48 protein-coding genes and 2 pseudogenes (2 of these 50 only partly in view) are annotated in these 56,127 nt (G+C 73.3%); 20 read left to right on the forward strand and 30 right to left on the reverse strand.

The window, feature by feature from the left end; translation table 11 throughout:
- Window positions 1-475: the 5' portion of a helix-turn-helix transcriptional regulator gene (locus ABZW30_RS17630; protein WP_355672000.1), read on the reverse strand. It extends 380 nt beyond the left edge of the window; 475 of the gene's 855 nt are visible here — the first part of the coding sequence; it begins with the start codon at window positions 473-475; its stop codon lies off the left edge, out of view.
- A gap of 113 nt (window positions 476-588) precedes the next feature.
- Here ABZW30_RS17630 and ABZW30_RS17635 point away from each other — a divergent pair, with 113 nt between their 5' ends.
- Complete coding sequence (locus tag ABZW30_RS17635) at window positions 589-1,602, forward strand: hypothetical protein (RefSeq protein ID WP_355672001.1); 1,014 nt, start codon at window positions 589-591, stop codon at window positions 1,600-1,602.
- An 8-nt stretch (window positions 1,603-1,610) separates the two neighbouring features.
- Window positions 1,611-1,922 (forward strand): hypothetical protein, encoded by a 312-nt coding sequence (locus ABZW30_RS17640; protein ID WP_355672002.1) that lies wholly within the window; start codon window positions 1,611-1,613, stop codon window positions 1,920-1,922.
- A gap of 4 nt (window positions 1,923-1,926) precedes the next feature.
- Here ABZW30_RS17640 and ABZW30_RS17645 read toward each other — a convergent pair whose 3' ends face one another.
- The 11 genes from ABZW30_RS17645 to ABZW30_RS17695 all read right to left on the reverse strand — a co-directional run bounded on the left by ABZW30_RS17645 (window position 1,927) and on the right by ABZW30_RS17695 (window position 11,897).
- Window positions 1,927-2,655 (reverse strand): sirohydrochlorin chelatase, encoded by a 729-nt coding sequence (locus ABZW30_RS17645; RefSeq protein ID WP_355672003.1) that lies wholly within the window; start codon window positions 2,653-2,655, stop codon window positions 1,927-1,929.
- A 10-nt stretch (window positions 2,656-2,665) separates the two neighbouring features.
- Window positions 2,666-3,559 carry an ABC transporter permease gene (locus ABZW30_RS17650; protein WP_355672004.1) on the reverse strand — a complete coding sequence of 298 codons (894 nt, stop codon included), beginning with the start codon at window positions 3,557-3,559 and terminating at the stop codon, window positions 2,666-2,668.
- Window positions 3,546-4,349 carry an ABC transporter ATP-binding protein gene (locus ABZW30_RS17655; RefSeq protein ID WP_355672005.1) on the reverse strand — a complete coding sequence of 268 codons (804 nt, stop codon included), beginning with the start codon at window positions 4,347-4,349 and terminating at the stop codon, window positions 3,546-3,548. Before ABZW30_RS17655 ends, ABZW30_RS17650 begins: the two co-directional genes overlap by 14 nt.
- Before the next feature lie 254 nt (window positions 4,350-4,603).
- Complete coding sequence (locus tag ABZW30_RS17660) at window positions 4,604-5,791, reverse strand: aliphatic sulfonate ABC transporter substrate-binding protein (protein ID WP_355672006.1); 1,188 nt, start codon at window positions 5,789-5,791, stop codon at window positions 4,604-4,606.
- A gap of 240 nt (window positions 5,792-6,031) precedes the next feature.
- On the reverse strand, window positions 6,032-7,363 hold the full coding sequence (locus ABZW30_RS17665; RefSeq protein WP_355672007.1) for a GTP-binding protein: 1,332 nt from the start codon (window positions 7,361-7,363) through the stop codon (window positions 6,032-6,034).
- Between the two features lies 1 nt (window position 7,364).
- The gene (gene cysD / locus ABZW30_RS17670) at window positions 7,365-8,303 is read right to left on the reverse strand and encodes a sulfate adenylyltransferase subunit CysD (RefSeq protein ID WP_355672008.1); all 939 of its coding nucleotides are present in this window, start codon (window positions 8,301-8,303) and stop codon (window positions 7,365-7,367) included.
- A complete protein-coding gene (gene cysC / locus ABZW30_RS17675) occupies window positions 8,300-8,881 on the reverse strand; it encodes an adenylyl-sulfate kinase (RefSeq protein ID WP_355672086.1) in 582 nt (193 codons plus the stop codon). Before cysC ends, cysD begins: the two co-directional genes overlap by 4 nt.
- A gap of 47 nt (window positions 8,882-8,928) precedes the next feature.
- Complete coding sequence (locus ABZW30_RS17680; RefSeq protein ID WP_355672009.1) at window positions 8,929-9,630, reverse strand: phosphoadenylyl-sulfate reductase; 702 nt, start codon at window positions 9,628-9,630, stop codon at window positions 8,929-8,931.
- The gene (locus tag ABZW30_RS17685) at window positions 9,611-9,790 is read right to left on the reverse strand and encodes a hypothetical protein (RefSeq protein WP_355672010.1); all 180 of its coding nucleotides are present in this window, start codon (window positions 9,788-9,790) and stop codon (window positions 9,611-9,613) included. Before ABZW30_RS17685 ends, ABZW30_RS17680 begins: the two co-directional genes overlap by 20 nt.
- Window positions 9,791-9,890: 100 nt before the next feature.
- Window positions 9,891-11,615 carry a nitrite/sulfite reductase gene (locus ABZW30_RS17690; protein ID WP_355672011.1) on the reverse strand — a complete coding sequence of 575 codons (1,725 nt, stop codon included), beginning with the start codon at window positions 11,613-11,615 and terminating at the stop codon, window positions 9,891-9,893.
- 198 nt (window positions 11,616-11,813) lie between these two features.
- Window positions 11,814-11,897: a putative leader peptide gene (locus tag ABZW30_RS17695; protein ID WP_318264789.1), complete on the reverse strand. Its 84-nt coding sequence runs from the start codon at window positions 11,895-11,897 to the stop codon at window positions 11,814-11,816.
- Between the two features lie 178 nt (window positions 11,898-12,075).
- Here ABZW30_RS17695 and ABZW30_RS17700 point away from each other — a divergent pair, with 178 nt between their 5' ends.
- Complete coding sequence (locus ABZW30_RS17700) at window positions 12,076-13,377, forward strand: YihY/virulence factor BrkB family protein (protein ID WP_355672012.1); 1,302 nt, start codon at window positions 12,076-12,078, stop codon at window positions 13,375-13,377.
- Window positions 13,378-13,503: 126 nt separating this feature from the next.
- On the opposite strand, the gene ABZW30_RS17705 is transcribed toward ABZW30_RS17700, so the two are convergent.
- Window positions 13,504-15,225, reverse strand: coding sequence for an FtsW/RodA/SpoVE family cell cycle protein (locus ABZW30_RS17705; protein ID WP_355672013.1), 1,722 nt, complete (start codon window positions 15,223-15,225; stop codon window positions 13,504-13,506).
- A 302-nt stretch (window positions 15,226-15,527) separates the two neighbouring features.
- Here ABZW30_RS17705 and ABZW30_RS17710 point away from each other — a divergent pair, with 302 nt between their 5' ends.
- The 4 genes from ABZW30_RS17710 to ABZW30_RS17725 all read left to right on the forward strand — a co-directional run bounded on the left by ABZW30_RS17710 (window position 15,528) and on the right by ABZW30_RS17725 (window position 20,417).
- Window positions 15,528-16,514, forward strand: a complete 987-nt coding sequence (locus ABZW30_RS17710; protein WP_355672014.1) for a cytochrome c oxidase assembly protein — start codon at window positions 15,528-15,530, stop codon at window positions 16,512-16,514.
- 361 nt (window positions 16,515-16,875) lie between these two features.
- Window positions 16,876-18,009, forward strand: coding sequence for a ribosome small subunit-dependent GTPase A (rsgA, locus tag ABZW30_RS17715; RefSeq protein WP_355672015.1), 1,134 nt, complete (start codon window positions 16,876-16,878; stop codon window positions 18,007-18,009).
- A gap of 279 nt (window positions 18,010-18,288) precedes the next feature.
- Window positions 18,289-19,911: an AlkA N-terminal domain-containing protein gene (locus ABZW30_RS17720; protein ID WP_355672016.1), complete on the forward strand. Its 1,623-nt coding sequence runs from the start codon at window positions 18,289-18,291 to the stop codon at window positions 19,909-19,911.
- Window positions 19,908-20,417 (forward strand): methylated-DNA--[protein]-cysteine S-methyltransferase, encoded by a 510-nt coding sequence (locus tag ABZW30_RS17725; protein WP_355672017.1) that lies wholly within the window; start codon window positions 19,908-19,910, stop codon window positions 20,415-20,417. The genes ABZW30_RS17720 and ABZW30_RS17725 overlap by 4 nt, the downstream gene beginning before the upstream one ends.
- An 81-nt stretch (window positions 20,418-20,498) precedes the next feature.
- On the opposite strand, the gene ABZW30_RS17730 is transcribed toward ABZW30_RS17725, so the two are convergent.
- Both ABZW30_RS17730 and ABZW30_RS17735 read right to left on the reverse strand, forming a co-directional pair.
- Window positions 20,499-21,008, reverse strand: coding sequence for a GNAT family N-acetyltransferase (locus ABZW30_RS17730; protein ID WP_355672018.1), 510 nt, complete (start codon window positions 21,006-21,008; stop codon window positions 20,499-20,501).
- 43 nt (window positions 21,009-21,051) lie between these two features.
- A complete protein-coding gene (locus ABZW30_RS17735) occupies window positions 21,052-21,567 on the reverse strand; it encodes a MarR family transcriptional regulator (protein ID WP_355672019.1) in 516 nt (171 codons plus the stop codon).
- Between the two features lie 144 nt (window positions 21,568-21,711).
- On the opposite strand from ABZW30_RS17735, the gene ABZW30_RS17740 reads away from it, so the two are divergent.
- A complete protein-coding gene (locus ABZW30_RS17740) occupies window positions 21,712-23,169 on the forward strand; it encodes an MFS transporter (RefSeq protein ID WP_355672020.1) in 1,458 nt (485 codons plus the stop codon).
- Here ABZW30_RS17740 and pth read toward each other — a convergent pair.
- From pth to ABZW30_RS17760, 4 genes are all read right to left on the reverse strand, one after another.
- Window positions 23,159-23,755, reverse strand: a complete 597-nt coding sequence (gene pth / locus ABZW30_RS17745; RefSeq protein ID WP_355672021.1) for an aminoacyl-tRNA hydrolase — start codon at window positions 23,753-23,755, stop codon at window positions 23,159-23,161. The genes ABZW30_RS17740 and pth overlap by 11 nt on opposite strands.
- 115 nt (window positions 23,756-23,870) lie before the next feature.
- On the reverse strand, window positions 23,871-24,455 hold the full coding sequence (locus ABZW30_RS17750; RefSeq protein WP_355672087.1) for a DUF305 domain-containing protein: 585 nt from the start codon (window positions 24,453-24,455) through the stop codon (window positions 23,871-23,873).
- 158 nt (window positions 24,456-24,613) lie between these two features.
- Window positions 24,614-25,276, reverse strand: a complete 663-nt coding sequence (locus tag ABZW30_RS17755) for a DUF3105 domain-containing protein (RefSeq protein ID WP_355672022.1) — start codon at window positions 25,274-25,276, stop codon at window positions 24,614-24,616.
- A gap of 103 nt (window positions 25,277-25,379) precedes the next feature.
- Window positions 25,380-25,889, reverse strand: coding sequence for a hypothetical protein (locus ABZW30_RS17760; protein WP_355672023.1), 510 nt, complete (start codon window positions 25,887-25,889; stop codon window positions 25,380-25,382).
- Between the two features lie 326 nt (window positions 25,890-26,215).
- Here ABZW30_RS17760 and ABZW30_RS17765 point away from each other — a divergent pair, with 326 nt between their 5' ends.
- Window positions 26,216-27,994, forward strand: a complete 1,779-nt coding sequence (locus tag ABZW30_RS17765; protein ID WP_355672024.1) for a hypothetical protein — start codon at window positions 26,216-26,218, stop codon at window positions 27,992-27,994.
- 69 nt (window positions 27,995-28,063) lie between these two features.
- On the opposite strand, the gene ABZW30_RS17770 is transcribed toward ABZW30_RS17765, so the two are convergent.
- The 4 genes from ABZW30_RS17770 to ureA all read right to left on the reverse strand — a co-directional run bounded on the left by ABZW30_RS17770 (window position 28,064) and on the right by ureA (window position 32,387).
- Window positions 28,064-28,663 (reverse strand): TetR/AcrR family transcriptional regulator, encoded by a 600-nt coding sequence (locus tag ABZW30_RS17770; protein ID WP_355672025.1) that lies wholly within the window; start codon window positions 28,661-28,663, stop codon window positions 28,064-28,066.
- A gap of 79 nt (window positions 28,664-28,742) precedes the next feature.
- On the reverse strand, window positions 28,743-29,792 hold the full coding sequence (locus ABZW30_RS17775; protein ID WP_355672026.1) for an agmatine deiminase family protein: 1,050 nt from the start codon (window positions 29,790-29,792) through the stop codon (window positions 28,743-28,745).
- A gap of 18 nt (window positions 29,793-29,810) precedes the next feature.
- Complete coding sequence (locus tag ABZW30_RS17780; RefSeq protein ID WP_355672027.1) at window positions 29,811-31,532, reverse strand: urease subunit alpha; 1,722 nt, start codon at window positions 31,530-31,532, stop codon at window positions 29,811-29,813.
- A gap of 144 nt (window positions 31,533-31,676) precedes the next feature.
- The gene (gene ureA / locus ABZW30_RS17785; RefSeq protein WP_355672028.1) at window positions 31,677-32,387 is read right to left on the reverse strand and encodes an urease subunit gamma; all 711 of its coding nucleotides are present in this window, start codon (window positions 32,385-32,387) and stop codon (window positions 31,677-31,679) included.
- Between the two features lie 668 nt (window positions 32,388-33,055).
- On the opposite strand from ureA, the gene ABZW30_RS17790 reads away from it, so the two are divergent.
- The 3 genes from ABZW30_RS17790 to ABZW30_RS17800 all read left to right on the forward strand — a co-directional run bounded on the left by ABZW30_RS17790 (window position 33,056) and on the right by ABZW30_RS17800 (window position 37,918).
- On the forward strand, window positions 33,056-33,442 hold the full coding sequence (locus tag ABZW30_RS17790) for an ATP-binding protein (RefSeq protein WP_355672029.1): 387 nt from the start codon (window positions 33,056-33,058) through the stop codon (window positions 33,440-33,442).
- Between the two features lie 327 nt (window positions 33,443-33,769).
- The gene (locus ABZW30_RS17795) at window positions 33,770-36,022 is read left to right on the forward strand and encodes a SpoIIE family protein phosphatase (protein ID WP_355672030.1); all 2,253 of its coding nucleotides are present in this window, start codon (window positions 33,770-33,772) and stop codon (window positions 36,020-36,022) included.
- Between the two features lie 255 nt (window positions 36,023-36,277).
- Entirely contained in the window at window positions 36,278-37,918 is a 1,641-nt protein-coding gene (locus ABZW30_RS17800) for an alpha/beta hydrolase (protein ID WP_355672031.1), read from the forward strand.
- Between the two features lie 28 nt (window positions 37,919-37,946).
- Here the strand turns inward: ABZW30_RS17800 and ABZW30_RS17805 are convergent, their stop codons facing one another.
- The 5 genes from ABZW30_RS17805 to ABZW30_RS17825 all read right to left on the reverse strand — a co-directional run bounded on the left by ABZW30_RS17805 (window position 37,947) and on the right by ABZW30_RS17825 (window position 43,091).
- Window positions 37,947-39,011, reverse strand: a complete 1,065-nt coding sequence (locus ABZW30_RS17805; protein WP_355672032.1) for a DUF2637 domain-containing protein — start codon at window positions 39,009-39,011, stop codon at window positions 37,947-37,949.
- A 245-nt stretch (window positions 39,012-39,256) separates the two neighbouring features.
- Window positions 39,257-40,228: a (2Fe-2S)-binding protein gene (locus tag ABZW30_RS17810; protein WP_355672033.1), complete on the reverse strand. Its 972-nt coding sequence runs from the start codon at window positions 40,226-40,228 to the stop codon at window positions 39,257-39,259.
- A 160-nt stretch (window positions 40,229-40,388) separates the two neighbouring features.
- Entirely contained in the window at window positions 40,389-41,171 is a 783-nt protein-coding gene (locus tag ABZW30_RS17815; protein ID WP_355672088.1) for a hypothetical protein, read from the reverse strand.
- Between the two features lie 281 nt (window positions 41,172-41,452).
- Window positions 41,453-42,313 (reverse strand): hypothetical protein, encoded by an 861-nt coding sequence (locus ABZW30_RS17820; RefSeq protein WP_355672034.1) that lies wholly within the window; start codon window positions 42,311-42,313, stop codon window positions 41,453-41,455.
- Window positions 42,314-42,488: 175 nt separating this feature from the next.
- Window positions 42,489-43,091 carry a nucleotidyltransferase family protein gene (locus ABZW30_RS17825; RefSeq protein ID WP_355672035.1) on the reverse strand — a complete coding sequence of 201 codons (603 nt, stop codon included), beginning with the start codon at window positions 43,089-43,091 and terminating at the stop codon, window positions 42,489-42,491.
- Window positions 43,092-43,232: 141 nt separating this feature from the next.
- Between ABZW30_RS17825 and moaA the strand changes: the two genes are divergently transcribed.
- Both moaA and ABZW30_RS17835 read left to right on the forward strand, forming a co-directional pair.
- A complete protein-coding gene (moaA, locus tag ABZW30_RS17830) occupies window positions 43,233-44,243 on the forward strand; it encodes a GTP 3',8-cyclase MoaA (protein ID WP_355672036.1) in 1,011 nt (336 codons plus the stop codon).
- Between the two features lie 199 nt (window positions 44,244-44,442).
- Complete coding sequence (locus tag ABZW30_RS17835) at window positions 44,443-46,008, forward strand: alpha/beta hydrolase (RefSeq protein ID WP_355672037.1); 1,566 nt, start codon at window positions 44,443-44,445, stop codon at window positions 46,006-46,008.
- Window positions 46,009-46,066: 58 nt separating this feature from the next.
- Here ABZW30_RS17835 and ABZW30_RS17840 read toward each other — a convergent pair whose 3' ends face one another.
- Together ABZW30_RS17840 and ABZW30_RS17845 are read right to left on the reverse strand one after the other, a co-directional pair.
- A complete protein-coding gene (locus ABZW30_RS17840) occupies window positions 46,067-48,535 on the reverse strand; it encodes a glycosyltransferase family 39 protein (protein WP_355672038.1) in 2,469 nt (822 codons plus the stop codon).
- Between the two features lie 152 nt (window positions 48,536-48,687).
- The gene (locus ABZW30_RS17845; protein ID WP_355672039.1) at window positions 48,688-49,809 is read right to left on the reverse strand and encodes an alpha/beta hydrolase-fold protein; all 1,122 of its coding nucleotides are present in this window, start codon (window positions 49,807-49,809) and stop codon (window positions 48,688-48,690) included.
- A 149-nt stretch (window positions 49,810-49,958) separates the two neighbouring features.
- Here ABZW30_RS17845 and ABZW30_RS17850 point away from each other — a divergent pair, with 149 nt between their 5' ends.
- The 6 genes and pseudogenes from ABZW30_RS17850 to ABZW30_RS17875 all read left to right on the forward strand — a co-directional run.
- Window positions 49,959-50,885: a hypothetical protein gene (locus ABZW30_RS17850; protein ID WP_355672040.1), complete on the forward strand. Its 927-nt coding sequence runs from the start codon at window positions 49,959-49,961 to the stop codon at window positions 50,883-50,885.
- Between the two features lie 377 nt (window positions 50,886-51,262).
- A pseudogene (locus ABZW30_RS17855) lies at window positions 51,263-51,700 on the forward strand (trypsin-like peptidase domain-containing protein); the annotation flags it as partial.
- A gap of 213 nt (window positions 51,701-51,913) precedes the next feature.
- Window positions 51,914-52,633 (forward strand): annotated as a pseudogene (locus ABZW30_RS17860) (putative Ig domain-containing protein); the annotation flags it as partial.
- Window positions 52,634-52,934: 301 nt separating this feature from the next.
- On the forward strand, window positions 52,935-53,399 hold the full coding sequence (locus ABZW30_RS17865) for a hypothetical protein (protein WP_355672041.1): 465 nt from the start codon (window positions 52,935-52,937) through the stop codon (window positions 53,397-53,399).
- 10 nt (window positions 53,400-53,409) lie between these two features.
- Window positions 53,410-55,644: a DUF6571 family protein gene (locus ABZW30_RS17870; protein WP_355672042.1), complete on the forward strand. Its 2,235-nt coding sequence runs from the start codon at window positions 53,410-53,412 to the stop codon at window positions 55,642-55,644.
- 130 nt (window positions 55,645-55,774) lie between these two features.
- Window positions 55,775-56,127 carry the 5' portion of a hypothetical protein gene (locus ABZW30_RS17875; RefSeq protein WP_355672043.1) on the forward strand. 172 nt of this gene lie beyond the right edge of the window, so only the first 353 of its 525 coding nucleotides appear in the window; its start codon is at window positions 55,775-55,777; its stop codon lies beyond the right edge, outside the window.

Genomic DNA, 56,127 nt, shown 5'->3' on the forward strand with positions numbered 1-56,127 from the left:
CCCAGGCCAGGTTGCGCTCCTGCGTCGGCCGTGCGGACAGCCCGAACAGCGCGTCCGCGCCCGGATTCCAGGCCCGCACATCCCAGTTGGCGTCCATCACCCAGGCCGGCGACGGCCACTGGGCGTGCATCAGCCGCAGCAGCGCCGCCGGGACCTCGGCGGCCGCGGTCACCTCACCGTCCAGCGGGTGGCTGCTCGCCAGCCGGAACAGGTACGCCGTCTCCGCCCGGTCCAGCCGCAGTGTCCGGGCCAGGCTCGCCAGCACCTCCGGGGACGGGTGGATGTCCCGCCCCTGCTCCAGCCACGTGTACCAGGTCACCCCCACCCCGGCCAGCAGCGCCAACTCCTCCCGCCGCAGCCCCGGCGTGCGCCGCCGAACCCCCGGCGCCAGCCCCACGTCCTGCGGCGTCAGCCGGGCCCGCCGGGTGCGCAGGAAGCTCGAAAGTTCCGCGCGGCGCTCCTCCACCTCGTTCATGTCCCCCGTCCTTCCTGGTGGTCGAACTACCAGTATCCCCACGCACTGCTGCGTCCCCGGCGGTCGAGCGAGGCTTGATCACGACAACGCACCGCACGCGCAAGGGACTCGTGATGAACCGTCAGAACCGTACTGTCCGCCGCGCCCTGGTCGCCCTCGCGGCCGCCACCCTCCTCGGCACCGCCGGTACGCTACCCGCCGCCGCGGCCGCCCACTGCCCGGCCCCGGCCGTGATCGCCGGCCACGCGCCCACCCTGGTGCCCGAGACCGCCGTCTGGGACGCCGCCCACCACCGCTTCCTGGTCGGCTCGCTGCGGCACGGCACCGTCTCCGCCGTCGCCCCCGACGGCAGCGTCCGCACCCTGATCGACGACCCCGACACCCTGATCGAGATCGCCGGCCTGCGGATCGACCCAGTCCACCGCCGCATTCTGGTCACCAACCTCGACAACGGCATCGGCGAGCGCACCGGCCCCGCCACCCTCGGCCGGGTCGCCGGCATCGGCGCCTACGACCTGGACACCGGCCGCCGCCTCTTCTACACCGACCTCGCCGCGGTCGCCGCCGACGGCGGCGGCCACCTCGCCAACGACATCGCCGTCGCCCCCGACGGCACCGCCTACGTCACCGACTCCTTCGCCCCGTACGTCTACCGGGTCGCCCCCGACGGCACCGGCTCCGTCCTGCTGCGCGACGACCGCCTCGCCGCCCCCGCCGGCTCCTACGGCCTCAACGGCATCGCCTACCAGGACGGACGCCTCCTGCTCGGCAAATGGAACGACGGCACCCTCTGGCAGCTTCCGCTGCGGGACCCGGCCGCCCTGCGCCGGGTCGAGATCGCCGACGGCGGCGCCCTGCTCCACCTCGACGGCATCCTCGCCCGCCCGAACGGCACCCTGGCCGGCGTCACCAACCTCTTCTACGGTGCCGGCCGCGACGCCGAGGTGGAGCTCAGCTCCGACGACCACTGGCGCACCGCCCGCCTCACCGCCGTCCACCCCTCCGCCGACCCCACCCCCACCGCCGTCACGAACGGCCCGGCCGGCGGCCTCTACCAGCTCTCCGGCGGCCTGACGGAGGCCAACGCCGGCCACCCGACGGACACCTTCACCCTGCGGCGGGTGTGAGGTGACAGATGACTGACAACGGTGCGGAGCTCGAAGCGATTGTCGAGTACTACGAGACGCATGAGCTGACCGAGGACGAGATCATGAACGCCGAGCCGGGCGAGCAGGTGGCGGCAGAGTCGGTGATGATCACCACCTCGCTGCGGCTGCCCAAGCCGGTGATGGACGAGGTGCGCCGTCGGGCACGGGAGCGGGGGCTGAAGCCGACGGCCATCATGCGGGAGTGGATCGAGGCCGCCATCGCCGACGTGGACGAGCCGGTACCGCTCAGCGTGATCACCGCCGCGGTGGCCGAGTACCAGCACCGCAAGGCATCCTGACGGCTCAGGCCGTGAGCGCCGGAACAGCCCGCGCCGCCCGGCGGGCCCCGTCGTAGCGCTCCAGCAGCAGGGCGGCCAGTTCCGGGGCGGGGCCGAGGGGGCCGGCCACGGTGTCCGCCCCGGTGGAGGCCGCCGCGATGCGGTCCGGCAGCAGGCCCGGGGCGATCAGGTAGGGGGCGACCGCGGTGTGCGCGGCGCCCGCGGCGCGCAGGGCGGCGAGGGCGTCGGGGACGCGGGGGCCGGACGCCGAGGCGTAGGCGACCTCGACGGCGGCCCAGCCGCGGCTGCGCTGCCATTCGGCGGCGACCGCGCGGGTGGCGGCGTCGGCGGCCGGGTCGGAGGAGCCCGCCGCGGCCAGCACCACGCCCGTGCGCGCGCGGACCGCCTCCGAGCGCACGTCCAGCCCGGCCTCGGCGAGGCGGCGGTCCAGGGCGGCCCGCAGCAGCGGCGACGGCCCCAGGACGTCCGCCACGGGCAGGCCCGCGCCAGCGGCCCGTAGGGCGGCGGGGACGTCGTGCTTGGCGTGGAAGGCCCGGTTGAGCAGCAGCGGGACGGCCACCGCGTCGTCGAGCCGGCCGACCACCTGGGGGATGCGCGGGGCGCAGTGGTCCAGGTAGGCGGTGGCGACCTCCAGCCCGGGCCGCTGGGCCCGCACCTGCCGCACCAGGGCGGCCACGGTCGCGGCGTGGCGCGGGTCGCGGCTGCCGTGGGCGATGAGGAGCAGGGCGGGCATCAGCGGGGCCTCACCTGGCGGAGGCCAGCAGGCCGCGGTTGCGCAGCACCCGGCGCTCGACCGGGGTGAACACCAGCAGCTCGATGGCGATGCCGACGAACAGGATGAGGATGATGCCGAGCAGCACCCCGGACATGTCGGAGAACTCGCGCTGGTCCTCCAGGAACCGGCCCAGGCCGCGGCCGAGGTCGGGGGAGGAGGCGACCAGCTCGGCGGCCATCAGCGAGCGCCAGGAGAACGCCCAGCCCTGCTTGAGGCCGGCCAGGTAGCCGGGCAGCGCGGCCGGGATCAGCACGTGCCGGGCTCCGGACAGGCCGGTGGCGCCGATGGTGCGCCCGGCCCGCAGGAACAGCGGCGGCACCTGGTCGATGCCGGCCACCAGGCCGTTGGCGATGGACGGGACGGCGCCGAGCAGGATCACCGCGTACATCATCGAGTCGTTGATGCCGAGCCAGATGACCGCGGCCGGCACCCAGGCGACCGAGGGCAGCGACTGCAGACCCTGCAGCACCGGGCCGATCGCGGTGCGCACCGGCCTGACCCGGGCGACCACGAGGCCGATCGGGGTGCCGATGACGACGGCGAGCAGGAAGCCGGACAGGCCGCGCCAGACGCTGGTCCAGATGATCGAGAACAGCGTGCCCTGGTACCAGAGGTCCTGCGCGGAGTGCCAGACGTCCGCCGGGCTGGGCAGCTTGTACGAGGAGGTGAGGTGCAGGCTGTACGTGCCCTGCCACAGCGCGAGCACCACCAGCACGCCGATCAGCGGCGGCAGCGCCTTGGTGCGCAGGACCTCGCCGAGCGAACTGCGCTGCGCGGAGACCGAGTCGAGGGCGTCCAGGCCGGCGCCGACGTCGGCGGTGTCGCCGTCGGGGCGGGACAGCGTGGTGTCAGTGCTGGACATGGCGACGGATCTCCCCACGCAGTTCTTCGGTGATCTCGATGGACAGGTCGGCCACGCCCGCGGACTCGATGCGGCGCGGCTGCGGCAGGTCGATCCGCCACTCGCGGGCGACCCGGCCGGGGCGGGAGGAGAGCAGCACGACGCGCTGGGCCAGGCGCACCGCCTCGCGCACGTTGTGGGTGACGAACAGGACGGACAGCTGCCGTTCGGCCCAGATCCGGGTGATCTCGTCGTGCAGCACGTCCCGGGTGATGGCGTCGAGCGCGGCGAACGGCTCGTCCATCAGCAGCACCTTGCTGCCCTGGGCGAGCGCCCGCGCCATCGCCACGCGCTGGCGCATGCCGCCGGACAGCTCGTGCACCCGCTTGCCGTAGGAGCCGTTCAGGCGGACGAGTTCGAGCAGGCGCTCGGCCTCGGCACGGCGCTCGGGGCGGGGCACGCCGGCCAGCTTGAGGGCGAGCTCGATGTTCTTCCCGGCGGTGAGCCAGGGGAACAGCGCGTGCTCCTGGAACATCAGGGCGGGGCGGCCGCCGGGCACCTCGATGGTGCCGCGGCTGGGCTTGTCCAGGCCGGCGACCAGGTTGAGCAGGGTGGACTTGCCGCAGCCGGAGGCACCGAGCAGGGTGACGAACTCGCCGGGCGCGACGTCGAGGGTGATGTCGTCCAGGACGTGGGTCTGCGCGCCCGGGCGGCCGAAGGACTTGTGCACGTTCGCGATCCGGACGGCGGGCGCGGCGCCGGGGGTGTCGACGACGGGGGTGTTGGCCTCGGTGGTCAGTGCGGGGCTCATGCGCCCACCTCGCTGCGCTCGGCAGTGGCATTCGCCCACGCGCACCTTTCGATGATTCGCTCGCTGAGCTCGCTCATGCGGGCACCTCCTGCGTGAGTGGTCATGGGCCCCTCCTGCTCGTCGGTGGGCAAGGAGGGAAAGGACTGCGGAGCCGGGGCCCGGCCCCGCCCGTCCCGGTGGGCATCGATCGGGGATCGACCGGGAGGGCGGGGACCGGACCGCGGAATCGGGGGCGAACCGCCGTGCGGAGGGCGCTACTTGGCGCCGAGTCCGGCGTCCGCCACGGGGGCCTGGCCCTGGGCCGCGAGGACCTTGTTCAGCAGGGTGAGGTCGTAGATGCCGTTCAGGTTGGGCTTCTTGAGCAGCCCGGCGGTCACGGCGTGGTCGGCCTCGGCCTGCAGGGTGTTCGCCAGCGGGTCGTCCAGGAAGTCGACGTCCTGCCAGGCCGGGTCGAGGACGGCCGGCTCCAGGGCGTTGCCGGCGTCCTTCTTGATCGCCTCGTTGGCGTCGGCCTTGGCCTTGTCGGGGTCGGCCTTGATGAAGGCGTTGGTCTTCACCGAGCCGCGCAGCACGGCCTCCACCACGTCCGGGTGCTCCTTGAGGAACTTCTGCGAGACGATGATGTTGGTGATCACGAACTTCTTGTCCGGCCAGACGTCCTTCTCGTTGAGCAGGACCTTCGCGCCGAGCGTGACCAGCTTGGAGGCGGTCGGCTCGGGCACCCAGGCGCCGTCGATGGAGCCCTGCCGGTAGGCGTCGGGGGTGACCTTGTTGTCGGTGCGCACCACCGAGACGTCGCCCGCGCCGGAGGCCGCGTCGACCTTGTAGCCCTTGCCCGCGAGGTAGTTGAGCAGCGCCACGTCCTGGGTGTTGCCCAGCTGCGGGGTGGCGATCCGCTTGCCCTTGAGGTCGTCCAGCGAGGAGACCTTGTCCGGGTTGACGACCAGCTTGACCCCGCCGGAGGCCGAACCACCGATGATCTTCAGCGACTTGCCGTCGGACTTGGTGTAGCCGTTGATCGCGGGGGAGGGGCCTATCCAGCCGATGTCGATGGAGCCGGCGTTGAGCGCCTCGATCTCGGCCGGGCCCGCGTTGAAGACCTGGGTCTTGACCTGGGTGGCGCCCAACTCCTTCTGGAAGATGCCCTCCTGGAGGCCGACCAGCGCGGTGCCGTGGGTCAGGTTGGCGAAGTAGCCGATCTTCACGGTGTCGGCGGAGAGCTTGGCGCCCGAACCGCCGGCCGCTGCCGCGGCCGCGGAGTTGGCGGAGCCGTCGGCCGAGCCCTTGTCGGCGGCCTTGGAGCCGTAGCCGCAGGCCGACAGCAGGGCCACGGCGGTCAGGCCGGCGACGGCGGCCGCGGCGCGGCGTCTGATCCGCCCGGCGTTGGGGCGGGGCGGCCTAGGGGAGGGGATGCTGCGGGAGGGTGTCGGGTTCGGTGCCATGGTGAGTCCTGTTCGCGGACGGACCGTCAGGAGGCGGTCCCGGGCGGGAGGTCGGAAGGTGGTGCGCGCGGCATCGAGGTGCCGGGGCAGGCCGGGCTGCGGTGGGGGAAGCGGCCCGGTGACAGGGCGGTCAGCCCTGTCGGCCCACACATCGGGTCAAGCCGCCCTGGCCGCTGCCGAGGACGCCGCTGCCGATGCGGCCGCCTTCCTTGTCCATGCCCGAGAACGCCTCGCTGGGCATCAGACCCAGTCCTCCTCTTCGGATGCGTCGGGTACGTCGTCGGTGCGTACGGTCTCGAAGGCCTCGCCCGCCATGCCGGCGGTGAGGGTGGTGCCGTCGGCCGGGTCGATCAGCAGGAACGAGCCGGTGCGGCGGTTGTCGCCGTAGCCGTCCAGGGCCAGCGGCTCGGCGGTGCGCAGCCGCACGTGGCCGATGTCGTTGACGTTCAGCCCCTCGGCGCCGCTGCGCTGTTCCAGCGTGTCGATGTCGATCCGGTAGGAGATCTCCTTGACGAGCGCGCGCACCGTGCGGGTGGTGTGCTTGAGGAGCACCTTGTCCCCGGTGCGCAGCGGCCGCTCGTTGAGGTGGCTGACGGTGGCCTCGATGTCCTTGGTGGGGGCGGGGGCCGCCCCGGCGGCGATCAGGTCGCCGCGGGAGATGTCGAGGTCGTCGGCGAGCCGGACGGTGACCGACTGCGGGGCCCAGGCGATGTCGGTCTCCCGGCCGAGCGCGTCGATCCCGGAAACGGTGGTGGTGTGTCCGGAGGGCAGGACGGTGACGCTGTCGCCGACCCGCAGCACCCCGGAGGCCAACTGGCCCGCGTAGCCGCGGTAGTCGGGGTGCTCCTCGGTCTGCGGGCGGATCACGTACTGGACCGGGAAACGGGCGGCCTCCCGGCTGGGGTCGCTGCCGACCGGGACGGTCTCCAGGTGCTCCAGCAGGGTCGGGCCGCCGTACCAGTCCATGTGCGCGGACGGCTCGACGACGTTGTCCCCGGCCAGGGCGGAGATCGGGATCGCCAGCACGTCCTTGACGCCGAGCGAGGCGGCGTAGCCGGTGAACTCCTCGGCGATGGCGGCGAAGACGGGCTCGGCGTAGTCGACCAGGTCCATCTTGTTGACGGCCAGCACGACGTGCGGCACGCGCAGCAGCGCGGCGACGGCGGCGTGCCGGCGGGTCTGCTCGACCACGCCGTTGCGGGCGTCGACCAGGACGACGGCGAGCTCGGCGGTGGAGGCGCCGGTCACCATGTTGCGGGTGTACTGCACGTGCCCGGGGGTGTCGGCGAGGATGAACCGCCGCCGGGGGGTGGCGAAGTAGCGGTAGGCGACGTCGATGGTGATGCCCTGCTCGCGCTCGGCGCGCAGGCCGTCGGTGAGCAGTGCCAGGTCGGGCGCCTCCTGGCCGCGGTTGCGGGAAGCGTGCTCGACGGCCTCCAGCTGGTCGGCGAGCACCGACTTGGAGTCGTGCAGCAGCCGGCCGACCAGGGTGGACTTGCCGTCGTCGACGGAGCCCGCGGTGGCGAAGCGCAGCAGCGACGTGGCGGTGGCTTCCTGGGTGATGCCGGTCATCTTAGAAATACCCCTCGCGCTTGCGGTCTTCCATCGCGGCCTCGGACAGCTTGTCGTCGGCGCGGGTGGCGCCGCGCTCGGTGAGGCGGCTGGCGGCGATCTCGGCGATCACGGCCTGGATGGTGGTGGCGTCGGAGTCGACGGCTCCGGTGCAGGACATGTCGCCGACGGTGCGGTAGCGAATCAGCCGCCGCTCGACGGGCTCGCTGTCCTTGGGGCCGCCCCACTCGCCGGCGGTCAGCCACATGCCGCCCCGGGCGAAGACGTCCCGCTCGTGCGCGTAGTAGATCTCCGGCAGTTCGATGCCCTCGCGCTCGATGTACTGCCAGACGTCCAGCTCGGTCCAGTTGGACAGCGGGAAGACCCGCACGTGCTCGCCGACCGCGTGCCGGCCGTTGTACAGCGACCACAGCTCGGGGCGCTGGCGGCGCGGGTCCCAGGCACCGAACTCGTCGCGCAGCGAGAAGACGCGCTCCTTGGCGCGGGCCTTCTCCTCGTCCCGGCGGCCGCCGCCGAACACCGCGTCGAAGCGGTTCCTCTCGATCGCGTCGAGCAGCGGCACGGTCTGCAGCGGGTTGCGGGTGCCGTCCGGGCGTTCGCGCAGCACGCCGCGGTCGATGAAGTCCTGGACGTGGGCGACGTGCAGGCGCAGGTTGTGCTCCGCCACGACACGGTCGCGGTAGGCGATGACCTCGGGGAAGTTGTGGCCGGTGTCGACGTGCAGCAGCGAGAAGGGCACCGGCGCCGGGTGGAAGGCCTTGAGCGCCAGGTGCAGCATGACGATGGAGTCCTTGCCGCCGGAGAACAGGATCACCGGGCGTTCGAACTCCCCCGCGACCTCGCGGAAGATGTGCACCGACTCGGCCTCCAGCGCGTCCAGGTGGGACAGCGCGAACGGGGTGTCTTCGGTACGGACCGGGCTGTCGGTCGCGGTGGTCATGCGAGGCCCCTCTCGGTCAGGAAGGCGTGCAGCTCGGCGGCGGACTCGGTGACCGCGCGGCCCTGGGTCTGGAGGCGCAGCTCCGGGTTCTCCGGGGCCTCGTACGGGTCGTCGACGCCGGTCAGGCCGGAGATCTCGCCGGCCGCCTGCTTGGCGTACAGGCCCTTGACGTCCCGTTCGGCGCACAGCTCGACGGGGGTCGCGACGTGGATCTCCAGGAACTCGGTGTCGGCCGCCGCGTGCCGCTCGCGCACGGCGGCGCGGGAGTCGGCGAACGGGGCGATCACCGGCGCGAGCACCTTGACGCCGTTGGCGGCGAGCTTCTCGGCGACGAAGCCGATCCGGGTGACGTTGGTGTGCCGGTCCTCGCGGGAGAAGCCGAGGCCCTTGGAGAGGAACTCGCGGATCTCGTCGCCGTCCAGGACCTCGACCTTGTGGCCCTCGGCGCGCAGCCGCTCGGCCAGTGCGAAGGCCAGTGTGGTCTTGCCGGCGCTGGGCAGCCCGGTCAGCCACACGGTGGCGCCGCGCTCGCAGGGGGCGGCCGCGCGGGCCGCCTCTGCGGCTCCGTCGGCGGCCAAAGTGTGAGCTGTCACGGTGTCTTCCTTACGCTGGATGTGACGGATGGTCAGAGGTGGATGCCGCACTCGGTCTTGCCGGAGCCGGACCAGCGGCCGGCCCGGGCGTCCTCGCCCTCGGCGGGCTTGCGCGTGCAGGACAGCGGGGAGCAGCCGATCGAGGTGTAGCCCTCCCACAGCAGCGGGTTGAGCAGTACGCCGTTGGCGGCGACGTAGGCGTCCACGTCCTCCTGCGTCCACCGGGCGATCGGGGCGATCTTGACCTTGCGGCGCTTGGGGTCCCAGGCGACCACCGGGGTGTTCGCCCGGGACGGCGACTCGTCGCGGCGCAGCCCGGTGGCCCAGGCGTCGTAGCCGCCGAGGCCGCGGTTCAGCGGCTCGACCTTGCGCAGCGAGCAGCACAGGTCCGGGTCGCGGTCGTGCAGGTTCGGCCCGTACTCGGCGTCCTGTTCGGCGACGGTCTTCAGCGGCCTGAGCGTGATGACGTTGACCGGCATGGTCGCGGCCACCGCGTCTCGGGTGCCGATGGTCTCCGCGAAGTGGTAGCCGGTGTCCAGGAACACCACGTCCACGCCGGGGAACACCGAGGAGGCGAGGTGGGCGACCACCGCGTCCTCCATCGAGGAGGTGACGCAGAACCGCTTGCCGAAGGTGTCGGCGGCCCAGCGCAGGATCTCCTGCGGCGTGGCCTCCTCCAGCTCGCGGCCGGCCCGGACGGCGATCTCCTCGTAGTCAGTCGTCGTGCTGCCCATGGGACGCACCCCCGTTGGTCGGTGACAGCAGGCCGAGGAACTTCAACTGGAAGGCGCGGCGGCAGCCGTGGCATTCCCAGGCGCCGTGCCCGGCCTCGGACGGGCGCAGGTCCTCGTCCCCGCAGTAGGGGCAGAAGAACGGGGCTGCTCTCTCGCTCATCGCCCACCTCGTTGCGCTCGGCGTCCGCTTCGCGAACAACGCCCTGCTCGAATGGTTCTCCCCCAGCCTCCGGCCGGGGGGACCCCCATGCTTCGCTCGCTCACGACAGTTGCTCCTCGGTGGCCCGGGCCGCCCACTGGGCGAAGCGCTCGCCCTCGGTGCGGTCCGCCTGGTAGCGGGTCAGCAGGCGCGCGACGTAGTCGGGCAGGCCGGCGCTGGTGACCTTGAGGCCGCGGACCTTGCGGCCGAAGCCGGCCTCCAGACCGAGCGCGCCGCCCAGGTGCACCTGGTAGCCCTCGACCTGGTTGCCGTGCTCGTCGGTGACCAGCTGGCCCTTGAGGCCGATGTCGGCGACCTGGATGCGGGCGCAGGCGTTCGGGCAGCCGTTGATGTTGATGGTCAGCGGCTCGGCGAACTCCGGCAGGCGCTGCTCCAGTTCGTCGATCAGGGTGCGGCCGCGCTCCTTGGTCTCGACGATGGCGAGCTTGCAGTACTCGATGCCGGTGCAGGCCATGGTGCCGCGGCGGAACGGCGAGGGGGTGACCCGCAGGTCGAGCGCCTCCAGGCCGGCCACCACCGACTCGACGTGCTCCTCGGCGATGTCGAGGATCAGCATCTTCTGCTCGGCGGTGGTGCGCACCCGGTCGCTGCCGTGGGCGGCGGCGAGGTCGGCGATCCGGCCGAGCAGCTTGCCGTCGACCCGGCCGACGCGCGGGGCGAAGCCGATGTAGTACCTGCCGTCCTTCTGCCGGTGGACGCCGACGTGATCGCGCCAGCGGGCGGCGGGCTCGGCGGGCGCGGGGCCGTCGACCAGCTTGTGTCCGAGGTACTCGTCCTCCAGCACCTGACGGAACTTCTCCGCGCCCCAGTCGGCGACCAGGAACTTCAGCCGGGCGCGGTTGCGCAGGCGGCGGTAGCCGTAGTCGCGGAAGATGCCGATCACGCCGCCGTAGACGTCGGCGACCTCGTCCAGCGGGACCCAGGCGCCCAGGCGCACGCCGAGCTTGGGGTTGGTGGACAGGCCGCCGCCGACCCACAGGTCGAAGCCGGGTCCGTGCTCGGGGTGGACCACGCCGACGAAGGCGACGTCGTTGATCTCGTGCGCGACGTCCAGCAGCGGGGAGCCGGAGACGGCGCTCTTGAACTTGCGCGGCAGGTTGGAGAAGTCCTTGTTGCCGATGAAGCGGCGCTGGATCTCCTCGATGGCCGGGGTGCCGTCGATGATCTCGTCCTCGGCGATGCCGGCCACCGGGGAGCCGAGGATGACGCGCGGGGTGTCGCCGCAGGCCTCGGTGGTGGACAGGCCGACGGCCTCCAGCTTCCGCCAGATCGCCGGGACGTCCTCGATCCGGATCCAGTGGTACTGGATGTTCTGGCGGTCGGTCAGGTCGGCGGTGCCCCGGGCGTACTGCTCGGAGACCTCGGCGACGGCCCGCAGCTGGGGGACGGTCAGCCGGCCGCCGTCGATGCGCACGCGGAGCATGAAGTACTCGGCGTCCAGCTCGTGCGGGTCCAGGATCGCGGTCTTGCCGCCGTCGATGCCCTCCTTGCGCTGGGTGTAGAGGCCCCACCAGCGCATCCGGCCGCGCAGGTCGGCGGGGTCGATCGAGTCGAAGCCCCGGTGCGCGTAGATCGTCTCAATACGTGTCCGCACATTGAGACCGTCGTCGTCCTTCTTGAACTGCTCGTTGGCGTTCAGAGGAGTGAAGTGGCCCATGCCCCACTGGCCCTCGCCGCGGTGGCGGGTCACCTTGCGGGCCGCGGCGGGGCGGCGCGCGGCGGCGCGGTCGGCCGTGGGCTCGACGGTCTCGGGGGAGGTGGCCATGGTGAAGTCCTTCGGGGCAGGTGGCTCTGACGCCGGGTCGGTCGCTGGGCGTGCTCGACGGTGCGCTGCTGCTGTGACCTGCTGTTTCTCAGGACCGGGGGAGCAGTGACCGGGGCCGGGCGGGGCGCCTGCGCAGCCGCTTCAGCGGGTACGGCGGGGTGGGTGGCGCCGGGTGCGGTGGTGGCAGCGGGGTGGGGCTCAGGTCACCGGACAGATGGCGCTGGACACGCGAAGGAGATCGACGTGGAGTCGACCTACCAGGGTGGTTCCGGCGCTAGACATGGCAAGAGATTCGCACGGCACGGGACTCGCGGTCCACTAGCATCCAAATGGTGGACTCTGGAGTTTCACGATTCGGAACGCCGAACGGTTCCCGCCGCTCCCGCCCGGTGTCCGGCCACACGCCCGTACCCCCGGGGGGAGATCAACCGGAGCGTCCCGGCCCGATACCGTTAGCCCTGTGCAAGCAGCAGGCGATACGAGCAGACCGAGCCCCGAGCGGCCCTCCCGGCGCCGGGGCAAGGGCTCCCGGCGCGCGGCCAAACAGGCCACCTGGCGCCGCACCGCGTGGGAACTGGTGAGGGACACCACCAACACCTGCGTGGAGTACCGGGTCACCGGCCTCGCCGCCGAGGCGGCCTTCTTCACCCTCCTGTCGATCCCACCGCTGCTGCTCGGCCTGGCCGCCACCCTCGGCTACCTCGACGAGTTCGTCGGCGCCGGCACCATCGACCGGCTCAAGCACGACATCGTCTCGGCCTCCGGGACGGTGCTGTCGGACTCCTCCGTCAACGAGGTCGTCAAGCCGCTGCTCAGCCAGGTCTTCGACCACACCCGGCCGGACCTGATCTCGATCGGCTTCCTGCTGTCGCTGTGGTCCGGATCCCGGGCGCTCTACATCTTCATCGACACCATCACCGTGATGTACGGGCTGGACGGCAAGCGCGGCATCGTCAAGACCCGGCTGCTGTCGCTCGGCCTCTACCTCGGCGCCCTGGTGATCAGCTCGCTGGTGCTGCCGTTGCTGATGGCCGGGCCCGGGCTGGTCGAGAACGCCGTGCACGGCATCGCGGGGCTGGTCGGCGCCGCCTACTGGCCGGTCGCGATCCTGCTGCTGATCGTCTCCCTGACCACCCTCTACCACCTGGCCGTACCGGTCTCCACGCCCTGGCGCGAGGACATCCCCGGCGCCCTGGTCGCCCTGGTGGTGCTGGTCTTCTGCAGCGTCGGCCTGCGGCTCTACCTGGTCAGCTCGGTCGAGGGCCCCTCGGTGTACGGCTCGCTGGCCGCGCCGGTGGCCGTACTGCTGTGGATCTTCGTGGTGGCCCTCGCGGTGCTCATCGGCGCCGCCATGAACGCCGCCATAGACCGCCGCTGGCCCACCCTGGAGACCGCCGACGCCCGCGCCGAGAACGAGCGCGCCCACGAGGAGGCCGCCGCCGCGGTGGTCCGCGAGGTGGCCGCCCGACGGGCCGTCGAGCGGGCCCGGCGCGCCCGCGAGCTGGGCCTGGCGGAGGGTGCCGAGGAGGAGTGGGGCGAGGAGGAGGTCGACGACGTCGACGCACCCGCCGAGTACCCCGAGCGGTGGGCCGACATACTGGCCGCCGACAACGTGCGCGGCCGCCTCACCGCCCGCGGCGGGCCGCACCACCGGCCCGCCCCGCCGCCGCCGGACAGCGACCGGCCGGCCGGGCCGCCGCCGGAGCGGCCGGCGCCGAGCTACCCGCCCAGGCCGCCGCGCCCGCCGTGGGAGCAGCGGTAACGGGCGATCGCGGTAACGGGTGATCGGCGGTAACGGGCGATCCGGGACATACGGGCAGGGCCTCCCCCGCGGGTGCGGGGGAGGCCCTGTGTGTGTCTTCGGCCGGATGTGACGACCGGGTGGTGATCAGGTGGCGGCCGGGTCCGGCGGGTACGGCGACTGCGGGGGTCGGCCGTAGCCGTGGGTGGGCTGGTCGGCGACCGGGGGGTAGCCGTAGGAGGGCTGCGGGCCGTCCGGCCGGGGGCCTGCGGGCTGCGGGCCGGTGGGGGTGCGGCCGAACGCGGGGCGAAGCTCGGTGGGGGCGCCCGGGTCCGCGGCACCGGCCGGGGCGGGGCTCGGGCCGGTGCCCGGGGCCGTACCGGGGCCCGGGGTCATGCCGGGGCCCGGGTCGGTGCCCGGCGCGGTCGGGGTGGGCGTCGCCGAGCGGTCGGCCGGGCCGGCCTGCGCCGGGAGCGGCTCGGGGCTCGGCGGAGCCGGCTCCAGGGCGGTGCGCCCCGAGGAGTCGCTCAGCTTGATCAGCAGCGCGATCATCAGCCAGTTCGCCAGCAACGAGGAACCACCCGCGGCCAGGAACGGCAGCGCCTTACCGGTCAGCGGGACCAGCCCGCTCACGCCGCCGACGACCACGAAGATCTGCAGCGCGAGCGCCGCCGACAGGCCGGTGGCCAACAGCTTGCCGAACGGGTCGGTCAGGCCGACCGCGGTGCGCAGCCCGCGCTGGATCAGCAGCACGTACACCAGCAGCACCGCCGTCACCCCGGCCAGGCCCAGCTCCTCGCCGATGGTGGTGAAGATGAAGTCGCTGCGCCCGGCGAAGCCGATCAGCCACGGCCGGCCCGAGCCCAGGCCCGTCCCGGTCATGTGCCCGGTGCCGAGGCTGAACAGTGCCTCGGCGGGCTGCTCGGAGATCGCCGGGTCGTGCACCGCCTTGTAGTAGTCCATCGGGTGCAGCCAGGCCTCGACACGCCCGTGGACGTGCGGTTCCAGGGTGCCGACCACCGTCGCTCCGCCGACCGCCATCAGCACGCCGAGCACCACCCAGCTGGTGCGCTCGGTCGCCACGTACAGCATCACGATGAAGAGGCCGAAGAAGATCAGCGAGGTACCCAGGTCGCGCTCGAAGATCAGCACCAGCAGGCTGACCGCCCAGATCGCCAGCACCGGCCCGGCGTGCCGGCCGCGCGGCAGGGTCATCCCCCAGACCTTGCGGCCGGCCAGTGCCAGCGCGTCCCGGGAGGCCATCAGGTAGCCCGCGAAGAAGATCGTGATCGCGACCTTCACGAACTCGTCCGGCTCGAAGGAGGGCAGCCCGGGGAGCTTGATCCACCGCTTGGCACCGAAGCTGTCGGTCGGCGAGAACACCGGCGCGGTCAGCAGGATCAGCGCGCCCGCCATCAGCAGGTAGACGTACCGCTGGAAGAAGCGGTGGTGCTTGACGAAGACGATCAGCGCGAGCGCCGCCGCCACCGAGATGAACACCCACATCAGCTGGGAGGGCGCGGCCGGGAGCTTCTGGTAGTCGCCCTTGACCGCGTGCGCGGCCTTGTAACTGAAGTCCAGCCGGTTCAGCAGCATCAGCCCGAAGCCGGTCAGGAACACCCCGATCGGCAGGATCAGCGGGTCGGCGTACGGCGCGAACCGGCGCACCGCCAGGTGCGCCACCGCGACCAGCGCCCCGAGGGGCAGGACTTGCACCAGCAGCCCCTTCGGCATCGAGCCGGTCAGCGCCAGCGAGGCGTCGATGTGTCCCGCCAGACAGGCGGCCACCGCGAGGACCAGCAGGCCCAGCTCGATGTTGCGGTGGCGCGCGGCCAGCCGGCGGCCCTCGCCGCGTGCAGTGCTTTGCACCTCTTGTCGTCCCCTTGTCGTCACCCACGTGGCCGGTATCGCCGACGGTGCATCCTGCCAGACGAAGGTGACTCTCCGCCGGTTGCGGTCCCGGGGCCGGCAAGGGCAGAACTTTGCCTCGGCAAAGCTTTGTCGGGGCTGGGTAAAGCTTTGTTCAGGTCGGGGTATAGAGGTGGGCCCCGAGCGGGGCCGACCGCGTGGGGAAGGCCATCATGGCCGGGCGCCGCGGCCTGTGCCCGGCGTCCTTCCCGGCGCCATCCGGCGACGGTCGGGTGGCGGCTGCGGATGGGGTGAGTGGACGGATGGACGGCGCGGCGCTTGCGTACAGCGGACCGCCCGCGTGGCAGTGGTCCGACCTGGTCACCTCCTGGACCTTCGAACCGCTGGTGCTCGCGCTCTCGGTGCTGCTCGGCGGCTGGTACCTGACCGCGGTGCGCACCGTCCACCGGGGCGGCGAGCGCTGGCGGCCCACCCGCACCGCCGCCTTCCTCGGCGGGCTGCTGCTGTGGATCTGGTGCACCTGCTCCGGCCTCGGCGTGTACGAGCGGGTCCTCTTCACCGACCGGGCCGTGCAGGTCGTGCTGCTGCTCATGGTCGTCCCGCTGCTGCTCGCACTCGGTGCGCCCGTCTCGCTGCTGGTCGAGTCGTCGCCGGAGCGGCGCCGGGAGCGGGTCCTGCGGGCGCTGCGCAGTCGGCCGTCCAAGGTGCTGATGTTCCCGGCGGTCTCCACGGCGCTGCTGATGGCGCCGCCGTGGCTGCTCTACTTCACGCCCTGGTACGAGTGGTCGCTCTCCAGCGGGGTCGGCAACGTGGTGCTGCACCTGACGCTGGTGCTGCTCGGCCTGGCGTACTTCTGGCCGCGGCTGCAGCTCGACCCGGTCGGGCACGAGTACCCGCACCTGGTCGGGCTGTTCATCACCTTCGCCGAGGTGATCTTCGACGCGGGCCTGGGGATCGTGCTGATCTACGGGGGCCACCTCGTCGCCGAGCACTACTACGTGGCGCTCGACCGGCCCTGGGGGCCGAGCCTGGCGCAGGACCAGACCTGGGGCGGCAACGCCTTCTGGGTGCTGGGGGACCTCGTCGGGCTGCCGTTCCTGGCCGCGCTGGTGCGGCGGATGGTGGTGCAGGGGCGCGAGGAGATCAAGGCCGTGGACGCCGAGCTGGACGCCCGCTTCGAGGCGGCCGCCGCGGAGGCCCGGGCGGCGGGGCTGCCGGAAGAGGAGGAGACCGGCATGCGGCCCTGGTGGCTGGACGACCCGAACCTCAAGCACCGGTACGGCGGCTGACGACGGCCGTTCGGAGCGGGTCGACTTCGGCCCCCGGCCGGACTCGCTTCGGCCGCCGACCGGGCCCCTTTCCGGCCCCTTTCCGGCTCCTTTCCGGCTCCTTTCGGCCCCCGCGAGTGCGTTTGCGTAGGTCAAAAATAGGTTGGCCGCATACTGCCGCTCCGCTAGCGTGTGAGCGTCCGGTTCGGGGGCCATTGGGCCGCCCGAGGAGTAGAGAGCAGGAGGTGAACCCCGTGGTCGTTGTCGCCCCGATAGTTGCCCTGGGCAGCACTCGCGTTCACCTCCTTTTCCCGGCCGCAGGCTGAGCCTTCCGCGCCAGCCCTAGCCCGCCGGGACCATCTCCTCCCGAAGGGCCACTGCGTTGTTCAACGCTGCCTCCGTTCCGTCGTACTCTCCCCTCTCTGCCTCTTCGTCCTCCGCCGAGGACTCCCCGCTGTCCCGCTACGGCTGGACGCCCGAGCACACGCAGCTCTTCGCCCCGCTCGCCGAGGCCGGACTGTTCCCCGCCCGGATCGTCCGGGTCGACCGCGGCCAGTGCGACGCCGTCCTGGCCGACCCGGAGACGGTCGAGCTGCGCACCGTCCGGCTCGACACCCGGCCGGTGGGCGATGCCGACATGATCAACTGCCCGTGCACGGGCGACTGGGCCGCCGTCGACCTGAACGCCCAGCCGATGGCCGCCGTCTCCGCGCTCCTGCCGCGCTCCACCGCGATCATCCGCAAGGTGGCCGGCAAGCGCTCCGACGGTCAGGTGCTGGCGGCCAACGTCGACACCGTGCTGATCGCCGCCTCGCTCGCGGTCGATCCCGACCTCGGGCGGATCGAGCGCTTCCTCGCCCTGGCGTGGGAGTCCGGCGCCGAACCGCTGGTCGTCCTCACCAAGGCCGACCTGGTCGACGACGCCGAGTTCATCCGCGCCGACGTCGAGGCGGTCGCCCCCGGCGTCACCGTGCTGGTGGTCAGCGCCGAGACCGGCGAGGGCATCGACGTGCTCCGCGCCTGCGCCCCCGGCACCACCGTGGTGATCGGCCAGTCCGGCGTCGGCAAGTCCACCCTCACCAACGCCCTCGTCGGCACCGAGGTGATGGTCGTCCAGGAGGCCCGCTCGGTCGACCAGAAGGGCCGCCACACCACGACCACCCGCGAACTGACGGCGCTGCCCGGCGGTGGCGTGCTGATCGACACCCCCGGGCTGCGTGAGGTCGGCCTCTACGGTGGCGAGGGGGTGGACCTGGCCTTCGCGGACATAGCCGAGCTGGCCGAGGACTGCCGCTTCCACGACTGCAGCCACAACACCGAGCCCGGCTGCGCGGTCCGGGCGGCGCTGGCCGACGGCACCCTGCCGCAGCGCCGGATGGACAGCTACCTCAAGCTCCAGCGCGAGAACGAGTGGATCGCCTCCCGCTCGGACGCCAGGGTGGCCAAGGCCCGGTTGAACAAGTGGAAGACGATCACCAAGTCGATGCGGGCGGCGGGAGGTCCGGTGAAGCGCTGATCTGATCTGACCCGGCGACGGCCGTCCGGGGGCGCGGTGGGCGCGGGCGGTCCGGACCGCCCGCCCCGCCAGCCGGCCCGGACCGCGCGGGCGGCACGTACGACACGTGCCACGGGTGCGACAGGCCCACAGATGCGACAGCGCGACAGGTGCGGCACCGGCGGCGGCAGGCGCGGAAGCCGGCGCCCTGCGGGGCCCCGGCGTGGGCAGAAGACGGGAAGGTGGTGGAGGAGGCGGTGGGAGGGCGGGGTGGGGGGAGGGGGAGGGCCCCGAAAGGTGATGTCCGATTCCCGCCAGTCACCCCCCACTCGGTACCGCAAACTGGACAACGTGATCGACGACGACATCCGGTACCGAGCCGTGGACAGCCGCGACGCCCGCTTCGACGGCGTCTTCTTCACGGCCGTCACCTCCACCGGCATCTACTGCCGACCGAGCTGCCCCGCCGTGACCCCCAAGCGCGCCAACTGCCGCTTCTACCCCAGCGCCGCGGCCGCCCAGGGCGCCGGCTTCCGCGCCTGCCGCCGCTGCCGCCCCGACTCCGTGCCGGGCTCCCCGGAGTGGAACCACCGCGCCGACCTGGTCGGCCGCGCGATGCGCCTGATCGGCGACGGCGTGGTGGACCGCGAGGGCGTCGCCGGCCTGGCCGACCGGCTCGGCTACAGCTCCCGCCAGCTGCAGCGCCAGCTCACCGCCGAGCTCGGCGCCGGCCCGATCGCCCTGGCCCGCGCCCGCCGCGCCCAGACCGCCCGTCTGTTGCTGCAGACCACCGAGCTGCCCGTCACCGACATCGCCTTCGCGGCAGGCTTCGCTTCCGTCCGCCAGTTCAACGACACCGTCCGCGAGGTCTACGACCGCACCCCCACCGGCCTGCGCGCCGAGGTCGCGGCAGGCCGTCGTACCGCGACCCCGGCCGGCGGTCTCACCCTGCGCCTCGCCTACCGCGGTGCGATCGACAGCGACCACCTGATCGACTTCCTCGCCCTGCGCACCGTCCCCGGCGTGGAGGAGGTCGTGCCCGGCACGCTCCCCGGTGTGCGCACCTACCGGCGCACCCTCGCGCTCCCGTACGGCCACGGCATCGCCGAGGTCGACGGCCTCGCGCCGGACGAGCCGCGCACCCGCGGCTGGCTCGACTGCCGTCTGCTGCTGGCCGACCTGCGTGACCTGCCGACCGCCGTCCAGCGACTGCGGACCCTCTTCGACCTGGACGCCGACCCGGACACCGTCGACGAGCAGCTCGGCGCCGACCCGGTGCTCGGCCCGCTGGTCCGCGAGCGCCCGGGCCTGCGCTCGCCCGGCCACGTGGACCCGCACGAGCTCGCCGTCCGCGCCGTGCTCGGCCAACAGATCACGGTCGGTGCCGCGCGCACCCTGGCGGGCCGGCTCGCCGAGAAGTACGGCACCGCGCTGCCCGAGCCCAACGGCGGCCTGCGGCTGCTCTTCCCCACAGCGGCGGCCATGGCCACCGCCGACCCGGAGGACTTCGCGATGCCCGCCGCCCGCCGCCGCGCGCTCACCGGCCTGTGCGCCGCGCTGGCCGAGGATGTGGTCCGCCTCGACGGCGGGGTCGACCGGGAGGAGGCCGCGGCCCGGCTGCTGGCCCTACCCGGCATCGGCCCCTGGACGGTCGGCTACCTGCGGATGAGGGCCCTGGCCGACCCCGACGTCTTCCTCCCGAGCGATGTCGGCGTCAAGCACGGCCTCACCCGGCTGGGCGCCGACGGCGACCCGAAGTCCGCCGCTCGTGCCGCCGAGGCCTGGGCCCCGTGGCGCTCCTACGCCGTCCACCGGCTGTGGGCCGGCCCCGCGAACACCAGCCCGAGCCCCAGCCTCAGCCCGAACACCAGCCCCAGACTCAGCACCAGCACCAGCACCGGAACGGAGCACGACCCGGCATGACCACCACCGTCTACACCACCATGGAAAGCCCCTTCGGCCGGCTGTTGCTCAGCGGCGCGCTGCCCGAGGACGGCGGCCCGGCGGCCCTGGCCACCGTCACCGCGCCCGGGCAGAAGTACGCGCTGGCCGAGCCCGCCGACGACTGGGTGCTCGACCCCGAGGCCCTCGCCGAGCCGGTGGCGCAGCTGAACGCCTACTTCGCCGGCGAACGCACCACCTTCGACCTTCCGCTGGCGCCCGAGGGCACCGAGTTCCGCCGCCGGATCTGGGCCGCGCTGGACGAGATCCCGTACGGCAGGACCGTCACCTACGGCCAACTCGCCGAGCTGGCCGGGCAGGAGCCGCGGATGGTCCGGGCGGTCGGTGGCGCGGTGGGCGCCAACCCGCTGCTCATCGTCCGCCCCTGCCACCGGGTGCTGGGTGCCGGCGGCGCGCTCACCGGCTTCGCCGCGGGCGTGGACCGCAAGCGCTGGCTGCTGGAGCTGGAGAGCGGCACCCTCTTCTGACCCCGGGGCCCGCGACCCGGGCCCGGCGTCCGACCCGGGCCCGAGGGCGGTTCGGGCGTCCGACCCGGGCCCGAGGGCGGTTCAACCGCGCAGGTCCACCCGCCAGTTGTTGCTGCGCATGAACCGCCCGGGCGGGAACTCGAAGTCCGTCTGGCCGAGCAGCGTGAACCCGGCCTTCGCGCAGACCGCGTTGGAGGCGGGGTTGTCCACCGACGGGAAAGCGTGCAGGTGGCGATGGGCGGCCTCGCGCCGAGCGGCGTCGACGGCGGCTCGGGTGGCGGCCACCGCGATGCCCCGACCCTGGTGGCCGGGCAGCACGTTCCACCCCATCTCGTGCACCGTCTCGCCCTCCCAGGTCCGGGTGCCGTAGCCGACCGTCCCGACCGCCTGGCCCTCGGGCAGCAGCACGATCCGGTACATGCAGCCCAGACCGGACGGGACGAAGTCCAGGTAGCGCCCGTGCCGGACGAGCAGCTGCTCCTCGGTCTCAGGCCCGCCGACGTGCTTCTTCATCTCCGGTGTGTTGACCCGGCGCAGCAGCGCGAGGTCGGCGTCGGTCCAGGGCTCGATCTGTACTGCCACGGTGGTCATACCTGGGGACGGTAGCGCCCGTCGGACTGCGTCGACCAGCGGTTTACCCGGCCGAGGGCCCCTGCTCGGTGGTGCCCGGCTGGGCCAGGGCGCGGGCGAGCTGCTCCAGCGCGGGCAGTGCGTGGACGACCGCCGCGCGGTCGGCCGGGTCGAGGGTGTCCAGGGCGGTGGCGATCCGGCGCTCGTGGGCGCGCTGCCAGTCGTCCAGCTGGCGTCGCCCGGCCGGGGTGAGGGCGATCCGGGCGGTGCGCCGGTCGCCGGGGTCGGCCTGGCGGTCCACGAACCCGGCCTCCAGCAGCTTGCCGATCAGCCCGCTGACGGTGTTGGGTGCGAGTCGCTGCCGGGCGGCGAGTTCGCCGACCCGCAGCGGCGCGGCGGCGAGCGTCTGGAGGAGTTCGACCTGCGCCATCGGCAGGGACTCCCACGGGTAGTCGGTGCGGATGCTGCTGCGCAGCGCGCGGCGCAGCCGGGTGACGGTGTCGGTCAGTCGCCGGGCGTGCTCGACCGCCGGGTCGGGGGTTTCGGTGGCGGGGTCGGGAACGTGCGGTGACGACGGCATGGCGGACAGCGTATCGCCTGGTACAGGGCGTTTCCGGGGCGCCGTCCGCCCGTCGGACGCGCCGTGGACGCAATGCGAGATGTTTCGTGTCGCATGGCGATCGGCTCGTAGAGAGAACATGTCTGCATCCGATATATTTGGGGCATGAACGCCACCGCCCTTGCCGCGCGCCTGCTCACCGAGCGGCCCCGGCCCCGCGGCATCGCCGGCTGGCGCCACGCCCACTGGCTGGCCGTCGGCACGGTCTGTCTCGGCGCCTTCCTCGGCCAGCTCGACGCCAGCGTCATCGCCCTCGTCTTCCCCGCCCTCGGCCGCCACTTCGACGCGGGATTCGCCGCCGTCGAGTGGGTCGCCCTCGCCTACCTGCTGGTCCTGGTCGCCCTGCTGGCCCCGATCGGCTGGCTGTCCGACCTGGTCGGCCGCAAGACGATGTACATCGGCGGCTTCGCCGTCTTCGGCCTCTCCTCGCTGGGCGCCGGGTTCGCCGGCAGTCTGTGGATCCTGGTCGCCTGCCGGGCGGTCCAGGCCGTCGGCGCCGCGATGATGCAGGCCAACAGCGTCGCCCTGGTCGCCCGCGGCGTCCCGGAGCGCGCGATGCGCCGCGCTCTCGGCATCCAGGCCGCCGCCCAGGGCCTCGGACTGGCGCTCGGCCCCAGCCTCGGCGGGCTGCTGGTGGAGCACGCCTCCTGGCAGTGGGTGTTCTGGGTCAACGTGCCGATCGCGGTGTTCGGCATCGTGGCCGGCTGGTACCTGCTGCCCCGCACCCGGATCCGTACCCCGGGGGCGGTTCCGACACCGCGCGACAGCGAGCCGCGGGCGCCCCGCTTCGACCTGCCCGGCATGCTGCTGCTCACCGGCGCGACCACCGCGCTGCTGCTCGCCCTGTCCACCGCCTCCGGCCTGCCCCTGCCCGGCTGGGCCGTCGCCGTGCTGCTGCTCGCCTCCGTCGTGCTGGCGCTCGCCCTGGTGCGCCAGGAGCGGCGGGCCGCCCGGCCGATCCTGGCGCTGGGGCTGGTGAACACCCCGGGCGTGCGGTCCGGGCTGGTGGTCGCGCTGATCGGCTACCTGCTGCTGTTCTGCCCGCTGGTGCTGGGCCCGGTGCTGCTCACCGGAGCGGGCGTGTCGACGGCCGCCGCGGGCCTGATGGTCACCCTGCTGCCGGCGGCGTTCGCGGTCGCCGCGACGGTCGGCGGCGCGCTGCTGCCCCGGGGCTGGTCGGACCTGGCCCGGTGCCGCTTCGGCGCGGGCCTCGCGGGTGCCGGGCTGCTGCTGCTCGCCCTGCTGCCGGTCTCCGGCGCGACGGTGGCGGCCCCACTGCTGGTCGCCGGGTACGGGCTGGGCCTGCTGCTGCCCGCCAACAACGCGCTGGTGATGCGGGCGGTCCCGGCGGAGTGCTCGGCCGTCGGCGGCGGCATGGTGAACATGGCGCGCAGCCTCGGCACCGCGCTCGGCATGGCGCTGTCCGTCCTCGGTGTCCACCTGGCGGGTGCGGCGTCCGGTGGGCGGACGGTGCTGATCGTCCTCGCCGTGGTCGCGGTGGCCGCCACCGCGCTGGCCCGGCCCGTCACCACCGGGGCCCGCCCCGCCGCCGCTACGCGGTGACGTTCAGGGCGTCCTGGGCCCGGTTCAGGCCGAGCCGCACCAGCGTCTCCAGGGCGTCCGCGCAGCGGTCCAACACCCCTGGCATCGCGGCCAGTTCGTCGTCCGAGAACTTCTTCAGCACGTGGTCGCCGATGCTCTGCCCCTTCGGCGGGCGGCCGATGCCGAACCGCAGCCGGATGAAGTCGCGGGTGCCCAGCACCTCGCCCACCGAGCGCGCCCCGTTGTGGCCGCCCGGCCCGCCGCCGCGCTTCAACTTGCCGGAGCCGTACGCGAAGTCCAGGTCGTCCTGGACGACCACCAGGCGCTCGACCGGCACCCCGTAGCGGCGCAGCAGGGCGGCCACCGGGCGGCCGGACAGGTTGATGGACCACAGCGGCTTGGCCAGCAGCACCCGGCGGCCGTCCACCTCGATCTCCGCGACCAGGGTGGCGAGCCCGCGCCGGCGGAACCGGGCGCCGTGCCGCTCGGCCAGCCGGTCCACGGTCAGGAAGCCGGCGTTGTGCCGGGTCAGCCGGAACCACGGGCCGGGGTTGCCCAGGCCGGCGATCAGCCAGGGCGCGTCGGCGGTGGTCGTACCAACGGTCATACGGGGTCTCCAGAAGTCGGGACGGCGGACGGCCGGGGCGCGGTGCGGACGGTACGGGACCGCCGCCGCGCCCCGGCCGTCCGGGGAAGCACTGCGGAACGGGGAGCTGCGGCCGTCAGGCCGCGGGCACGCCGGGGGCGGCGCCGCGCTCCTTGAGCATGTCGGTCATCAGCTCCAGCTCGGAGGTCTGGGCGACCACCATCGACTGGGCGAGCCGCTTCTCGACGTCGTTCTTCGCCAGGTCGACATAGCCCTGGGCCATCTCGACCCCGCCCTTGTGGTGCTCGATCATCAGCTGCAGGTAGTACACCTCGGCGTCCCGCCCGCTGAGCGAACGCAGCTTCGCCACCTGGGCGTTGGTGGCCATGCCGGGCATCAGCGAACCGTCGTGGGCCGCGTAGTCGTGGTCCATGCTCATCCACGCCATCGGCTTGGCGGTCGAGTGCTGCGACAGCCCCCACTGATCGAGCCAGCCCGTCATCATCCCGCGCTGGTTGGCCTGGGTGTTGATGATGTCGAAGGCCAGGGTGCGGGTCGGCTCGTCGCCGGTGCGGTCCCGGACGATGAACGACAGGTCCACCGCCTGCTGGTGGTGGGTCGCCATGTCGCGGGCGAACCCGGCCTCGGGCGAGTCGTCCGCCGGGACGGCCACCGAGGCCGTGCCGGAGGCCGACGAGCCGCTCGCCACCAGGGCCGGCACCCCGAGCGCCAGCGCCACCGCGGCGGCCAGCGCGGCCGGCCACCACAGCCGCCGACGGCCGGGGCGGGCCGCCGACTCCTCGGTCGCCTTCGCTGCCGTCGCGTCCTCCTCCGGGAGGTCGGCCGCCGAGGCCTCCTCGGGGCGGGCCGCGTCGGCGGTCACATCTGCCCCATGGTGCAGGAGGCGCCCGGCTCCTGGGTCTGCTTGCCCTGGACGTACTTGGTGAAGAACTGGTTCACCCGCGGGTCGCTGGCGCTGTCCACGACCAGCTGGGTGCTCCAGGCGTTCAGGGTGATGGTGCCCTGCTCGTCCGGGTACGGGCTCATCAGCGAGTACGGGGTGGTCTTGACCTTGTCGGAGAGGGTCTTGATGTCCTCCGGGGTGGCCTTGCCGTTGTACGTCACCCAGACCGCGCCGTGTTCCAGCGAGTGGACGGCACGCTCGTTCTCGACCGGCTGGTCGTAGACGTGGCCCATGCAGTCCAGCCAGATCGCGTTGTGGTCGCCGCCGACGGGCGGGGTCATCGGGTAGTTGACCTTCTCCTTGACGTGGTTGCGGCTCAGGTCGCCGAAGGTCTTCACGCCCGGGATGTCCGCGTTGGCGGCGGCCTCCCTGTCCTTCTTCTTCTGGTTCTGGTCCATGACGATCCAGGTGCCGGTGGCGATCGCGCCGATCACCAGTACACCGGCCACCACCGAGGCGATGACCTTGTTGCGGCGGTCGCGGCGCTCCTCGGCGGCGCGCAGCTCGGCGATCCGGGTGCGGCGGTCGGCGACGCCCTTGGCGCCGGGCTTGTTGGACTGCTTCGAAGCGGAACCCATGATGGTTGTCCTTGTCCCCGCCGCGCACGGCTGGTGGCGGCGGTCGGCTGTAGTGGGGGGAGGGGCGGACCCGCCGACGGCGAGCGTCGGCGGTGGGTTCCGCTCAGGACCGGTGGACCTGGAGTTCGTGCAGATCGGGCGCCGGGTGCGGGCCGTCCAGCAGCCCCGCCGGCACCACTCGGGGCAGCGCCTCGGGCGCCGGCGCGACAAGTGGTGAGACGGCGGGCTGCGGGTGCGGCGGCGGGTTCGGCAGTTGCGCGTCCTGCGGGCAGAACGGGTGGCTGGAGCAGCCGTTGTTGCGCGGCGGCTGGCCGTCGGCGGTGCACAGGATCCAGTGGTCCTGCTCCGCGGCGAGCCGCTGGTGGTGCTCGGACGTCCTGGCGGCGTGGCCGGCGTGGGGAGTCTGCGCAGTGGCCTCCGCGGCGCTGACCACCGAGACGGCGCTCGCCGGGGCCGGCGCCGGGCGGACGGGAGCGTCCAACCCGTTCGCCTGGCCCGCGCAGGGCAGCGCCGTCAGCAGGGCGACCAGCAGCAGGACCAACAGCGCACCCGCCGGGCGGCCCGCCAGTGCGGCCCTCCCCGGTCGGAGCGAGCTGGGGGCCGACGCGGTCATGCGCACATTTAATCAGCCGAACGGGTGAAGCGATGCCCCTCCTCGGGCCCCATTTTCAGCGGTCGGTGCCCCGCAATGTCCAGGAAACGCCCTGCTCGGGGCACATCCGGCAAGCCCGGACGGAACGGAAGTGAACACCGTGGTGACGGCCGCGCCACCGCCCGGCCGCGCCCCGACGAACCGCCTGGTGAGCGCGGTGGCCGGGATGATCCGGTCGGTGACCGGTTGTCGCCGAAACCCGGACAGGGTCGTCGCGCTTGGAGACAATGACGCCAGTCCGGCCCCGCCGGGGGCGGCGCGACCACGGACCGACCAGGAGCCGCCAGATGAGCAAGCAGGGTGCACCCGCACAGCCGCCCCGGCCGGGCGACGGCTGGTGGGACACGGTCTACGACGGCCCGGCGGGCACCCTCCCCGACACCCCGCACGCCGACCCGGGCGAGGGCAGCGTGGACGACTGGTTCGACACGGCGGTCGGGCTGATCGGGCAGCAGCGCTCGGCGGCGCCGGAGGCCGCTGCGGGGGAGAAAGCGGTGCCGGAGGCCGTCGCGGAGCCCGAGCCTGTGCCCGAGCCCGTGCCCGAGCCTGTGCCCGTGCCTGTGCCCGTGCCCGTGCCCGTGCCCGTGCCCGTGCCCGTGCCTGTGCCCGTGCCCGAGCCTGTGCCCGTGCCCGTGCCCGTGCCCGTGCCCGTGCCCGTGCCCGAGCCCGGGCCCGCGGCGGGTCGGGACAGCATCGACGACTGGTTCGACACCGCGGTCGGCGTGATCGAGGGGACCGGCGGGATCGGACGGCAGCGCACCTCGACGGAGACCCATCAGTTCCCCGCCCCCTCCTTCGCCGCCGACGCGCCCCGGGCGGAGGCCGTTGTTGCGCCCGCGCCCGGGCAGGAGGCCCAGCCGGAGCCGGAGCCCGACGCGCCGCCCGCCCCGGTCTCCCCGGAGAAGCCCGACCCGGTCCCCGCTCCCGTACCGGAACCGGAACCGGAGCCGGAACCCGCTCGCGCCCCTGAAACCGCCCGCGAACCCGAGCCCGACCCGGAGCCCGAGCCTGCCCCGCAACTCCCGGTCGCCAGGACCCCCGCCCCCGCCCCCGAACCCGAGCCCGACCACGCCCCCCAGCCCGACCCCGAACCCACGCCCCCCGTCCCCGACCCCCGCCTGGCCATCCGCGCCCCCCTCGCCGAGACCGGCCCCACCGTCCCGCACGTCGGCGAGCGCCCCCCGACCTACGGTCCCGAGCCGACGGCCGTACCGGAGACGGACCCGGGCTCGCTCGGCTCGGTCGTCCCGGACACCGCGCTGGAGGGCGCCCAGTACGGCAGCACCGTGCTGCGCGCCGTCTCCGTCCGGGGTGACTCCGCCCGCTACCGGGGCGAGCCGCGCCGCGACAGCCTGCTGGTGACCAGGTTCGGCGACGGCCCCGACGGTCTGCTGCTCGCCGTCCTCGCGGGCTTCGAGCGTACGGGTGACGCCGAGGACGAGACGCTCACCGCGCAGACCGTCGCCGCCGCCACCGGCGAGGCCTGCCGCCAGCTGGCCGCCGCGATCGGGCGCAGCCGGGCCGGCCTGGCCGCCGATCTGCGTGACGGCGCCCGGGACCGGCTGCGCTACGGCCTCCAGCGCCTGGCCACCAGCGCTGCGGCCCCGCTCCGCGCGCTGGCGCCCCGGGCCGAGGGGGACGACACGCCGTCCCCGGCCTCCCTGCACTGTCAGATGGTGTCGCTGGACCCGGCGGCGGGTTACCGTGCGGCCTTCGGCGTCGGCCCGGGCGGGCTCTACCTGCTGCGCTCCGGGCACTGGATCGACGCCTACGCGGCCCGGCTGCTCCACCACCCGGACGGCCAGCCGCCGGTGCCGGACGGCCCGGTGCCGGACCCTCGCCCGTTCCGTTTCCGGCTGGTCCCCGCCACCCCGGGCGACATCCTGCTGCTCTGCACCCCGGGCCTGGCCGGTCCGATCGCGGACGAGCCCGCCGTCGCCCACTTCCTCTCCGCGCACTGGGCGCACCCCCACCCGCCGGGCACGGTCGACTTCCTGCGCCAGGTCCAGGTCCGTGCCAAGGGCTACGCCGACGACCGCACGGCGGCCGCGATCTGGACCGAATGAGTCAACGCCCCTGCGCCGGAAGTCGGTCCGGCCGACGGCCGGTGCGTGCGGGTGAGCCCCGGTCGGTGCTCAGGCCCGTAGCAGGATGGTCGCGACCGCGGTGGCCTGGCCGAGGGCGGCGGGCCGGTCGGCCTCGGGCAGGCCGATGGCGATCGGGACGGCGAGGCCGTCGAGCAGGGCGCGCAGCTGGACGGCGCGGTCGGCGGCGGGGCCGGGGGTGAAGTGGCCGGCGGCGGTGCCCTCCTCGATGAGGGCGACCAGGTCGGCCTGCCAGGGGGCCTCGATCTCCTGCTGGCCCTGGCGGATCTCGGCGCTGGCGGGGGAGCGGCCCCACACCTCGACCCAGAGGATCCAGCGCGGGTCGCCGGGCCCCTCGGGCAGGTAGAGGCGCAGGTAGGCGTCGAGGCGCTGCCAGGGGTCGGGGGTGTGGTCGGCGAGGGCCTCGCGGCGGCGGGCGCCGAGCTGCTCCTCGCTCCAGCGGAGGGTCTCCAGCAGCAGCTGGTCCTTGCTGCCGAAGTAGTAGAGCAGGTGCCCGGCGCTCATCTGGAGCTGCTTGCCGAGCCCGGCCATGGTGAGCTTGGCGAGCCCGTGTTCGGCGATCGCGGCCCGGGCGGTGGCGAAGACCTCCTCGCGGGGGCGCGCCGGCCGGCGCGGGCGGGCGTCCGCCATGTGCAGTGCTCTCCCTCGGTGGTGCGGAGCTCAGAAGGCTACCCGGGCGGGAGCGCGCGGCTCCCGCCCGGGGCGGACGTCAGAGCGCCTTCGGCTGCTGCTGGGTGATGCAGTGGATGCCGCCGCCGTTGGCGAAGATCTCCCGGGCGTCGACGAGCTCGACGGTGCGGCCCGGGTAGGCCTTGGCGAGGATGTCGGCGGCCTCCTGGTCGCGCGGGTCGTCGAAGGCGCACAGCACGACCGCGCCGTTGGCCACGTAGTGGTTGATGTAGGAGTAGTCGACCGGCTCGCCGTCCTCGTCCAGCAGGACGGTGGGGGCGGGCAGTTCGATGACCTCCAGCGGGCGGCCCCGGGCGTCGGTGGAGGCGCGCAGGACGGAGACCAGCTCCTGGCAGACCTCGTGGTCCGGGTGGGCCGGGTCCGGCTGGACGTGGGCGACCACGACGCCCGGGCGGACGAAGGAGGCGACGATGTCGATGTGGCCGCGGGTGCCGAACTCGTCGTAGTCGCGGGTGAGTCCGCGCGGCAGCCAGATCGCCTTGGTGGTGCCGAGGAAGGCGTGCAGCTCGGCCTCGACCTCCTCCTTGGTCCAGTCGGCGTTGCGGCCCTCGCCGAGCTGGACGGTCTCGGTGACCAGCACCGTGCCCTCGCCGTCGACGTGGATGCCGCCGCCCTCGTTGATCAGCCGGGAGGCGAAGCGCTGAACGCCAGTCAGTTCGCCGATGTGCTCGGCGATGTGCTGGTCCTTGTCCCAGCGGGCCCAGGACTGCGCGCCCCAGCCGTTGAAGATCCAGTCGGCGGCGGCGACCCTGCCCTCGCCGTCGATCAGGAAGGACGGGCCGATGTCGCGCATCCAGGCGTCGTTGAGCGGGCGCTCGACGATCTCGACCCGATCGGAGACGTACCGGCGGGCGTCCGCCGTCTCACCGGTGTTGACGATCAGCGTCACCGGCTCGTACCGGACGATGGTGTCGGCGACGGCCGCCCAGGCCCGGCGGGCCGCGTGCAGCTGCTCGGGGCCGTCGAAGGTGGGGTTGGCGGTCGGGAAGGCCATCCAGGTGCGGTCGTGGGGGTGCCACTCGGCGGGCATCCGGTAGCCGAGGGAGGCGGGCGTGGGGGTGGTCATCATCAGGTCCTTGAGGGAGGATCAGAGGAAGTAGAGGCGGCTGAGCGAGACGCTGTCCGCGGGTTCGGAGCGCAGCGGCGAGCCGTCCAGCGAGACCAGCCCGGTCTCGGTGACCTCGACCTGGCCGATCCGGGCGTTGCGCACCATGTCGCGCGGCCCGATGCCGCGGGTGCCCCGGACGCCGACGCGCCGGCGGCGGGTGGGCAGTCCGTCGGCGGGGCGGTCGAGGTAGGCGCCGTCGGCGGCGGCCTGGGCGACGAAGGCCACCGAGATGTCGGCGGCGGTCGCGCCGTGGGCGCCGAACTGCGGCCCCAGGACGAGCGGTTCGCAGCGGTCGGTGGAGGCGTTGGGGTCGCCGACCACGCCGTAGGCGGGGAAGCCGGCCTTGAGGACGAGCTGCGGCTTGGCGCCGAAGTGGTCCGGGCGCCACAGCACGATGTCGGCGAGCTTGCCGACCTCGATCGAGCCGACCTCGTGGGAAAGGCCGTGCGCGATGGCCGGGTTGATCGTCAGCTTGGCGATGTAGCGCAGCACGCGCTCGTTGTCGTCGCCGCTCTCGGCCGTCCCGTACGAACCGGTGCCGTCCAGTGGGCCGAGCTCGGTCTTCATCTTGCCGGCCATGGCGAAGGTGCGGCGCACCGTCTCGCCGGCCCGGCCCATGCCCTGGGCGTCGGAGGAGGTGATGCCGATGACCCCGAGGTCGTGCAGCACGTCCTCGGCGCCCATGGTGCCGGCCCGGATGCGGTCGCGGGCCATCGCGGCGTCGCCGGGCAGGTCGACCTTGAGGTCGTGCGCGGAGACGATCATGTCGAAGTGCTCGCCCAGCGCGTCCCGGCCGAACGGCAGGGTGGGGTTGGTGGAGGAGCCGATGACGTTCGGCACGCCCGCCATCTTCAGCACGTTGGGGACGTGCCCGCCGCCGCAGCCCTCGATGTGGAAGGCGTGGATGGTCCGGCCCTCCAGCACCTTCAGGGTGTCCTCGACGGAGAGGCACTCGTTCAGGCCGTCCGTGTGCAGGGCGACCTGGACGTCGTACTCCTCGGCGACCCGCAGTGCGGTGTCCAGGGCGCGGGTGTGGGCGCCCATGTCCTCGTGCACCTTGAAGCCGGAGGCGCCGCCCTCGGCCAGCGCCTCGATCAGCGGGGCGTCGTCGGAGGACGAACCGCGGCCCAGGAAGCCGATGTTGACGGGCCAGGCGTCGAAGGCGTTGAACGCGTGGCGCAGCGCCCAGGGTGAGTTGACGCCGACGCCCCAGACCGGGCCGAACTCCTGGCCGATGATCGTGGTGACACCGGAGGCCAGCGAGGCCTCCATGATCCGCGGCGAGAGCAGGTGGACGTGGGTGTCGATGGCGCCGGCGGTGGCGATCAGGCCCTCGCCGGAGACGATCGTGGTGCCGGTGCCGACCACCACGTCCACGCCGTCCAGGGTGTCCGGGTTGCCGGCCCGGCCGATCGAGGCGATCCGGCCGCCGATCAGACCGATGGACGTCTTGCGGATGCCCTGGACCGCGTCGATCACCAGCACGTTGCTGATCACCACGTCGCAGGTGTCGCGGACGGCGGCGGGCTTGAGGTGCAGGCCGTCGCGGGCGGTCTTGCCGAAGCCGGCCAGGAACTCGTCGCCGGGCGCCTGGGAGTCGGACTCCACGCGGACGATCAGGCCGCTGTCGCCGAGCCGTACCCGGTCCCCGGCGCGCGGACCGTGCACGGAGATGTAGTCGTGGGGGGAAATGGCGGTCATGCCCCCACCTCGCTGCGCTCGGTGGGCCACGCCCGCGTGGCGGCTCTGTTCGATTGCTCGCTCCGCTCGCTCATGCCCCCACCTCGCTGCGCTCGGTGGGCCACGCCCGCGTGGCGGCTCTGTTCGATTGCTCGCTCCGCTCGCTCATGAGGGCACCTCCGTGTCGTCGAAGCTGGTCAGGTAGCCGGTCGCGCGGGCCTTCGCGAGGGCGGCCTCCTTCGCGCCGGGCGCGTCCAGGGGCCCGTCCACGAGCCCCGCGAAGCCGATCGCGACCCGCTCACCGCCGATCGGCACCAGGCCGACCTCGACGGTGGCGCCCGGGTCGAAGCGCACCGAGGAGCCGGCCGGGACGGCCAGGTGGGTGCCGTAGGCGGCGGCGCGGTCGAAGGCCAGACGCGGGTTGGCCTCGAAGAAGTGGAAGTGCGAGGTGACCGAGATCGGCACCTCGGAGGTGTTGTGGACGGGGAGCAGCAGCGTCTCCTCGACCGGGTCGTAGCCGACTCCGTCGCCGATCAGCGCGCCACCGGGGGCGTGGTCGCCGAGCGAGCCGGCGCCCTTGAACGGGTCGTTGATGACGGCGAGGCGGGTGCCGTCCTCGAACACGGCCTCGACCTGGACGACGGTGACCACGTCCGGCACACCGGGCAGGACGTCGTCGGCGGTCAGCACGGAGCGGCCGGCCTCGATGGCCGCGGCCAGGCGCAGGCCGTCGCGGGCGGCCTCGCAGACGGTGTCCGCGATCAGGGCGGTCGCCTCGGGGATGTTGAGGCGCACGCCCCGGGCGCGGCGGGCGCGGGCCAGTTCGGCTGCTGTGAAGATCAGCAGCCGGTCCCGCTCGGTGGGGGTCAGTCGCACGGTTCCTCGCTCGCTCGTCGCCGGGGAGGGGGTCGGCTCGGGGCCGGGGGGCTTCCGGGGTGATGTTCGGACCATCGTTTAGAACGTCGTTCAAACACCTCGGGACATTGAACCCGGACCGGGCCGCCCTGTCCAGCGTTGCCGCTCCGGCCGGGTCCGGCCTGTCGGGCGGGCGGCGAGGGTGAGGGCGGGCGCCCGACGGGGTGGGGAGGGCGTTCGGCGGGGGCGCGGGGCCCGGCGCGCGGCGGTGGCGGAGGCGGGGGCGCGCGGTCCGGCGCACGGTCCGTACGGGCGCCGGGTGTGCGCGGGATCGGGTGGGGGCGGACTCGAAAACCGCCTCTGCGCTTCGCAAACCTGTCCGGCGCGGGCAGTTGGATCACGTGAACCTCCCCGTGCCCCTTTCACCCCACGTGATCGGACGCACACTGTTGCAAACGCCGTCAACTGGGCATGAGGATGGTGGTCAGAACGAGGGGGCCACCCGGCCGGCGGGGGATCCGGAGGCGGGGGCCCGGATTTGAGGGCGGGGGCATGTGTTGATGGACGGTCAGTCGCGATTCCCGAGGCAGCGGACGAGTTCGGGCGACGCCTACCGGTCCGGGTCGGCCCAGGGCCCGGCGGTCGGCACCGGGACGACCGTGTCGGGCGCGTCGGCGCCCGGGTGCGCCTTGCACCGCCGGCTGCATCTGACGCTCGACCCGGCCGACCTGATCGCGGTCGGCGCGGTCCGGCACCGGCTGCGCACGGAGCTGAGCCGCTGGGGGGTGCCGGAGCTGTCCGACACCGCCGAGCTGCTCTCCTCCGAGCTGGTCACCAACGCGCTGCTGCACACCGGCAAGGGCGCCGTCTTCGACGCGGTGCTCGGCTCGGACAGCCGGCTGCGGGTCGAGGTGCAGGACGGCGCGAGCCGGCTGCCCGGGCGCCGCCGCGATCCGGAGGCCGAGTACGCGACCTCGGGGCGCGGCCTGACGCTGGTGGAGGCGCTCGCGGACTCCTGGGGGGTGCAGCTGAGAGGCGACGGCAAGGTCACCTGGTTCGAGCTCGCCCTGCCGTAGGCGCTGTCGCGAGTCCCGCCGCAGGACCGGGCGCCGGGTCACTCGCGCACACCGCCCGCGCGATTGTTCGTCATCGATTGATCCGTTCTCGAAGCAAGCCCTGAACAGAAGGCGGAACGCAAGATTTCCGGCCCGTTGCCATTGCCGCTCGGCCGAACATTGGCCAGGATGGTGGGAATGTGTGTCCACGTGCGGGAAGCAGCGGGGAGACCGAACCTCGACTGACCACCGTCCGTCGGCACCGTCCGATCCAGCACGACCCATCACATCGCCACGCGGCCCGTCCGGACGGTCGGCGCGGTCCGCCATGGCAGCGGCAGGAGCAGCATGCCCACTGAGCCCGAGTCGCCGGGGCCGGCGCTTCCCCCCGGCGCGTCCGCCGTGGAGCCGCTGCCAGCCGCCCGCCCGCCCGCGCAGGCCACGCGTCGGAACCCGCTGCGCACGCCCCCCGTGCTCGCCTCCGGTCGGCTGGCCCCGGTGCTGTCCGGCGGACTGCCGCCCTCCTCCGCCGACACCATGCCGGACTGGCTGGAGCCCGCGATGGCCGCCAACGGCATCGGCTCCTTCGACTGGGACATCCGCCGCGACGTCCTGGAGGGCGACCAGCGCGCCTGCACGATCATCGGCCTGGACGACGTCGAGCGCGGCCGCTTCGACCGCACCGCCGCCTCCTTCCTCTCCCTGCTGCACCCCGAGGACGCGCCCGTGGTGCGCCGCCGGGTCGAGCGCGCGGTGACCGAGCTGGGCCAGTGCGGCGCCTACTACCGCACCGTCGGGCCGAACGGCACCATGCGCGCGGTGCGCTTCCGCGGCCGGGTGCTCGCCGACGCCTTCGGCCGCGCCTCCCGGATGGTGGGCTTCGTCTGGGACGCCACCGTCGAACTGCACAAGCGCGACCGCGCCGACCGGCTCGCCCTGCTGCGCGAGGAGCGCTCCCGGTTCATCAAGGAGGCCGCCCGCGCCCTCTCCGAGGCGGTCACCGTCCGGGACGTCGCCCGGGTCTTCACCGGGCTGCCGCTGCCCGGACTGCCCCCGGACGGCCTGGTGCTCGCCTCCTTCGAGGCCGGCCGGGCGCAGATCCTCGGCGCCTCCGGCTACCGCTCCGAGTCGCTCGCGGTCTGGGACCGCGCCGTGCTGCCGCCCGGCCACCCCGCCGCCGAGGCGCTCCGGTACCGCGCCCCGGTCTTCGTCTCCAACCGCGAGGAGTTCCGCGAGCGCTACGGCGACGTCTGGGAGCGGACCAGCCGTACCGGCCGCGGTTCCTGGGCCTACCTGCCGCTGGTGGCCAGCGGCCGGGCGATCGGCGTCTGCGTGGTCAGCTTCGACGACGAGCGCGAACTGGACGCGGACGAGCGCACCCTGCTCACTACCCTGGGCGGACTGGTCGCCCAGTCGCTGGCCCGGGCCCGGCTGCACGACGCCGAGCACGAGCTGGCGGCCGGCCTGCAGCGGGTGATGCTGCCGCGCACCGTCCCCTCCATCCCCGGGGTGACCACCGCCGTGCGCTACCTCGCGGCCGGCTCCGGCCTGCAGATCGGCGGCGACTGGTACGACGTGGTGCCGCTGCCCGGCGGGCACGTCGGCCTGGTGATCGGCGACGTCCAGGGCCACGACGTGCACGCCGCCGGCATCATGGGCCAGCTGCGGATCGCGCTGCGCGCCTACGCCGCCGAGGGCCACCCGCCCGCCGCGGTGATGGCCCGCGCCTCCCGCTTCCTCGCCGACCTGGACACCGACCACTTCGCCACCTGCACCTACGCCGAGGTCAACGTGGACTACGGCGTGGTCTACGCGGTGCGAGCCGGCCACCTCGACCCGGTGGTGCGCCGCGCCGACGGCACCGCCGCGGTGCTGCCGGTGGCCGGCGGGCTGCCGCTGGGCATCGACCCGGACCAGGAGTACCGGGTCACCCGGTTCAGCCTGGACCCGGGCGAGACCGTGCTGCTGTGCACCGACGGCCTGGTCGAGGCGCGCGGCACGGACCTGGACGAGGGCATCGGCCGGCTCACCCGCGCACTCGCCCGTCCGCTGCCGGCCGTCGAGGAGGCGGCCCGCGACCCGCTGGAGGACCTGGCCGACCGGATCGCCTCCCAGGCCGCCGACTCCAGCGAGCGCGAGGACGACATAGCGCTGCTGCTCCTGCGCTGGGACGGTCCCGCGGACGGGCTCACCACCCAGCAGCTGCGCCGCCGGATCGGCCAGGCCGACCTGGCGCGGATCGCCGAGGTCCGCGCCGAACTGCGCGACGCGCTGCGCCGCTGGGGCGTCGCCGAGTTCATCGACACCGCCGAGCTGCTCTCCTCCGAGCTGGTCACCAACGCCATCCGGCACACCGACCGGGACGCCATGTTCACCGCCCGGCTCTACCGCGAGTCGGCCTCGGACGGCGGCCGGGCCCGGCTGCGGGTCGAGGTGGAGGACGAGTCCGATCTGTGGCCCACCCGACGCACGCCGGGGGAGCAGGCCTCCTCCGGCCGCGGCCTGATGCTGGTCGAGGCACTGGCGGACGCCTGGGGCGTGGAGCCGCGCGGCTCCGGCAAGCGGATGTGGTTCGAACTCAGCGGGGCGAGCGCCGCATAGGGCGTGTCCGACGATTCGCGGTGGATCAGCGCGCGGCGAGGTGCGTGCCCCGGCGTCGCGCGCCCGGCGCGAATCGTCGGACACACCCTTACGACCGTCTGACACCGACTGGGACGGGCGTGGCCCGAAGGAGCGTAACCTGAAGACAGGTCACGCGCCCCGGCGCGTCCCGGCAGCCGACGAGGGTGTGTGGCTCGGGCTCGCCACTCGAAGGCGGGCAGCCATGACCACTCTGCGGAACCCGAGGATCACGCCATGGTGTCGATCTTCCATCACTACGCGGACACGGACGGCGAAGCCGCCGAGTCCCCCACCCTCCCGCTGCCGCCCCCGCAACGGCAGCCCGTCCCGCCGCGCTACCCCATCGAGGGCGTCACCCGCCTCCCGCTGATCTACGTGCGCGGCTTCGCCGGTGGCACCAGCGGCATCGACAAGCAGGTCGACGACCCCTTCTACGGATTCAACGACGGCTCGACCCACATCCGGGTCGGCGGCGACGGCAACGCCCAGTACTACCAGTTCGAGAGCCCGCTGCTGCGGCTCTACGCCGAGGACGGCTACCACCCGCTGATGGCCGGTGACCCGAAGGCCTACCTGGAATCCTGCGGGGCCGGGACGGTGGACCGGGCGACCATCTGGATCCACCGCTTCTACGACGCCTCCGCCGACACCTTCAGCAAGCAGGCCACCGACTTCGACATCGAAGCGGCGGCCCGCGACCTGTACGAACTCGTCCAACTGGTCCGCGAGAAGACCGGTGCGGACAAGGTCGATCTGATCGCCCACTCGATGGGTGGCCTGATCTGCCGCAGCATGCTCCAGAAGTGGTCGTACGAGGGCCTCGGCGACTTCCGGCCCACCGTTCCCGGCAAGGACCTGGTCGATCGGCTGTTCACCTACGGCACACCGCACGGCGGGATCACCTTCGCGGTCGGCGGCGGTCTGCTCGACGAGTTCATGGAGGACCTCGGCCCGGTCGGCTCCGACATCTTCTCGCCCGAGACGATGTACGGCTACCTGGTGCCGGGCGTCGAGTACCGCACCGAGGCCCCGGAAGGCTGGCAGGCGAACCGGATCCCGGCCGAGGCCTTCGATCCCGACCGGATCTTCTGCCTGATCGGCACGGACCCCGGCGACTACGGCATGGCGCAGAAGGTGGTGGGCCCGCAGAGTGACGGCCTGGTCGCGATCCGGAACGCCTCCGTGGAAGGCGCCCACCGCGCATACGTTCACCGCTCGCATTCGGGCCGCTACGGTCTGGTCAACTCGGAGGAGGGGTACCAGAACCTGCGCCGCTTCCTGTTCGGCCGCAAGCGGGTCGCGATCGAACTCGCCGGCCTGGAGCCCTGCCCGCCCGACGCCGCCGGCCGCCGGTCGTTCTGGCAGGGCGAACTCCAGTTGTCGGTCCGCGGACTGCCCGTCGTGCTGCACCAGCAGCTGGCGGCGCACTACTGCCCCGTCACGCTGGAGCCCGACCCCGACGGCGCCCCCGTCCCGCTCACCACGGTCTTCCTGTTGGACCCGCTGACCATGCCCGCCGACGGCACGAACACGCCCGTGTCGCCACCGTCGCGCTACGCGCTGCACCTGCGGGTCTCCCGGCTGACCGAGGAGCACGGACTGCTGTTCTGGCGCGACCACCTCGCCCAGACGGCGGACTGGGACGACACGCTGATCGTCGACGTCGGTCACGAGGCCGACGACCCCAAGGGCGAGCTGCGTCTCTGGGCCGCCTGGAACTCCCAGCTGCCGGTCGCGATCGCCGACCGGAATCCGGTCGGCGACAGCCCGCTCGACGTGGAGCGGGACGCGGTGTCCGTGCCCCTCCCGCCGAGCGCGGGTCGGCTCCTCGGAACCGACACGGCGCTCGTCCTCAAGCCCTCGGTCTGGGAGTGATGCCGTCGACGTGATCCCCCGTAGCCCGTCAGCCGAACTGCTGCTCCAGGTCCTTGAGTTTGCGCTCCAGTGAGTCCAGCCGGGGCAGCGTGACGGTTTCCTCGTCCACGGTGAGGTCGATGGTGCGCCGCTCCGGACGGGCCGGCAGGCCCGGCTGGACGACGGCGCCCTCGGCCGCGCCGACCTCGGGCGGCCCGCCCTCACGGGATCCGGTGGCACCGACCCCGGGCCGCTCCGGCCCGGGCCCGCCGGCTATGGAGGGCTCCGGGCCGGACTCCAACTGCCGTGCGGCGCCGCCGCGTCCGCGCCAGTGGCCGCTGCTCCGGTTGATCGCCCGGATCTCGGCCCGCTCGCGGCGGCCCGCCAGCTTGCGTCGCTCCTTCTCCAGCACGCGTTCCCGCTTGTCCTCGCGGACCTCGTCGACCGCCTCGTCCAGGCTGCGCACGCCCTCCAGCAGCATCAGCGACCAGGCCGCGTAGGTCTCGCGCGGGGCGCGCAGCCAGCGGACTATGCGGATCTGCGGCAGCGGGCGGGGCACCAGGCCCTGTTCGCGCAGCGCGGCCCGGCGGGTCTGCTTGAGCGCGCGGTCGAACAGGACCGCAGCGGACAGCGACATGCCGGAGAAGAACTGGGGGGCGCCGGCGTGGCCGAAGCCGCGCGGGGCGTGCACCCAGTTGAACCAGGCCGAGGCGCCGGCGAACAGCCAGACCAGCAGCCGGGAGCCGAGCGCGGCGTCGCCGTGGCTGGCCTCGCGCACGGCGAGCACCGAGCAGAACATCGCGGCGCCGTCGAGCCCGAACGGGACGAGGTACTCCCAGCCGCCGGAGAGGCCGAGGTTCTGCACGCCGAAGCCGACCAGCCCGTGGAAGGAGAGCGCGGCGGCGACGCCGGCACAGCAGAACAGCAGCGTGTACGAGGCGGCGCCGTACAGGGACTCCTTGTGGCGGCGCCGTTCCTCGGAACGCTCCCAGGAATCCGCGCCGCCGGCGGTCGCGGATCCCCGGCCCCGGGCCAGGGCCACCAGGAGTGCGCTGACCAGCAGCCCAGCAACCCCGGTGACGGCCCAGCCGAGCGGTATGTCGGACAATTTCATCGCCGGAACCAGCCTCGCTTTCCTGCGTCGCTTTCCTGCGTCGTGATGGCGGGGACCATCATGACGGATGCTCGGCGGGGGAACGGCTGATTCGCTGCCAATGCGCTGAGGAGAGGGATTTCTGATCCGGCGGCAATCGCATTGTCGTATGAATGTGAAGCGGATTGTTCCCGAAATCGCGGGCTTTTCGGTCCCGGAATCGGACGGATTTCCGTCAACCCCGTGTGACGCCGGGGTGGTGCGGCTCAGCGCCGCCGGATCCGGGGGCAGCCGCCGCACATGTCCTTGGGCTCCACGGTGTACACGAGGCAGCAGCTGGCCCGGGCCCGGTCGGTGTCCGAAGCACCCGGTGCACCACGCGAAGCACCGGCGCGATCGGGCGCCGGGTCCGCGAAACCGGCGCCCGGGGTGAAGGGGGCCGGGGCGGGAGTGGGATACCGGCCCGCGCCGGGCGCGTGCGCGGGCTCGGCGGGTGCGGTGGATTCCGTCGGCCCGGTCGGCTCCCCGGGCGCCAGCAGCGCGGTCAGCTCGGCGCGCGCCCGCTCCCGCTCCCCGAGCAGCCCGCCCGCGTACCCGAGTCCCTCCACCACCGCGTCGGTGGCCATCGCCCACAGCACCCGCGGCCCGCGTCGCACCTCCGGCCCGAAGGCGGTCAGCACCGGCCCGAGGAACTCGGCCAGCGCGCGACGGAGTTCGGCGGCCAGCGCGTGCTCGTCCGCCGCCGTACGGGCCTGCGAGGAGCCGGCCGCCGGGTCGTCCGGCAGGCAGACGAAGGCCTCCGGACGGACCGTCAGCTCGACCGAGTTCGGGCCGCGGTGGACCGCGACGTCGTCCAGGCCGAGCAGCGGGACGCGCCGCTCCAGGAACCACGGCACGGTGAACAGCAGCGAGACCGGCCAGACGAAGCGGTGCAGCCCGAAGCCCGCCGCCACGTCCGGGCGCAGCGGCCGCCCGTAGCGGGCGAGGCCCTGCCGGGCGTCGTGGGCGACCAGCTCGCGCACCGCCCCGGGGTCCGCGACCAGGGCGGCGGCGGTCAGCTGGCCCTCGCCCCGCCGGGGCGGGGCGCAGCGCACGCTCACCACCGGGGTGAGCACGGCAAGTCGGTGGTACGACGGCGCGCAGGGGGCGGGGGAGTCCGGCGCGGGGCCGTGGGTGTGCGCCGCGGTGGTGCGGGGGGCGCACGGCGCGGGGCCGGGCCGGGTGCTGCTCGCGGTCATGGGCGGGCCCCATCGGGTCGACCGGGGCCGCCGCTGGACCGCCCGGCGGGCCCGGACGCCACGGCGACCGGGCCCGGCCGGACCGGGGCACGGCGGTGCCCGGGGAACGGCAAGGCGACCCGTCCGGGGCGCTGCTCGCCCCGGACAGGTTAGGCTCACCTTAGCTGATTATTCCCCGGGTCTCGCTGGTGATGCGTCCGCCCGGGCGAGGCCCCGGCGCGCGGGCGGTGCCCGGGGGCGTGGCGGACAGCTGGCGTGCGAGCCAGACCGGCACCCCGCCCAGGGCGTGCACCAGTCGGGCGGCCTCGGCGCGCAGCCGCGTCGCCTCGGCCGGCTCGGACACCTCGGCGAGCGCCGCGAGCGCCGGCGCCACCCCCACGGTGAAGCCGAGTTGCTCGCGCAGCCGCAGCGAGGCGTCGAACCCCTCCCGGGCGTTCACGCGGTCCCCGCGCGAGAGCGCCAGCGCGGCCAGGTGCCGCCAGGTGTACGAGCGCAGCAGTTCGTCCCCCCGCTCGCCCGCGCCCTCGTGTGCCCTCCGGTAGGCGATCCAGGCGGCGCTGCGGTCGCGCAGCAGGTTCTCGGCGACCAGCCCGCGCCGGAAGTCCAGCAGCGGGCGGCCCGGCGCGTCCGGCGGCAGCAGGGCCGAGGTGCGGCCGAGCGCGGCCTGGGCCTCGTCCAGTCGGTCGCGGGGGCCGAGCACGCTCGCCAGGTACGCCAGGAAGCCGCGGGCGCAGGCGGCGGCCGCGCGCTGCTCGGTGCCCTCCGCCAGAGCCTCGGCCAGTCGCAGCGCCTGTTCCGCCTGGGCCCAGTGCGCGGCGGTGAACAGGCACTGCTCGATGAGGAGTTCGGCCCGCGCGAGGGCGGCCGTCGGGTCGTGTTCGGCGGCCGGGCGCAGCAGTTCGGCGGCCTCCTGCCAGCACCCCCGGGATCGCAGCCGCCACACGGTGTCGCCCGGTTCCTCCGCTGCCGCCCGCCCCCGCCCGTCCGGATCGCTCGGGCCCCATCCGTGCTCCGACAACGCCACCTCCTTGTGTGCGCCATCCGGCAAGGGCGCGGACCTGCCCCTGAGGCCCGGCCGTCACGGTCCGTTCGCATGGTGACGGCAGGGCGAAAGGCCCACGCTGTGGCGGCAATTCAACACGGGGGTGAGCTTGTGCACCAGATCACGAGCGGAGGTTGTTGCTTTTGGTGGGGAAATGATCTAGTGGGGCGGCCAGGCGGCGGTCAGGAGGTCCAGCCGGTCTCCATCAGGGCCTCGGCGGCGCCGTTGGCGGGCTGCGGAACGCCGGCCAGGTCCAGGCTGAACAGGGCGACCAGCAGCTGTTCGCCGCGCACGGTGGCCTGGTGCGAGTACCCGGCCAGGGTGAACATGGCGGCGGCCATCTCCTCGGCGTGCAGGGTCTGCAACCACAGGCACTCGACCGACTTCACGTCGGCCGGCTCGGTCCAGGTGTCCACCTGGGCGACCATCCGGCTGCCCAACAGGGTCACCCCGTCGCGCTCCTGAGCCTCGGTCAGCTCCAGGTCGTCGAAGCCCAGCCACTCCAGGTAGCGGGCGGCGGTGAACACCGCGTCCTGCGAGGTGCGCACCGGGTGCGGGCGGAACGGTGAGCGGTGGCGGAACGGGCGGGAGCGCCCGGCCGAGCCCCCGGGCGGCGCGGGCGGGGCCGGCACCGGGGCGCCCATCGGGTGGGCCGGGTGCGGGCGGGAGGCCTGCGGGCCGGGGGCGGCGAGCGGGCCGGCCGTACCACTGCCCAGCCGGGTGGCGCGGTCCACCGGCAGTCGGACGGTGGCCCCGCAGTTGCAGGTGAACTCGGGCTGCGGCCACTGGTCGGAGCGCCCGCAGTGCGGGCAGCGCATGCTCAGCCAGGAGTCCTCCCAGGACCGGAACCGCACCTGCACCGGCACCCCGCCGCGCAGCAGCGGCACCTTCAGCGAGGCGCCGCACGGACACGGCAGCGACGGCGGTTCGTACAGGTGCTCGCGGCGGCAGGCGGGGCAGCGGATCGCCCGGGCGCCACCGCCCGCCCCGGGCCCTGGCCGCGCGGGGTCGTGTCCGGTGAAGTCGTCGGGCAGTCCTGCCATCGCGGGCTCCGTCCGTCGGTGTCGGGTGGGTGGGACGATTCCCATGCTCCCCGAAACGCCCGGTTTTGGGCGCGGAATGGGGCAATCCTCAGGGTCGGATCAGGGAACGCCGTCCGGGAGGGGCGATGCCGACACCCATCGCGGGGAGGATGCGCGGTCGGCGTACGGAGGATGCTCAGTGCGCGGACCAGCGTGCCAGGTCGGCGGGGGTGTCCAGGTCGTCCGGGACGGCCACGTCCGCGCACTCGACCAGGACCAGTTCCCCGGCGCGCGCCGCCAGCAGGGCGCGGGCCCCGGCGTCGCCGGCGGCCCCGGCGGCCGCCTCCGCGAAGTGCCGGGCGCCGATCAGCACCGGGTGCCCGCGCCGCCCGTCGTACGCCGCCGCGGCCAGCTCGGCGCCCGCCCGGTGCGCGGCCAGCAGCCGGGCCACCGCGGCCGGGGTGACGCCCGGGGTGTCCACCAGCATCACCAGCACCGCCGGGGCCCCGGGCGGCAGGGCGGCCAGCCCGGCCCGCAGCGAGGAGCCCATGCCGTCCGCCCAGTCCGGGTTGGCCACCAGCCGGCAGCCCGGCAGGTGCGCGGTGGCCCGTACCCGCTCGCCCTCCGCCCCGAGCACCACCGTCACGTCCGGGCAGCCGCCGGCCCGTACGGTGGCCACCGCGTGCTCCACCAGCGGCCGGCCCGCGTACCGGACCAGCGCCTTGGGCCGCCCGCCGAGACGGCGCCCGCCCCCGGCGGCGAGGACGAGGGCCGGGACGGCGGCTGCTGCGTTCTGCATGGGCCCAGCCTGCCCGGTGGGGCCGGGCTCGCGCAGCACCCTCGCGGTTGTACGAATCCACAAGGCGAAGGCGCAGGTCGCGGGCGGTCCCCGGCTGTTCGGCCGCTGGCCTCGCGGGCGCCCGCCCTCTGTACTGGCTCGATGAACACCGCACCGAACACCGAGCCGCGGCACCCGCTGGTGGACCGCTTCGGCCGGGTCCACACCGACCTGCGGGTCTCGCTGACCGACCGCTGCAATCTGCGCTGCACGTACTGCATGCCGGCACAGGGGCTGGACTGGCTCGCCCGGGCCGCGGTGCTCGACGACGACGAGCTGGTGCGGCTGGTGCGGATCGCCGTGGAGCGGCTCGGGATCCGCTCGGTGCGGCTGACGGGCGGGGAGCCGTTGCTGCGGCGGGGGGTGGTGGGGCTGGTCGGGCGGCTGGCGGCGCTGGGGGTGGAGCTGTCGCTGACGACCAACGGGATCGGCCTGGCCCGTACGGCTGTCGGGCTGCGGGAGGCGGGACTGGGGCGGGTGAACGTCAGCCTGGACACCCTGCGGCCGGAGCGCTTCGCGGCGCTCACCCGGCGGGACCGGATCGGCGATGTGTTCGCCGGGCTGGCGGCGGCGAAGGCCGCCGGGCTGGCCCCGGTGAAGATCAACGCGGTGCCGGTGCGCGGGGTGAACGAGGACGAGATCGTCCCGCTGGTCGAGTTCGCCGTCGAGCGCGGCTACCGGATGCGCTTCATCGAGTCCATGCCCCTGGACGCGCAGGGCGCTTGGGAGCGCGACGCGATGGTGACGGCGGACGAGATCCTGGCGCGGCTCGGCGAGCGCTTCGACCTGGTGCCGGTCGGGCGGCACGGCAACGCCCCCGCGGAGGAGTGGCGGATCGCCGGGACGCAGGCGGCGGTCGGCGTGATCGCCTCGGTGACCCGCCCGTTCTGCGGCGGCTGCGACCGGGTGCGGCTGACCGCCGACGGGCAGCTGCGCAACTGCCTGTTCGCCACCGAGGAGTCCGATCTGCGCGCCCTGCTGCGCGGCGGCGCGGACGACGACCGCATCGAGGCGACCTGGCGGACCTCGGTGGCGGGCAAGGGTCCCGGACACGCCATCGACAGCGCCGGGTTCGTCCGCCCCGACCGCCCGATGTCCGCCATCGGCGGCTGACAGCAGGCGGAGCGTGGGCTTCGACGTGCTCTTGGGGTCCTCGCGGCGTCGGCCGATTCCTCAAGCGACCTCCCGAGCGACTCCTGCGCGACTCCCGCGAGACCTTCCGGGCGTCCCCGGGCGATCCCCCGGGTGGGTATGAGGCGGGTGCGGTGTGCCCCGGGCCGGGGGCGGGTGGTATTCGTGGGCGGTGGCCCCGATGATCCCCCGCCTCCCGCGGCGCGCCCTGCCCGCCCTCGCCGTCCTCCTGCTCGCCCTGCCGGCCGGCTGCACCGGCCCGGGCGGTCGGCACGCCTCGGGCGCCCCGACCACCCGCCCGCCGCTCGCCGAGCGGGCCGCCGTCGGCGCCTCCCCGGCCCTGAAGGGGTTCTACGACCAGCGGATCGACTGGACGCCCTGCCCCGACCAGGGCGACGGCGACCAGGACGAGCCGGTCGTGCAGTGCGCCACCCTCAAGGTCCCGCTGGACTACGCCGACCCCGGCGGTCGCACCATCGGGGTCGCCGTCGCCCGGGTGCCCGCCGCCGACCCCGACACGCGGCTCGGCTCCCTGCTGCTCAACCCCGGCGGGCCCGGCGGCTCCGGAGTCGGCATGGCCCGCTGGCGCTGGAAGGGCTACGGCCCGCTGCACGACCACTACGACCTGGTCGGCTTCGACCCGCGCGGCGCCGGCGACACCACCCCGGTGCACTGCCTGGACGACCGCACCCGCGAGGAGTGGACCAGCACCGACGACCCGACCTACGACCACGGCCGGATCCTCGCCGACGCCTGCCAGGCCCGGCACGCCGACCTGTTGCCGCACCTCGGCACCCGCGACAGCGCCCGGGACATGGACGTGCTGCGCGGCGCCCTCGGCGAGCGCAAGCTCGACTTCCTCGGCCTCTCCTACGGCACCTACCTCGGCGTCCTCTACGCCGAGGAGTTCCCCGACCGCACCGGCCGGCTCGTCCTCGACGGCGCCGTCGAGCGCAGCACCGACCTGGTGCACCTCAACGGCGAACAGGCCGTCGCCATGGAGGCCGAGTTCCGTGCCTTCGCCGCCGACTGCGCCGCCGACGGCGGCTCCTGCCCGCTCGGCAGTGACCCGGCCACCGCCCCGAACCGGCTCGCGGACTTCCTCGACGGCCTCAAGGACCACCCGCTGCGCGCCTCCGACGGCCGTATCGTCACCGCCGCGCTCGGCTGGGCCGGCGTCATCGACGCGCTCAACGACGGCGCCCGCTCCTTCCAGCGGCTGCGCGGCGCCCTCGAACCGGCCCTCGCCCACGGTGACGTCGACGAACTGCTCAAGCTCGCCGACGGCGCCAACGGCCGTGAGGAGGACGGCCGTTACGAGACCGCCGCGGACGCCTTCGCGGCCATCCACTGCGCGGACGCCCCGATGGCGCCCACCGGGCAGGAGGTGGCCGGGGCCCTCGCCGACCTCGCCGCCGAGGCCCCGCTGACCACCCGGCACGACCCCGGCGCCACCCTGTTCGCCCCGGACTGCCGCCCCTGGCCCTACCGTTCGCCGGAGCGGCCGCACACCGTGACCGCGCCCGGCAGCGCCCCGATCCTGGTGGTCGGCTCCACCGGCGACCCGGTCACCCCCTACCCGTGGGCGCAGCGGATGGCAGCCGGACTGCCGCACGCCGTGCTGCTCACCCGCGACGGCGACGGGCACATCGCGTACGACAAGAGCGGGTGCGTGCGCGACGCCGTCACCGCGTTCCTGGTGGACGGCCGGATGCCGGCGGCCGGGGCGCGCTGCTCGTCCGACTGACGGTGCACGCGAAGGGGGCGCACCGCGCGAACGCGGTACGCCCCCTGGGGAGTCGGGGTCAGGACTTCGGGGCCGTCAGGTCGTAGAAGGTGGCGCCGCCGACCGTCTTGGTGGTGAAGTGGCTGGTCACCCAGGCCTCGATCTGGGCGGACTCGGTCTGCTGGCCGCCCTCGTCGCCCTGGCCGCCTTCGCCGCCCGCGCCGCCGAAGCCGCGGCGGGAGCCGCCGCCGATGAACCAGTGCACCTTGCCGTCCTGGACGTACTTCTGGAAGTCGGCCAGGCTGAGCGAGGGGTCGGTCCCGTTGAAGCCGCCGAGCGCCATCACCGGCTTGCCGGTGGCGAGTTGGTAGCTCGCGGCGTTCTGCGAGCCGCTGGTGGCGGCCGCCCAGGTGTAGTGGTCGGCGTCCTGCGAGACCAGGGCCGCGGCCTCGTCGCTGACCTTGGTGCCGCCCAGCAGGCCGCCCATGCCGCCGCCCATGCCGCCGCCCATGCCCTCGGGGTCCTGGGCACCGGGGAAGCCGTTGCCGCCGGGGAAGCCGTTGGCACCGGGGAAGCCGCCCGCGCCGCCGCGCTCGTGGCGGCCGCCGGAGCCGTTACCGCCGGAGCCGTTACCGCCGTTGCCGCCCGGGAAGCCGCCGGGGAAGCCGTTCTGCCCGTGCGAGCCCTGGCCGCCGGCCCCGCCCGGGAAGCCGCCCCGGCCACCCTGGCCGCCGAAGCCCTGGCCGCCCTGACCACCGAAGCCCTGACCGCCCTGGCCGAACATCCGGCCGTTGCCCGGGAAGCCCTTGGCGCCCTTGCGCCCCGCGCCGCCCGGCCCGAACGCGCCCTTCACGGAGGGCCCGGCGGTGATGATCGAGCCGTTGTGGGCGGTGTCCACGGTGTCCACCGCGTACGCCGCCGGACCGCCGAGCGCCGCCGCCAGGCCCAGCAGGCCGGCCACCGAGGCGATCCGCGCGCCCGTCCGTCCGGACACCTTCCCGGCGAACTGCCCGGCCATCAGCGCGGCCGCCGCGACCAGTCCGCCGACCAGCACCGCCCAGCGCAGCCAGGGCAGGAAGTCGGAGCTGCGCCCGAGCAGGACGAAGGCCCACACCGCCGTCACCGCGAGCACGCCCGCCAGCAGCAGCGCGTACGGCAGCCGGTGCCGCGCCCGCCACAGTCCGTCCACGCCCATGCCGAACAGCGCCGCGACGGCCGGGGCCAGCGCCACCGTGTAGTACTGGTGGAAGATCCCGGACATGAAGCTGAAGATCAGCGCGGTGGAGATCAGCCAGCCGCCCCAGACCAGGAAGGCCGCGCGGGCGGTGTCGGGCCGGGCGTAGCGGCGGGTCGCCCAGAGGCCGACCACCAGCAGGATCAGCGCGGCCGGCAGCAGCCAGGCGATCTGCCCGCCGATGTCGCTGCCGAACAGTCGGGTGATGCCGGTCTGGCCCCAGCCCTTGCCGCCCCGCATCGCGCCGCCCGGCAGGTCGAGCCCGGCCGGCAGGTTGTTTCCGCTGAGGGGGCGTCCGCCGCCGCCCACACTGCCGCGCTCGTTGCCGTCGACCCGGCCGAGGCCGTTGTAGCCGAAGGTGAGCGACAGGAAGCTGTTGTCCTGCGAGCCGCCGACGTACGGGCGGGCCGAGGCGGGCAGCAGCTCGACGATCGCCACCCACCAGCCGCCGGAGACGACGACGGCCGCGCCCGCGAGCAGGGTCTGCCGCACCCGCCGCCAGAAGCCGGTGGGCGCCACGACCAGGTAGATCACCGCGAAGGCGGGCAGGATCAGGAAGGCCGCCAGGGTCTTGGTGAGGAAGGCGAGCCCGAACATCACCCCGGTGAAGACCAGCCACCGGGTGCCTGCGGCCTCGATCGCCCGCACCAGCCCGTACGCGGACAGGGTGAGCAGCAGCACCAGCAGCGCGTCCGGGTTGTTGAAGCGGAACATCAGCGCCGCCACCGGGGTCAGCGCCAGCGCCGCGCCGGCCAGCAGACCGCCGAGCGGGGAGAAGCGGCGGCGCACCGTCGCGTACAGCACGCCGACGGTGGCGGCGCCCATCAGCGCCTGCGGGGCGAGGATCGACCAGGAGGAGAGGCCGAAGATCCGGGCCGACAGCGCCATCGGCCACAGCGACGCCGGAGGCTTGTCGACGGTGATGAAGTTGGCGGCGTCGGAGGAGCCGAAGAAGAAGGCCTTCCAGCTCTGGCTGCCGGCCTGGACGGCGGCCGAGTAGAAGGCGTTGGCCCACCCGGAGGCGCTCAGGCCCCACAGGTAGAGGACGGCGGTCGCGGCCAGCAGCGCCAGCAGGGTCGGGCGCACCCAGCGCGGGTCGTCCGCGCGGCCGCGCCAGGCGCGGGCCGGGAGGGTGCGCAGCCGTCCGGACCAGGAGGCGGGGCCCTTGGCGCCGGTGGGCGGCAGGGGCTGCTCGGGGAAGAGCGGTGCCGGGTCGGGCCGGTCGGCGCCCGGCTGCGGCACCTCCGGCGGCGGGTAGTTCGCGGCCTCGGGCCACGGGTCGCCGGCCGGAGGGGAGTAGCTGCTCGTGGTCATGCGCCATACCGTGCGTGGCGAGCCTGAGAGAACCGTGAGACGGGGCTGTGAGACGGGTGTGATCTGTCCCGTTTCACCCGGGCGGGCCCGGGTTTCAGGCGGGTTTCACCCGGTCTTCACGCCGGGGCTTCACGACCCGTCCTTCCCGGTCCTCACGCCGCCGGCGGCATGGTGATGTGCTTGCCCAGCCACTCCAGGGCCGGGGGGATCTCCCGTGTCCAGGTGTGGAAGTTGTGGCCGGCGGTGTCCAGGGTGATGGTGGACATCTTGGTCGGGGCCTTGAAGGCGCCGACCATGGCCTGGGTCTCGCCGTAGTTGTTCTCGTCGTTCGCGGTGGTCAGCAGCAGCGAGACCGGGGCGGCGGGCTGGTTCTTCAGCCGCCACAGCAGGTCGTTCTCCTGCTTCAGCTTGTCGTTGCCGCCGAACAGGTCGCCGGTGGTCGGGTCGTGGGCCGCGCTGTAGTAGCCGGAGAGCGCGACCGCGGCGGGGTAGCTGTCGGGCTTGCGCAGCGCGAACTTGAGCGCGCAGTAGCCGCCGGTGGAGTTGCCGATCACGGCCCGGTTCGCCGGGTCGGTGCCGATCCGGTAGGTGGTGGCGAGGGCCTTGGGCAGGTCGCTGGTGAAGAAGGTCTCCACCTGGGGGCCGTTCGGCACGTCGACGCACTCGGTGTCCCGGTCGCCGACCAGGGTGGGGCGGGTCATCACCAGGATGGTGGGCGGCAGCTTCTTCTGCTCGATCGCGTCGAGGGTGGACGCCGGGTACTGCATCAGCGAGATCAGCTTCTCCGGGGTGCCCGGGTAGCCGGTGAGCACCAGGGCCATCGGGAAGCGCTGCTTGGCGAAGCCCGGCTGGAAGTACTGCGGCGGCAGGTAGACGTACGCCTCGGTGGTCAGGCCGCTGCCGGCTCCTTTGACGTCGACCTTCTGGATCAGCCCGGAGCGCTCGGGCTCCGAGCCCTGGGTCGAGTAGAAGCTCTGCTGGCCGGTGACGGCGACGCCGGAGGCGTTCGGCGAGTGGTCGACCACGGTGCCGAGCTTGCCGCTGGTGCCGAGCAGGTCGGTCCAGGAGCTGTAGAAGCCGAAGTAGCTGTTGGCGATCAGCCCCATCGCGGCCAGCACCGCGACCTGGGTCGCCATGAAGGCGCCGATCCGGCCCAGCCAGGCCTTCCAGCCCTTGCCGCCGAACCGCGGCCAGAGCCACATGGTGGCGGCGAAGACGACGATCGCGATGATCGAGGTGATGATCTGGAGGGGGAGGCCGGTGAGACTGAGCACGAGCCCGATCGTAGTTGACCCTGATGGGCGAGCCGGGACGGCCCCTTCGGGTGATCCTTTGATTCCGGTTGACCCGGGTCGTTCGTAGTCGGCACCATGACGCGGGGTGTGCGCACACTGTGTGCGCCGGGTGTTACCGGGGTGGGGTCATGAGGTGCATCGGCAAGGCCGGTCTGGCCGTCGGTACGGCGCTGCTGCTCGCGGGCTGCTCGGGTGGCGGGGGCGGTTCGGCCGGCACCTCGTCCGGCGGTACGGCGGCGGGCCGGCCCGCGGCGAAGGCCGCGCCGAGCGCGGTGCCGTTCGGTCCGGTGCTCACCAAGAACATCGATCCGGTCAACAGCGCGCTCGCCCAGATCTCCGGGGTCAAGAACCTGAGCGACTTCGACGCCGCGCTCAGCACCCTTAACACCAGCGCGCACGAGGCTTCCAAAGCTCTGAACCTGGCGGACGCCCCGGCCGCGGTCGCGGAGGACGGGCATGACCTGGCGAACGCGCTGAGCGTGCTCCAGGGCGACGCCGCGAACGCCCGTGGCGACATCAAGGCCAGGGACGTCTGCTCCCTGAGCTCGGCCGAGGCCAACTTGGGTGCCTCACAGGGGTTGGCGGAGGTGTCGGCGGCCCTCACCAAACTGACGGCGGCCGGCTACTCGACCACCTTCACCGTCCCGCAGCTGCCCAAGCAGCAGTCCCGCTCGCTTGACAACGGCGCGATGGTCAGCAAGGGCAAGCTGCGCGGCGAGGGCGTCTTCAAGGTCGACAACGGCACCAAGAAGGACGCCGTCGTCTCGCTCGTGCTGAACGGCAGGACGGTGCACTCGATGTTCGTCGGCAAGGGGCAGAAGGCCGACCTCAAGGGCGTGGAGGACGGGACGTACGACGTCTACGTTTCCGAGGGTGTGGACTGGGATTCCGAGGCCAAGGCCTTCACGCAGAACTGCGGGTTCACCAAGTTCGAGGACAACTTCCCGTACGAGACAGGCCGCACCTCGACCTCCTGGGAGATCACCCTGCAGCCGGTGGCCGACGGCAACGCCAAGACCAGCGACGTGGATCCGAACTCCTTCCCGCAGCCGTAGCGTTCACCGGGCCCGCACCCATCCCGCCCGTAACGGGCATACCGGGACGGGTGGTTGTGGAATGGTGGCACAACAGGCCCCGGACAGTGGCGAGTTGTGCCGGAACGGTTGACCACTTGAGGTGATCATGGCACTTTCGTGCGGGCGTGGGCCTCGGCGACCAGTCGGGGACCCCGCCATCCCCCACAAGGAGAGCCATGTTCAAGAGACTTGTCGCGGTGGCCGGTACGAGTGCCGTCGTCGCGAGCGGGCTGGCCTTAGCCGCCGCCCCCGCGCACGCCGTCCAGGCGGCCGACCTGACGTCCACCATCGCCCTGGACGACTGCTCCGCCTCGCTGGTCCGGTTCCCCAGCTCCGTGGCCGGCGACCGGGCGATGATGCTCACCAACGGCCACTGCCTGCCCAGCATGCCCTCGGCCGGCGTGGTCATCCAGAACCAGAGCGCCAGCCGCAGCGGCACCCTGCTGGACGGCGCGGGCAACAGCCTCGGTACCGTCCAGGCCGACCAGGTGATCTACGCGACGATGACCGGTACCGACGTCGCCCTCTACCGCCTCACCGACACCTACGGGTCGATCAGCTCCAAGTACGGCGCCACCGCACTCACCATCAACGACGCGCACCCGACCGACGGCGCCTCGATGTACATCCCGTCCTCGTACTGGAAGCAGGTCTGGAACTGCTCCGTCAACGGGTTCGTGCCGACCCTGCGCGAGGACCAGTGGACCTCCCACGACTCGCTGCGCTACAACCTCGCCTGCAACACCACCCACGGCACCTCCGGCTCGCCGATCATCGACTCCGCGAGCGGGCGCATCATCGGCATCAACAACACCGGCAACGACAACGGTGAGATGTGCACCCTGGACAACCCGTGCGAGGTCGCCGCCGACGGCACCACCACGGCCACCAAGGGCCAGAGCTACGGCCAGGAGACCTACTGGTTCACCACCTGCCTGAACTCCAGCCGGGCCATCGACCTCACCGTGCCCGGCTGCCTGCTCACCAAGCCGGCCGGCACCGGCGCCGTCTCGGTCAGCAGCCCCGGTGACCAGTCCACCGCGGTGGGCGGCTCGGTCAACCTGCAGATCAACGCTTCCGGCGGCACCGCCCCGCTGTCGTACAGCGCGACCGGCCTGCCCGCCGGGCTGTCGATCAACTCCTCGACCGGCCTGATCTCCGGCACCGCGACCACCGCCGGCTCCTCCAGCGTCACCGTCACGGTCACCGACGCGGCCGGCAAGTCGGCCACCACCAGCTTCGGCTGGGCGGTCACCGGTGGTGGCGGCGGGACCTGCACCCCGGCGCAGCTGCTGGGCAATCCGGGCTTCGAGACGGGCTCGGCGGCGCCGTGGACCGCTTCGAGCGGCGTGATCGACAACAGCTCCTCGCAGGCGGCGCACAGCGGTAGCTGGAAGGCGTGGCTGGACGGCTACGGCACCACCCACACCGACACGCTGTCCCAGACGGTGACCATCCCGGCGGGCTGCAAGGCGATGCTGAGCTTCTGGCTGCACATCGACACCGCTGAGACTGGCACCACGGCGTACGACAAGCTGACCGTGTCGGTGAACGGCACCACGCTGAAGACCTACTCCAACGTGGATGCCGCGGCCGGCTACCAGCAGCGCACCTTCGACCTCTCGTCCTACGCGGGCCAGAGCGTCACCCTGAAGTTCACCGGCACCGAGGACGCCTCGCTGCAGACGAGCTTCGTGATCGACGACACCTCGATCCAGACCAGCTGACGCCGTACGGCGGCGCGGCACCCGCAGGGCCCGGCGGTTTCGACCGTCGGGCCCTGCCGGCTTTGCGTCTGATGCCTGCGCCGTGGTGGAAAGCCCGCGCCGGACAGCCCCCGGGGGCCTGATTTGCTCAGGTTTCGCTCAATCTCTTTACATGTTTTGTACGCAACAACGGCCGATGGTTAGGCTGCCGACTGACATCGAACGGGCGGGCGATTCGTCGGCGTGATGACCTGTCGTGCGCTTGCGCCGCTTGCGCCGGTCCACGGCCACATGGAGCCATACGGTTTGGGGGCGGGGACAAGTGACTGACCTGGATTTCGAGCGGCGGGTGAATCCGTGGCTCTTCGACAAGTCGGGGAACCTGACGGAGGCGGCGAAGAAGCAGTTCCCGGACCTCGCCGCTGCCGCCTCGGGTGCTGCGGCCCCGGGGTGGACGCCGCCGCCGGTGGCCACGGCGGGCCCGGGCGGGCCGACGGTGAAGGTGAGCCCGGAGGCGCTGCGCAAGGCGGGGACCAACGCGGGCACCCTGCACACTGACTTCGACAAGGCCACCAAGGACGTGTGGAAGGACCTCCAGGGCAGCCTCCAGGGCATGTCCAAGGACTGGGCGATCGTGGGGGCGGTCCAGGCCGCGCACGAGATGTGGGAGGCGCAGGCACAGACGACCAGCCAGGCGATCGCGGACATCTCCACCGGTCTGACCAGCAATGCCGACCAGTACGCGCGTGCCGACCAGGTGAACGCCCAGAACTTGAGGACGAACTGAGGCCGCCGACATGAGTACTTACTCCGACCTGCGCCAGGAGACGTTCAAGGGCATCGAGACCCTGGCCTCGGCGTTCGAGTCGTTGACGAGCAACTGGAATCTCTCCTCCGAGTTCACCGGTGACATCCTCACGCCGCTCCAGGGATCGAACTGGCGGGGCGACGCGGCCGAGCGGGCTGCCGCCACCATCACCAAGACCCGCAACGAGCTGGATGCGGCCTTCGAGGAGGCCAGCGCGATCGGCAAGGCTCTGCGGGACGCACACACCGAACTCGCCGCCGCCCGGGCGGATCTGGACGCGGCGTTGAAGAGGGCCGTCGACCACTCCCTGACGGTGGACGGGGACGGCGTCAACGTCAGCTGGCCCGCGCCGACGAGCGAGGCCGACAAGCACGACCCGACCTACGCCACCACCTACAAGGCTCTGGCGCAGTCGGTGGCCGACGACATCGCGAAGGCCGTGGCCCGCGCGAAGGCGGCCGACACCGCGGCCGCCGCGGCGCTCGGCGGCGCCACCGGGAAGAGCAAGACCGCGTTCCAGCCGTCGACGGGCCCGGAGGAGCAGGGCAAGCAGGCGGCCGACCTGTTGAAGCTCGCCGGGAACATCAGCGACGCCCAACTGGACCAGCTCAACAAGGCCCTGAAGGACCACGCCAACGACCCGCAGTTCACCACCGCCTTCTACAACCGGCTGGGACCGGATGGCTTCCTGAAGTACTACGGGCTGATGGCCACGGTCTCGTCCGACAAGGACGGCCGCAGGCCGCAGGCCATCGCGGACCTGCAGAAGAACCTCGGCCTGGCCCTGGCCACCGCCACCGACACCCACAACTTTCCCCACCTGTCCGACGATTGGGAGGCGGGGCTGCGCAAGGCCGGCTACGCCCGGCAGGACATCTGGCCGCCGAACACATCGCCGCACAACCTCAACCCGTTCGGCTACCAGATCCTGTCGAACATCCTGCGCAACGGGACGTACGACCCGCACTTCCTCAACCCGATCGCCGAGCACGTCACCCAGCTCAGTCTGGGGTCGGGGCAGTGGACCTCGGACCGCTGGAGCATCGACGAGTTCCAGTACCTGAAGTTCCTCGGTCTCCCGCCGGGTGCGGGGGAGGGCGGCTTCAACCCGCTGGGCGGGGTGATGGACGCGCTCGCGCACAACCCTGAGGCGTCGGTGAAGTTCTTCAACGGCGCGACCACCCTCTACAACCTCGACGGCACGGTCAAGGGCTACAGCTCGGACAACCACTACATCAAGGACCTGGCCAGGCCGGGCGAGGACTCGCCGCTCCGGGACATCTGGCCGGGGCACGACGTGATGCACGACCACGCGGGGCAGTCCACCACGCTGTCCTTCGGCCACGCCCTGGAGGCGGGTGTCACCGGCCGCCCGTTCGGTTCGCAGGACCAGCTGGCACCGCACACCGGGGAGCAGGCGGAGATGATGCAGACGGTGGTCGACGTCTTCGGCAGCAAGGAGGGCCCCAAGTCGCTCCGCCCCGGCGGTGAGTTCGCGGGCATCGCGCCCAGCCTCGGCCACATGGCGGCCGCGTACATGGGTGATGTGCATGTGGCGCTGAATCCGGAGGACGACGAGCTGACGACCTACGGCGCGCCGGCGAAGCTCAACCAGGGGAACACCGAGAAGCTGTTGGGGGCCCTGGGGCGCAACCCGGACGCCTTCGGCGCCATCGCCCAGGCCCAGCAGGCCTATACGACGGCGCGCATCCAGGACGTGATGCTGCGCCGGGACACCTACGGTCCTGAGTTCGACCTGGCCGTGACCAACGCGGCGCACTCCGGCGGCGAGGTGGCCGGGTATCTCACCGCGGGCCGGACCGCCGGGTTGGCGGACGAGATGAAGGGCCAGGCGAAGGCGTATAACGACTCCATCAGCCAGAACGCCATGTGGGGGAAGGCGATCTGGGCCGCGACCGGCGGCAGGGTGGCGGGGGATCTACCTGTTGTCGGCAAGGGCCTGTCGCTGCCGGTGAACTACTTCATCGACCAGATGGCGTCGAGCTACTACATCGACCCGAACATCGCTGACCCGGCCACGCGTGCGGATGACGAGGGCTTCAATGCGGCTGCCGCGTCCGCCAAGAAGACGGTGGAACAGGCCGCGCAGGGAACCGGGCTGAATCCGGACCGGATCCGGGCGCTGGCCTCGGGGGCCGCGAAGGGCGTGCTGAACGGCGGTACCTACGCCGCGGACCGCTTCGGTCGGGCCGTCAGTGGCTGAGGACAGGCGGCGCCCGCGGCGGTGGCTCGCCGCCGGGGTCGCGGCGGTGGTCCTCACCGGGGCCGGGTTCGGGTGGTGGTGGCGGTCGGCCCACGCACCGACGGAGCTGTCGACCAGTGCCTGCTGGTCGGTGCTGACCCGGGACGACCTCGCGCCGCTGACGGAGGAGCTGCCCAGGACGTTCGTCGAGCACTACCTGAAAGGCAAGGGGGAACGCCTTCGCCCGGGCATCGAGGACCAGAGGTGCAATCTCCAGCAGAACCCGGAGAAGTCCCTGGTGCTGGTCGACGTGCAGTTGATGGACGAGTCCACCATGCACTACACCGACGGCGCAGGCTCGGAGCTGAACCTCCCGGGTCAGAGCCGGCTCGACTTCGGTGCGGACGTGCAGGGGTGGAGCGGGCCGTACTTCGCGGAGCTCGGATTCCGGTGTGACAACCCGGAGAACACGCGCATGGGTCGGCCGTACGTGCACGTCACGAT

The sequence above is a fragment of the Kitasatospora sp. NPDC004669 genome (genome assembly GCF_040609455.1).
GTDB lineage: Bacteria > Actinomycetota > Actinomycetes > Streptomycetales > Streptomycetaceae > Kitasatospora.

Excerpts from the sequence above, each read along its gene's own strand:
- ABZW30_RS17690 (WP_355672011.1), bottom strand. The coding sequence starts at position 11,615 with ATGGCCACCTCCCCCGAGACCGTCGAGCCCACGGCCGACCGCGCCGCC.
- cysD (WP_355672008.1), bottom strand. The coding sequence starts at position 8,303 with ATGACCACCGCGACCGACAGCCCGGTCCGTACCGAAGACACCCCGTTC.
- ABZW30_RS17695 (WP_318264789.1), bottom strand. The coding sequence starts at position 11,897 with ATGTCTAGCGCCGGAACCACCCTGGTAGGTCGACTCCACGTCGATCTC.
- ABZW30_RS17800 (WP_355672031.1), top strand. The coding sequence starts at position 36,278 with ATGGTGTCGATCTTCCATCACTACGCGGACACGGACGGCGAAGCCGCC.
- ABZW30_RS17825 (WP_355672035.1), bottom strand. The coding sequence starts at position 43,091 with ATGCAGAACGCAGCAGCCGCCGTCCCGGCCCTCGTCCTCGCCGCCGGG.
- ABZW30_RS17810 (WP_355672033.1), bottom strand. The coding sequence starts at position 40,228 with ATGACCGCGAGCAGCACCCGGCCCGGCCCCGCGCCGTGCGCCCCCCGC.
- ABZW30_RS17775 (WP_355672026.1), bottom strand. The coding sequence starts at position 29,792 with ATGATGACCACCCCCACGCCCGCCTCCCTCGGCTACCGGATGCCCGCC.
- ABZW30_RS17645 (WP_355672003.1), bottom strand. The coding sequence starts at position 2,655 with ATGCCCGCCCTGCTCCTCATCGCCCACGGCAGCCGCGACCCGCGCCAC.
- ABZW30_RS17760 (WP_355672023.1), bottom strand. The coding sequence starts at position 25,889 with ATGACCGCGTCGGCCCCCAGCTCGCTCCGACCGGGGAGGGCCGCACTG.
- ABZW30_RS17805 (WP_355672032.1), bottom strand. The coding sequence starts at position 39,011 with ATGAAATTGTCCGACATACCGCTCGGCTGGGCCGTCACCGGGGTTGCT.
- ABZW30_RS17720 (WP_355672016.1), top strand. The coding sequence starts at position 18,289 with ATGTCCGATTCCCGCCAGTCACCCCCCACTCGGTACCGCAAACTGGAC.
- ABZW30_RS17635 (WP_355672001.1), top strand. The coding sequence starts at position 589 with ATGAACCGTCAGAACCGTACTGTCCGCCGCGCCCTGGTCGCCCTCGCG.
- ABZW30_RS17765 (WP_355672024.1), top strand. The coding sequence starts at position 26,216 with ATGAGCAAGCAGGGTGCACCCGCACAGCCGCCCCGGCCGGGCGACGGC.
- ABZW30_RS17870 (WP_355672042.1), top strand. The coding sequence starts at position 53,410 with ATGAGTACTTACTCCGACCTGCGCCAGGAGACGTTCAAGGGCATCGAG.
- ABZW30_RS17660 (WP_355672006.1), bottom strand. The coding sequence starts at position 5,791 with ATGGCACCGAACCCGACACCCTCCCGCAGCATCCCCTCCCCTAGGCCG.
- ABZW30_RS17735 (WP_355672019.1), bottom strand. The coding sequence starts at position 21,567 with ATGCCGTCGTCACCGCACGTTCCCGACCCCGCCACCGAAACCCCCGAC.
- ABZW30_RS17730 (WP_355672018.1), bottom strand. The coding sequence starts at position 21,008 with ATGACCACCGTGGCAGTACAGATCGAGCCCTGGACCGACGCCGACCTC.
- ABZW30_RS17655 (WP_355672005.1), bottom strand. The coding sequence starts at position 4,349 with ATGAGCCCCGCACTGACCACCGAGGCCAACACCCCCGTCGTCGACACC.
- ABZW30_RS17795 (WP_355672030.1), top strand. The coding sequence starts at position 33,770 with ATGCCCACTGAGCCCGAGTCGCCGGGGCCGGCGCTTCCCCCCGGCGCG.
- ABZW30_RS17710 (WP_355672014.1), top strand. The coding sequence starts at position 15,528 with ATGGACGGCGCGGCGCTTGCGTACAGCGGACCGCCCGCGTGGCAGTGG.
- pth (WP_355672021.1), bottom strand. The coding sequence starts at position 23,755 with ATGACCGTTGGTACGACCACCGCCGACGCGCCCTGGCTGATCGCCGGC.
- ABZW30_RS17770 (WP_355672025.1), bottom strand. The coding sequence starts at position 28,663 with ATGGCGGACGCCCGCCCGCGCCGGCCGGCGCGCCCCCGCGAGGAGGTC.
- ABZW30_RS17740 (WP_355672020.1), top strand. The coding sequence starts at position 21,712 with ATGAACGCCACCGCCCTTGCCGCGCGCCTGCTCACCGAGCGGCCCCGG.
- ABZW30_RS17650 (WP_355672004.1), bottom strand. The coding sequence starts at position 3,559 with ATGTCCAGCACTGACACCACGCTGTCCCGCCCCGACGGCGACACCGCC.
- ABZW30_RS17665 (WP_355672007.1), bottom strand. The coding sequence starts at position 7,363 with ATGACCGGCATCACCCAGGAAGCCACCGCCACGTCGCTGCTGCGCTTC.
- ABZW30_RS17850 (WP_355672040.1), top strand. The coding sequence starts at position 49,959 with ATGAGGTGCATCGGCAAGGCCGGTCTGGCCGTCGGTACGGCGCTGCTG.
- ABZW30_RS17680 (WP_355672009.1), bottom strand. The coding sequence starts at position 9,630 with ATGGGCAGCACGACGACTGACTACGAGGAGATCGCCGTCCGGGCCGGC.
- ABZW30_RS17820 (WP_355672034.1), bottom strand. The coding sequence starts at position 42,313 with ATGGCAGGACTGCCCGACGACTTCACCGGACACGACCCCGCGCGGCCA.
- ABZW30_RS17755 (WP_355672022.1), bottom strand. The coding sequence starts at position 25,276 with ATGGGTTCCGCTTCGAAGCAGTCCAACAAGCCCGGCGCCAAGGGCGTC.
- ABZW30_RS17685 (WP_355672010.1), bottom strand. The coding sequence starts at position 9,790 with ATGAGCGAGAGAGCAGCCCCGTTCTTCTGCCCCTACTGCGGGGACGAG.
- ABZW30_RS17780 (WP_355672027.1), bottom strand. The coding sequence starts at position 31,532 with ATGACCGCCATTTCCCCCCACGACTACATCTCCGTGCACGGTCCGCGC.
- ABZW30_RS17725 (WP_355672017.1), top strand. The coding sequence starts at position 19,908 with ATGACCACCACCGTCTACACCACCATGGAAAGCCCCTTCGGCCGGCTG.
- ABZW30_RS17640 (WP_355672002.1), top strand. The coding sequence starts at position 1,611 with ATGACTGACAACGGTGCGGAGCTCGAAGCGATTGTCGAGTACTACGAG.
- ABZW30_RS17840 (WP_355672038.1), bottom strand. The coding sequence starts at position 48,535 with ATGACCACGAGCAGCTACTCCCCTCCGGCCGGCGACCCGTGGCCCGAG.
- ABZW30_RS17835 (WP_355672037.1), top strand. The coding sequence starts at position 44,443 with ATGATCCCCCGCCTCCCGCGGCGCGCCCTGCCCGCCCTCGCCGTCCTC.
- moaA (WP_355672036.1), top strand. The coding sequence starts at position 43,233 with ATGAACACCGCACCGAACACCGAGCCGCGGCACCCGCTGGTGGACCGC.